Source organism: Geobacillus sp. JS12, assembly GCF_001592395.1.
Lineage (GTDB): Bacteria > Bacillota > Bacilli > Bacillales > Anoxybacillaceae > Geobacillus > Geobacillus zalihae.
Window position 1 is genome coordinate 3,185,001 of the sequence record NZ_CP014749.1, and the last position, 57,671, is coordinate 3,242,671.

44 protein-coding genes, 2 rRNA genes and 10 pseudogenes (2 of these 56 cut by a window edge) are annotated in these 57,671 nt (G+C 40.2%); 43 read left to right on the forward strand and 13 right to left on the reverse strand.

The genetic code is table 11. The annotated features are described in order from the left end of the window. From A0V43_RS15650 to sda, 14 genes and pseudogenes are all read left to right on the forward strand, one after another. Nucleotides 1-2,788, forward strand: a 23S ribosomal RNA gene (locus A0V43_RS15650); it begins 140 nt to the left of the window's first position. Nucleotides 2,789-3,314: 526 nt separating this feature from the next. After that, nucleotides 3,315-3,431: ribosomal RNA gene (gene rrf / locus A0V43_RS15655) — 5S ribosomal RNA — on the forward strand. Between the two features lie 264 nt (nt 3,432-3,695). Beyond that, nucleotides 3,696-4,157 carry a transcriptional regulator CtsR gene (ctsR, locus tag A0V43_RS15660; protein WP_011229590.1) on the forward strand — a complete coding sequence of 154 codons (462 nt, stop codon included), beginning with the start codon at nt 3,696-3,698 and terminating at the stop codon, nt 4,155-4,157. Nucleotides 4,158-4,172: 15 nt separating this feature from the next. Continuing rightward, the gene (locus A0V43_RS15665; RefSeq protein WP_011229591.1) at nt 4,173-4,721 is read left to right on the forward strand and encodes a protein-arginine kinase activator protein McsA; all 549 of its coding nucleotides are present in this window, start codon (nt 4,173-4,175) and stop codon (nt 4,719-4,721) included. Nucleotides 4,722-4,726: 5 nt separating this feature from the next. Then, complete coding sequence (locus tag A0V43_RS15670) at nt 4,727-5,818, forward strand: protein-arginine kinase McsB (protein ID WP_011229592.1); 1,092 nt, start codon at nt 4,727-4,729, stop codon at nt 5,816-5,818. Then, nucleotides 5,815-8,247: an ATP-dependent protease ATP-binding subunit ClpC gene (gene clpC / locus A0V43_RS15675; RefSeq protein WP_011229593.1), complete on the forward strand. Its 2,433-nt coding sequence runs from the start codon at nt 5,815-5,817 to the stop codon at nt 8,245-8,247. Before A0V43_RS15670 ends, clpC begins: the two co-directional genes overlap by 4 nt. A gap of 78 nt (nt 8,248-8,325) precedes the next feature. Further along, nucleotides 8,326-9,096: pseudogene (locus A0V43_RS15680) on the forward strand (AAA family ATPase); the annotation flags it as partial. Nucleotides 9,097-9,283: 187 nt separating this feature from the next. Continuing rightward, entirely contained in the window at nt 9,284-10,609 is a 1,326-nt protein-coding gene (locus tag A0V43_RS15685) for a site-specific integrase (RefSeq protein WP_009361437.1), read from the forward strand. Nucleotides 10,610-10,621: 12 nt separating this feature from the next. After that, the gene (locus A0V43_RS15690; protein ID WP_009361438.1) at nt 10,622-13,339 is read left to right on the forward strand and encodes a helix-turn-helix domain-containing protein; all 2,718 of its coding nucleotides are present in this window, start codon (nt 10,622-10,624) and stop codon (nt 13,337-13,339) included. Between the two features lie 7 nt (nt 13,340-13,346). Next, nucleotides 13,347-15,116, forward strand: coding sequence for a hypothetical protein (locus A0V43_RS15695; RefSeq protein ID WP_009361439.1), 1,770 nt, complete (start codon nt 13,347-13,349; stop codon nt 15,114-15,116). 9 nt (nt 15,117-15,125) lie between these two features. After that, nucleotides 15,126-15,818 (forward strand): hypothetical protein, encoded by a 693-nt coding sequence (locus tag A0V43_RS15700; RefSeq protein ID WP_009361440.1) that lies wholly within the window; start codon nt 15,126-15,128, stop codon nt 15,816-15,818. Nucleotides 15,819-15,832: 14 nt separating this feature from the next. Beyond that, nucleotides 15,833-17,224 carry a DNA repair protein RadA gene (radA, locus tag A0V43_RS15705; RefSeq protein WP_009361441.1) on the forward strand — a complete coding sequence of 464 codons (1,392 nt, stop codon included), beginning with the start codon at nt 15,833-15,835 and terminating at the stop codon, nt 17,222-17,224. Between the two features lie 239 nt (nt 17,225-17,463). Further along, the gene (locus A0V43_RS15710) at nt 17,464-18,171 is read left to right on the forward strand and encodes a hypothetical protein (protein WP_063193532.1); all 708 of its coding nucleotides are present in this window, start codon (nt 17,464-17,466) and stop codon (nt 18,169-18,171) included. 28 nt (nt 18,172-18,199) lie between these two features. Continuing rightward, nucleotides 18,200-18,325, forward strand: a complete 126-nt coding sequence (gene sda / locus A0V43_RS19405; protein WP_009361443.1) for a sporulation histidine kinase inhibitor Sda — start codon at nt 18,200-18,202, stop codon at nt 18,323-18,325. On the opposite strand, the gene A0V43_RS15715 is transcribed toward sda, so the two are convergent. After that, on the reverse strand, nt 18,312-18,665 hold the full coding sequence (locus A0V43_RS15715; protein ID WP_009361444.1) for a helix-turn-helix domain-containing protein: 354 nt from the start codon (nt 18,663-18,665) through the stop codon (nt 18,312-18,314). The genes sda and A0V43_RS15715 overlap by 14 nt on opposite strands. Nucleotides 18,666-18,870: 205 nt before the next feature. Here A0V43_RS15715 and A0V43_RS19875 point away from each other — a divergent pair, with 205 nt between their 5' ends. Next, on the forward strand, nt 18,871-19,035 hold the full coding sequence (locus A0V43_RS19875; RefSeq protein ID WP_164834625.1) for a hypothetical protein: 165 nt from the start codon (nt 18,871-18,873) through the stop codon (nt 19,033-19,035). 36 nt (nt 19,036-19,071) lie between these two features. Here A0V43_RS19875 and A0V43_RS15720 read toward each other — a convergent pair whose 3' ends face one another. After that, nucleotides 19,072-20,160 (reverse strand): copper resistance D family protein, encoded by a 1,089-nt coding sequence (locus tag A0V43_RS15720; protein WP_009361445.1) that lies wholly within the window; start codon nt 20,158-20,160, stop codon nt 19,072-19,074. Further along, nucleotides 20,157-20,702 carry a copper resistance CopC family protein gene (locus A0V43_RS15725; RefSeq protein WP_009361446.1) on the reverse strand — a complete coding sequence of 182 codons (546 nt, stop codon included), beginning with the start codon at nt 20,700-20,702 and terminating at the stop codon, nt 20,157-20,159. The genes A0V43_RS15720 and A0V43_RS15725 overlap by 4 nt, the downstream gene beginning before the upstream one ends. A gap of 157 nt (nt 20,703-20,859) precedes the next feature. Here A0V43_RS15725 and A0V43_RS15730 point away from each other — a divergent pair, with 157 nt between their 5' ends. The 6 genes and pseudogenes from A0V43_RS15730 to A0V43_RS15750 all read left to right on the forward strand — a co-directional run bounded on the left by A0V43_RS15730 (nt 20,860) and on the right by A0V43_RS15750 (nt 26,180). Then, entirely contained in the window at nt 20,860-21,333 is a 474-nt protein-coding gene (locus A0V43_RS15730; RefSeq protein ID WP_009361447.1) for a PCYCGC domain-containing protein, read from the forward strand. A gap of 134 nt (nt 21,334-21,467) precedes the next feature. After that, a complete protein-coding gene (locus A0V43_RS15735; RefSeq protein ID WP_009361448.1) occupies nt 21,468-21,788 on the forward strand; it encodes an ArsR/SmtB family transcription factor in 321 nt (106 codons plus the stop codon). A 13-nt stretch (nt 21,789-21,801) separates the two neighbouring features. Continuing rightward, complete coding sequence (locus tag A0V43_RS15740) at nt 21,802-24,303, forward strand: heavy metal translocating P-type ATPase (RefSeq protein ID WP_009361449.1); 2,502 nt, start codon at nt 21,802-21,804, stop codon at nt 24,301-24,303. 12 nt (nt 24,304-24,315) lie between these two features. Continuing rightward, a pseudogene (locus A0V43_RS21055) lies at nt 24,316-24,779 on the forward strand (putative iron-sulfur cluster-binding metallochaperone). 403 nt (nt 24,780-25,182) lie between these two features. Next, complete coding sequence (locus A0V43_RS15745; RefSeq protein ID WP_009361451.1) at nt 25,183-25,602, forward strand: BlaI/MecI/CopY family transcriptional regulator; 420 nt, start codon at nt 25,183-25,185, stop codon at nt 25,600-25,602. Further along, nucleotides 25,599-26,180, forward strand: coding sequence for a M56 family metallopeptidase (locus A0V43_RS15750; RefSeq protein ID WP_236930844.1), 582 nt, complete (start codon nt 25,599-25,601; stop codon nt 26,178-26,180). The genes A0V43_RS15745 and A0V43_RS15750 overlap by 4 nt, the downstream gene beginning before the upstream one ends. Before the next feature lie 19 nt (nt 26,181-26,199). Here the strand turns inward: A0V43_RS15750 and A0V43_RS21060 are convergent. Continuing rightward, nucleotides 26,200-26,378 (reverse strand): annotated as a pseudogene (locus A0V43_RS21060) (IS1634 family transposase); the annotation flags it as partial. Between the two features lie 15 nt (nt 26,379-26,393). Continuing rightward, nucleotides 26,394-26,573: pseudogene (locus A0V43_RS20600) on the reverse strand (IS1634 family transposase); the annotation flags it as partial. A gap of 561 nt (nt 26,574-27,134) precedes the next feature. Here A0V43_RS20600 and A0V43_RS15760 point away from each other — a divergent pair. Next, nucleotides 27,135-27,986 carry a hypothetical protein gene (locus A0V43_RS15760; protein WP_063193534.1) on the forward strand — a complete coding sequence of 284 codons (852 nt, stop codon included), beginning with the start codon at nt 27,135-27,137 and terminating at the stop codon, nt 27,984-27,986. A gap of 112 nt (nt 27,987-28,098) precedes the next feature. Continuing rightward, complete coding sequence (locus A0V43_RS15765; RefSeq protein ID WP_063193535.1) at nt 28,099-28,821, forward strand: ZIP family metal transporter; 723 nt, start codon at nt 28,099-28,101, stop codon at nt 28,819-28,821. Between the two features lie 90 nt (nt 28,822-28,911). On the opposite strand, the gene A0V43_RS15770 is transcribed toward A0V43_RS15765, so the two are convergent. Beyond that, complete coding sequence (locus A0V43_RS15770; protein WP_009361455.1) at nt 28,912-29,808, reverse strand: cation diffusion facilitator family transporter; 897 nt, start codon at nt 29,806-29,808, stop codon at nt 28,912-28,914. Nucleotides 29,809-29,958: 150 nt separating this feature from the next. Between A0V43_RS15770 and A0V43_RS19425 the strand changes: the two genes are divergently transcribed. The 6 genes and pseudogenes from A0V43_RS19425 to A0V43_RS15790 all read left to right on the forward strand — a co-directional run bounded on the left by A0V43_RS19425 (nt 29,959) and on the right by A0V43_RS15790 (nt 34,844). After that, nucleotides 29,959-30,267: an ArsR/SmtB family transcription factor gene (locus A0V43_RS19425; RefSeq protein ID WP_009361456.1), complete on the forward strand. Its 309-nt coding sequence runs from the start codon at nt 29,959-29,961 to the stop codon at nt 30,265-30,267. Nucleotides 30,268-30,281: 14 nt separating this feature from the next. Next, nucleotides 30,282-31,238: a cation diffusion facilitator family transporter gene (locus A0V43_RS15775; RefSeq protein WP_004891650.1), complete on the forward strand. Its 957-nt coding sequence runs from the start codon at nt 30,282-30,284 to the stop codon at nt 31,236-31,238. 15 nt (nt 31,239-31,253) lie between these two features. Beyond that, a pseudogene (locus A0V43_RS19430) lies at nt 31,254-31,376 on the forward strand (oxidoreductase); the annotation flags it as partial. A gap of 325 nt (nt 31,377-31,701) precedes the next feature. Continuing rightward, complete coding sequence (locus A0V43_RS15780; RefSeq protein ID WP_009361457.1) at nt 31,702-33,054, forward strand: Nramp family divalent metal transporter; 1,353 nt, start codon at nt 31,702-31,704, stop codon at nt 33,052-33,054. 136 nt (nt 33,055-33,190) lie between these two features. Beyond that, the gene (locus A0V43_RS15785) at nt 33,191-33,490 is read left to right on the forward strand and encodes a metal-sensing transcriptional repressor (RefSeq protein WP_009361458.1); all 300 of its coding nucleotides are present in this window, start codon (nt 33,191-33,193) and stop codon (nt 33,488-33,490) included. 13 nt (nt 33,491-33,503) lie between these two features. After that, nucleotides 33,504-34,844, forward strand: coding sequence for an MATE family efflux transporter (locus tag A0V43_RS15790; RefSeq protein ID WP_063193536.1), 1,341 nt, complete (start codon nt 33,504-33,506; stop codon nt 34,842-34,844). Nucleotides 34,845-35,085: 241 nt separating this feature from the next. Here A0V43_RS15790 and A0V43_RS21065 read toward each other — a convergent pair. Both A0V43_RS21065 and A0V43_RS20605 read right to left on the reverse strand, forming a co-directional pair. Then, nucleotides 35,086-35,264 (reverse strand): annotated as a pseudogene (locus A0V43_RS21065) (IS1634 family transposase); the annotation flags it as partial. Nucleotides 35,265-35,279: 15 nt separating this feature from the next. Next, nucleotides 35,280-35,459, reverse strand: a pseudogene (locus tag A0V43_RS20605) (IS1634 family transposase); the annotation flags it as partial. A gap of 206 nt (nt 35,460-35,665) precedes the next feature. Here A0V43_RS20605 and A0V43_RS19445 point away from each other — a divergent pair. From A0V43_RS19445 to A0V43_RS15815, 5 genes are all read left to right on the forward strand, one after another. After that, nucleotides 35,666-36,103 (forward strand): class I SAM-dependent methyltransferase, encoded by a 438-nt coding sequence (locus A0V43_RS19445; protein WP_236931037.1) that lies wholly within the window; start codon nt 35,666-35,668, stop codon nt 36,101-36,103. A gap of 158 nt (nt 36,104-36,261) precedes the next feature. Continuing rightward, on the forward strand, nt 36,262-36,735 hold the full coding sequence (locus A0V43_RS15795) for a DUF4362 domain-containing protein (RefSeq protein ID WP_009361462.1): 474 nt from the start codon (nt 36,262-36,264) through the stop codon (nt 36,733-36,735). 146 nt (nt 36,736-36,881) lie between these two features. Beyond that, nucleotides 36,882-38,039, forward strand: a complete 1,158-nt coding sequence (locus tag A0V43_RS15800) for a hypothetical protein (RefSeq protein WP_063193537.1) — start codon at nt 36,882-36,884, stop codon at nt 38,037-38,039. Between the two features lie 437 nt (nt 38,040-38,476). After that, entirely contained in the window at nt 38,477-39,247 is a 771-nt protein-coding gene (locus tag A0V43_RS15810) for a hypothetical protein (protein WP_009361464.1), read from the forward strand. 341 nt (nt 39,248-39,588) lie between these two features. Next, entirely contained in the window at nt 39,589-40,329 is a 741-nt protein-coding gene (locus tag A0V43_RS15815; RefSeq protein WP_009361465.1) for a TIR domain-containing protein, read from the forward strand. An 854-nt stretch (nt 40,330-41,183) separates the two neighbouring features. Here the strand turns inward: A0V43_RS15815 and A0V43_RS15820 are convergent. The 3 genes and pseudogenes from A0V43_RS15820 to A0V43_RS15830 form a co-directional block, all read right to left on the reverse strand. Continuing rightward, entirely contained in the window at nt 41,184-42,314 is a 1,131-nt protein-coding gene (locus A0V43_RS15820) for an ISL3 family transposase (RefSeq protein WP_236930845.1), read from the reverse strand. A gap of 162 nt (nt 42,315-42,476) precedes the next feature. Further along, a pseudogene (locus A0V43_RS15825) lies at nt 42,477-44,614 on the reverse strand (heavy metal translocating P-type ATPase). Then, a complete protein-coding gene (locus tag A0V43_RS15830; protein WP_063193539.1) occupies nt 44,607-44,975 on the reverse strand; it encodes an ArsR/SmtB family transcription factor in 369 nt (122 codons plus the stop codon). Before A0V43_RS15830 ends, A0V43_RS15825 begins: the two are co-directional and overlap by 8 nt. Nucleotides 44,976-45,280: 305 nt before the next feature. On the opposite strand from A0V43_RS15830, the gene A0V43_RS15835 reads away from it, so the two are divergent. The 4 genes from A0V43_RS15835 to A0V43_RS15850 all read left to right on the forward strand — a co-directional run bounded on the left by A0V43_RS15835 (nt 45,281) and on the right by A0V43_RS15850 (nt 49,181). Beyond that, nucleotides 45,281-46,549 (forward strand): Piwi domain-containing protein, encoded by a 1,269-nt coding sequence (locus tag A0V43_RS15835; RefSeq protein WP_063193540.1) that lies wholly within the window; start codon nt 45,281-45,283, stop codon nt 46,547-46,549. A 14-nt stretch (nt 46,550-46,563) separates the two neighbouring features. Continuing rightward, complete coding sequence (locus A0V43_RS15840; protein WP_009361467.1) at nt 46,564-47,622, forward strand: SIR2 family protein; 1,059 nt, start codon at nt 46,564-46,566, stop codon at nt 47,620-47,622. Nucleotides 47,623-47,844: 222 nt separating this feature from the next. Beyond that, on the forward strand, nt 47,845-48,366 hold the full coding sequence (locus tag A0V43_RS15845) for a hypothetical protein (protein WP_009361468.1): 522 nt from the start codon (nt 47,845-47,847) through the stop codon (nt 48,364-48,366). A gap of 71 nt (nt 48,367-48,437) precedes the next feature. Continuing rightward, nucleotides 48,438-49,181, forward strand: coding sequence for a type II toxin-antitoxin system PemK/MazF family toxin (locus tag A0V43_RS15850; RefSeq protein WP_063193541.1), 744 nt, complete (start codon nt 48,438-48,440; stop codon nt 49,179-49,181). A gap of 331 nt (nt 49,182-49,512) precedes the next feature. Here the strand turns inward: A0V43_RS15850 and A0V43_RS15855 are convergent. Continuing rightward, nucleotides 49,513-51,179 (reverse strand): annotated as a pseudogene (locus A0V43_RS15855) (IS1634 family transposase). A 606-nt stretch (nt 51,180-51,785) separates the two neighbouring features. Next, on the reverse strand, nt 51,786-52,652 hold the full coding sequence (locus A0V43_RS15860; protein WP_009361470.1) for an NYN domain-containing protein: 867 nt from the start codon (nt 52,650-52,652) through the stop codon (nt 51,786-51,788). A gap of 690 nt (nt 52,653-53,342) precedes the next feature. Between A0V43_RS15860 and A0V43_RS15865 the strand changes: the two are divergent. The 5 genes and pseudogenes from A0V43_RS15865 to gltX form a co-directional block, all read left to right on the forward strand. Next, a pseudogene (locus A0V43_RS15865) lies at nt 53,343-53,954 on the forward strand (magnesium chelatase domain-containing protein); the annotation flags it as partial. 308 nt (nt 53,955-54,262) lie between these two features. After that, nucleotides 54,263-55,357 carry a PIN/TRAM domain-containing protein gene (locus tag A0V43_RS15870; protein WP_012820471.1) on the forward strand — a complete coding sequence of 365 codons (1,095 nt, stop codon included), beginning with the start codon at nt 54,263-54,265 and terminating at the stop codon, nt 55,355-55,357. 21 nt (nt 55,358-55,378) lie between these two features. Continuing rightward, nucleotides 55,379-56,065, forward strand: a complete 687-nt coding sequence (gene ispD, locus A0V43_RS15875) for a 2-C-methyl-D-erythritol 4-phosphate cytidylyltransferase (RefSeq protein WP_015373720.1) — start codon at nt 55,379-55,381, stop codon at nt 56,063-56,065. Between the two features lie 14 nt (nt 56,066-56,079). Continuing rightward, complete coding sequence (gene ispF / locus A0V43_RS15880; protein WP_013143976.1) at nt 56,080-56,556, forward strand: 2-C-methyl-D-erythritol 2,4-cyclodiphosphate synthase; 477 nt, start codon at nt 56,080-56,082, stop codon at nt 56,554-56,556. Between the two features lie 202 nt (nt 56,557-56,758). Continuing rightward, nucleotides 56,759-57,671, forward strand: partial view of a glutamate--tRNA ligase gene (gltX, locus tag A0V43_RS15885; protein WP_011229598.1) — the 5' portion only. Its footprint extends 560 nt past the window's final position; the window shows 913 of its 1,473 coding nt (coding positions 1-913); the start codon lies at nt 56,759-56,761; the stop codon falls past the right edge of the window.

Here is a 57,671-nt window from a genome sequence, read left to right on the forward strand (position 1 = left end):
TGGGGCAGTATCCATGCCTGAATCCATAGGGCATGGAGGGCACACCCGGGGAACTGAAACATCTTAGTACCCGGAGGAGAAGAAAGCAACCGCGATTCCCTAAGTAGCGGCGAGCGAAACGGGAACAGCCCAAACCAAGAGGCATGTCCTCTTGGGGTTGTAGGACCGCTCACGATGGGAGTGAGAAAGGGACGGGGTAGACGAACCGGTCTGGAACGGCCGGCCAGAGAAGGTGAGAGCCCTGTAGTCGAAACTTCGTTCCCTCCCGAGCGGATCCTGAGTACGGCGGGACACGAGGAATCCCGTCGGAAGCAGGGAGGACCATCTCCCAAGGCTAAATACTCCCTAGTGACCGATAGTGCACCAGTACCGTGAGGGAAAGGTGAAAAGCACCCCGGGAGGGGAGTGAAAGAGAACCTGAAACCGTGTGCCTACAAGTAGTCAGAGCCCGTTGATGGGTGATGGCGTGCCTTTTGTAGAATGAACCGGCGAGTGACGATGGCGTGCGAGGTTAAGCCGAAGAGGCGGAGCCGCAGCGAAAGCGAGTCTGAACAGGGCGTGTGAGTACGTCGTCGTCGACCCGAAACCAGGTGATCTACCCATGTCCAGGGTGAAGGCCGGGTAACACCGGCTGGAGGCCCGAACCCACGCACGTTGAAAAGTGCGGGGATGAGGTGTGGGTAGGGGTGAAATGCCAATCGAACTTGGAGATAGCTGGTTCTCCCCGAAATAGCTTTAGGGCTAGCCTCGGGTTTAGGAGTCTTGGAGGTAGAGCACTGATTGGGCTAGGGGCCCAAACCGGGTTACCGAACCCAGTCAAACTCCGAATGCCAACGACTTATGCCCGGGAGTCAGACCGCGAGTGATAAGATCCGTGGTCGAGAGGGGAACAGCCCAGACCGCCAGCTAAGGCCCCGAAGTGCACGTTCAGTGGAAAAGGATGTGGAGTTGCAAAGACAACCAGGATGTTGGCTTAGAAGCAGCCACCATTTAAAGAGTGCGTAATAGCTCACTGGTCGAGTGACTCTGCGCCGAAAATGTACCGGGGCTAAACGTGCCGCCGAAGCTGCGGGATGACCGTTGGTCATCGGTAGGGGAGCGTTCTAAGGGCAGAGAAGCCAGACCGGAAGGACTGGTGGAGCGCTTAGAAGTGAGAATGCCGGTATGAGTAGCGAAAACAGAGGTGAGAATCCTCTGCGCCGAAAGCCTAAGGGTTCCTGAGGAAGGTTCGTCCGCTCAGGGTTAGTCGGGACCTAAGCCGAGGCCGAAAGGCGTAGGTGATGGACAACAGGTTGAGATTCCTGTACCACCTTCTTCCCGTTTGAGCAATGGGGGGACGCAGGAGGATAGGGCGAGCAGGCGGCTGGAAGAGCCTGTCCAAGCCGTGAGGCTGATCTGCAGGCAAATCCGCGGATCATAAGGCCAAGCGGTGACGGCGACGGAGTGATCCGGAAGTCCCCGATTTCACACTGCCAAGAAAAGCCTCTAGCGAGGGAAGAGGTGCCCGTACCGCAAACCGACACAGGTAGGCGAGGAGAGAATCCTAAGGCGCGCGGGAGAACTCTCGTTAAGGAACTCGGCAAAATGACCCCGTAACTTCGGGAGAAGGGGTGCTCTTTGGGGTGAAGAGCCCTGAAGAGCCGCAGTGAAAAGGCCCAAGCGACTGTTTATCAAAAACACAGGTCTCTGCGAAGCCGAAAGGCGACGTATAGGGGCTGACACCTGCCCGGTGCTGGAAGGTTAAGGGGAGCGCTTAGCGGAAGCGAAGGTGCGAACCGAAGCCCCAGTAAACGGCGGCCGTAACTATAACGGTCCTAAGGTAGCGAAATTCCTTGTCGGGTAAGTTCCGACCCGCACGAAAGGTGTAACGACTTGGGCGCTGTCTCAACGAGAGACCCGGTGAAATTATACTACCTGTGAAGATGCAGGTTACCCGCGACAGGACGGAAAGACCCCGTGGAGCTTTACTGCAGCCTGATATGGAATTTTGGTATCGCTTGTACAGGATAGGTGGGAGCCTGGGAAGCCGGAGCGCCAGCTTCGGTGGAGGCGGCGGTGGGATACCACCCTGGCGGTATTGAAATTCTAACCCGCACCCCTTAGCGGGGTGGGAGACAGTGTCAGGTGGGCAGTTTGACTGGGGCGGTCGCCTCCCAAAAGGTAACGGAGGCGCCCAAAGGTTCCCTCAGAATGGTTGGAAATCATTCGGAGAGTGCAAAGGCACAAGGGAGCTTGACTGCGAGACGGACAGGTCGAGCAGGGACGAAAGTCGGGCTTAGTGATCCGGTGGTTCCGCATGGAAGGGCCATCGCTCAACGGATAAAAGCTACCCCGGGGATAACAGGCTGATCTCCCCAAGAGTCCACATCGACGGGGAGGTTTGGCACCTCGATGTCGGCTCATCGCATCCTGGGGCTGTAGTCGGTCCCAAGGGTTGGGCTGTTCGCCCATTAAAGCGGTACGCGAGCTGGGTTCAGAACGTCGTGAGACAGTTCGGTCCCTATCCGTCGCGGGCGGAGGAAATTTGAGAGGAGCTGTCCTTAGTACGAGAGGACCGGGATGGACGCACCGCTGGTGTACCAGTTGTCCCGCCAGGGGCACCGCTGGGTAGCTATGTGCGGACGGGATAAGCGCTGAAAGCATCTAAGCGTGAAGCCCCCTCAAGATGAGATTTCCCACCGCGTCAGGCGGGTAAGATCCCTCGAAGATGACGAGGTCGATAGGTCCGAGGTGGAAGCGTGGCGACACGTGGAGCTGACGGATACTAATCGATCGAGGGCTTAACCTAGTGAGAAAAGTGAAAGCGCCGCGATTAGCTCTCGAAGCCAAATGTTCTTCACCCGCAGGGGTGCTTGCACCCCGAGGGGGAAGGTTATTTGGCAGAAGAGAGCTAGGCGCTGGAACTGGACAGCAAGAAAAGTGGAGGCCGCCCGCTTATCGGCGAGGTGCGCTGGAGGGCCTGCGAGGAGGCTCGAACCAAGCAAAGCTTGGTTCTGCGTGGGTGGTATCACAGGAGCGTAAGCAATGTGTCGCCGCCGCAGCAGGACCGAAGCGTCGCAAGCCGATGGCGGCCGGAACTAGACAGTGAAAAGCGCAGGCGAGCGGGTCGCCGCGACGGGCAAATGTTCTTCGTCTGCAGGGATGTTCACATCCCGAAGGCGAAGGTTATTTGACCCCGAGCGGCGGCGAGCCGGAGCTGGACAATGCGAAAAGCGCAGGCGAGCGGCTTCTTCCAACGGTTATCTAGTTTTGAGGGAATGAAAAAGTCTTGACAACAGGTCAACTTTCCTTATAATAAGACTTGTCCATTGTTGCCTAGTGGCTATGGCGGAGGGGAAACACCCGTTCCCATCCCGAACACGGAAGTTAAGCCCTCCAGCGCCGATGGTAGTTGGGGCCAGCGCCCCTGCAAGAGTAGGTCGCTGCTAGGCAAAATGGAAAGCACGTCTTTTCTTTCCTTGGAAGAAAAGGCGTGCTTTTTCATTTATTCGGCTGCTTGACGTTTTATTGTCCAGAAAAACGGATATTCTATAGTTAGTTTTCCTTCTTTGGTCACTCTTGAAATTTTCCGTAATACATTGTATAGTAAGAGTAAGGTCAAATATAGTCAAAGTCAACAAATAGGCAGTGGGGTGCCCTTGTCAGCGGACGGCCCATCGCCAGGCAGCTTGGTTGTAAGGAAGGTGGTAGGTAGAGTGCCGAACATTTCCGACATCATTGAGCAATATTTAAAGCAAGTGCTCAATATGAGCGACCAAGATATCGTTGAAATTAAACGAAGCGAAATCGCTAATAAATTCCAATGTGTTCCGTCGCAGATCAACTATGTCATCAATACGAGGTTTACCCTTGAAAGAGGGTACATCGTCGAAAGCAAGCGCGGTGGCGGTGGGTATATCCGCATTATGAAAGTGAAGACAAAGAGTGAAGCACAGCTTATTGACCAGCTGCTCGAGCTTGTCGGCCACCGCATCAGCCAATCGAATGCTGAAGATGTGGTAAAACGTCTCGTTGAAGAAAAGGTAATTTCGGAGCGGGAAGCGAAAATTATGTTAAGCGCTATGGATCGTTCTGTTTTATATATCGATTTGCCCGAGCGGGACGAACTGCGGGCCCGCATGTTAAAAGCGATGCTGACGTCGCTGAAATACAAATAGGGGGAGGGGGAGGCATTGATTTGCCAAGAATGCAAGCAGCGGCCGGCCACGATGCACTTTACAAAAATTGTAAACGGAGAGAAAACGGAGTTCCATCTTTGCGAGCAATGCGCCAGAGAGCATGGCCATATGTTTACGTTCTACGGCAATGATGATTTTTCACTCAACAACTTGTTGGCGGGGCTTCTTAACTTTCAAGCGCCGATGAAAGAGATGACGGCGAACGCGTTTCCGAACCCGGATGTACTTCAATGTGAGACGTGCCAAATGACATACCATCAATTCACACAAATCGGGCGGTTCGGCTGCGCTAACTGCTACCGGACGTTTGCACGCTACTTGCCGCCGATTTTGAAACGGCTCCATAGCGGCAATACCGCTCATTCAGGAAAAATTCCGAAGCGAAAAGGCGGCGTTCTCCATTTGCGCAAGCAACTTGCTATGTTGAAACAAAAGCTTCAGGAGCTCGTCGCTCGTGAGGAATTCGAGCGGGCGGCCGAGGTGCGCGACCAAATCCGCTCGTTGGAGGATGAACTGCGTCGACGCGGAGAGGGGGATATGTAAGCGGTATGTCGTTCGAGAAGTTTTTCAATACGGCGGTCAGCGCGTGGATGAGCCAAGAGGGGCCGGATTCGGACATCGTCTTAAGCAGTCGCATCCGACTGGCGCGCAACATCGTTGACTTTCGTTTTCCAACGCTGTTTAGCAGTGAAGAAGCGATGCAAATCGTCGCGTTGTTTGAACGGACGTTCGCCCATCGTTCTTACGGAGGGGCAGGCCGCTTCGAGTTGTTGAAAATGTCGGAGCTTCAGCCGATTGAAAAACGGGTATTGGTAGAAAAACACTTAATTAGTCCGCATCTGGCTGAGGATTCGCCGTTTGGCGCTTGTCTGCTTTCGGAAAATGAAGAAATCAGCATCATGATCAACGAGGAGGATCATATCCGCATCCAATGCCTATTCCCGGGGTTGCAGCTTGCTGAGGCTCTCGAGGCGGCGAGCGAATTGGACGATTGGATTGAAGGGTATGTCAACTATGCCTTTGACGAGCGGCTTGGTTATTTAACGAGCTGCCCGACCAATGTCGGGACGGGATTGCGGGCTTCGGTGATGATGCATCTTCCGGCGCTTGTGCTGACGCAACAAATTAACCGTATTATTCCTGCCATCAACCAGCTTGGGCTTGTTGTCCGTGGAACATACGGTGAAGGGAGTGAAGCGTTGGGAAATATATTCCAAATTTCCAATCAGATCACGCTTGGGAAATCGGAGGAAGACATTGTTGCTGATTTGCATACGATCGTTCAGCAGCTGATCGCCCAAGAAAGAGCGGCTCGTCAGGCATTAGTGAAAACTTTGGGCATACAATTAGAAGACAAGGTGTTCCGTTCATACGGCATACTGGCCAACTGTCGCGTCATCGAATCGAAAGAAGCGGCGCAATGTCTGTCCGATGTTCGCTTAGGGATTGATCTAGGATATATCAAGAACATCTCGCGCAACATTTTAAATGAGCTGATGATTTTGACGCAGCCGGGATTTTTGCAGCAATATGCCGGCGGGGCGCTTCGCCCTGAAGAACGGGACGTCCGCCGCGCGGCGCTGATCCGGGAGCGTTTAAAGATGGAGGAACGAAGAAAGATGGAGGGTGATGAACGATGATGTTTGGCAGATTTACGGAACGGGCGCAAAAAGTGCTGGCGCTGGCGCAGGAAGAAGCCATTCGCCTCGGCCATAACAATATCGGCACAGAACATATTTTGCTCGGCCTCATCCGCGAGGGCGAGGGGATCGCGGCTAAGGCGCTCATGGCGCTTGGGCTCGGCCCAGATAAAATCCAAAAAGAAGTCGAATCGCTCATCGGCCGTGGCAGTGAAGTGTCGCATACGATCCACTATACACCGCGGGCGAAAAAAGTCATTGAGCTGTCGATGGATGAAGCGCGGAAGCTCGGCCATTCATACGTCGGCACAGAACATATTTTGCTTGGGTTGATCCGCGAAGGCGAAGGGGTGGCCGCCCGCGTGCTGAACAACTTGGGAGTAAGCTTGAACAAAGCGCGCCAGCAAGTGTTGCAGCTGCTTGGCAGCAATGAGTCGATGTCAGGCCATGGCGGCGGCGCGTCGCATGTTAGCACTCCGACGCTTGACAGCCTCGCCCGCGATTTGACAGCGATTGCCCGCGAAGGACGGCTGGACCCGGTCATCGGCCGCAGTAAAGAAATTCAGCGCGTCATTGAAGTATTAAGCCGGCGGACGAAAAATAATCCGGTGTTGATCGGCGAGCCGGGCGTTGGGAAAACGGCCATTGCTGAAGGGTTAGCCCAACAAATCGTCAATAACGAAGTGCCGGAAACGCTGCGCGACAAGCGGGTCATGACGCTCGATATGGGGACGGTCGTCGCCGGAACGAAATACCGGGGGGAATTTGAAGACCGGCTGAAAAAAGTGATGGATGAAATTCGTCAAGCGGGCAACATCATCTTGTTCATCGATGAGCTGCATACATTAATTGGCGCCGGTGGGGCGGAAGGAGCGATCGACGCGTCGAACATTTTGAAACCGGCGTTGGCGCGCGGGGAGCTTCAATGCATCGGCGCGACAACGCTCGATGAATACCGGAAATATATTGAAAAAGACGCCGCGCTTGAACGCCGCTTTCAGCCGATTTACGTTGATGAACCGACAGTGGAAGAATCGATCCAAATTTTAAAAGGGTTGCGCGATCGGTATGAAGCGCACCACCGCGTTTCGATTTCCGACGAGGCGATCGTGCAAGCCGTCAAGTTGTCCGACCGCTACATTACCGACCGTTTCTTGCCGGATAAGGCGATCGATTTGATCGACGAGGCTTGCTCGAAAGTGCGCCTTCGTTCGTTCACCGCACCGCCGAAATTGAAAGAACTTGAACAAAAGCTCGAGGAAGTGCGGAAAGAAAAAGACGCGGCCGTGCAAAGCCAAGAATTTGAAAAAGCGGCGTCGCTGCGCGATATGGAACAGCGGCTGCGCGAAGAACTGGAGGAAACGAAACGTGCGTGGAAAGAAAAACAAGGCCAAGAAAATTTGGAAGTGACGGTCGAAGACATCGCCGCGGTCGTCTCGAGTTGGACCGGCATTCCAGTATCGAAGCTCGCTGAGACGGAAACGGAGCGGCTGCTCAAGCTGGAAGAAATTTTGCATTCGCGTGTCGTCGGCCAAGACGAGGCGGTCAAAGCGGTCGCCAAAGCGGTGCGCCGCGCCCGTGCTGGCCTGAAAGACCCGAAACGCCCGATCGGTTCGTTCATTTTCCTTGGTCCGACCGGCGTTGGGAAAACGGAGTTGGCCCGAGCCTTGGCAGAAGCGATGTTTGGCGATGAAGACGCCCTCATTCGCATCGATATGTCCGAGTATATGGAAAAACACTCGACATCGCGGCTCATCGGGTCGCCGCCGGGGTATGTCGGTTATGAAGAAGGCGGCCAGCTGACGGAAAAAGTGCGCCGCAAGCCGTATTCGGTTGTCCTGTTAGATGAGATGGAAAAAGCGCATCCGGACGTGTTCAATATTTTGCTGCAAGTGTTGGAAGATGGGCGGCTGACTGACTCGAAAGGGCGGACGGTCGACTTCCGCAACACGATCATCATCATGACGTCCAACGTCGGCGCCGATGCGCTGAAACGGAATAAGTACGTTGGCTTCAACATTCAAGACGGGAACCAGCAATACAAAGATATGAAAAGCAAAGTGATGGATGAGCTGAAAAAAGCATTCCGTCCAGAGTTTTTAAACCGGATCGACGAAATCATCGTCTTCCATTCGCTCGAAAAAGACCATCTGAAACAAATCGTCCGATTGATGGCCGATACGCTCGTGAAGCGGCTGAAAGAGCAAGACATTGATCTTGAGCTGACGGAGGCCGCCATTGAGAAAATCGCCGCCGAAGGGTTCGATCCAGAATACGGTGCCCGTCCGCTGCGCCGCGCCTTGCAAAAGCATGTTGAAGACCGTTTGTCCGAAGAATTGTTAAAAGGCACGATCGCCAAAGGGCAAAAAGTCGTCGTGGATGTCAAAGACGGGGAGTTTGTCGTATTGTCGAAACAGGCGGTCGTGTGAGGGAAGAAAAGGCATGCGGCAGCTTCCTGCCCATGCCTTTTTTTTCGTTGGAAAACGTTACAGAAAGGGTTAAGATCGATGGCGAAGAAGAAAACGAAGTTCGTTTGCCAAGAGTGTGGATATGAGTCGGCCAAATGGCTTGGACGCTGTCCGGGATGCCAAACATGGAATTCGTTTGTTGAGGAAATGGAGCAGGAGAAACCGACTGTGCGCGGCGCATTTCTTCATTCGGAGCGGGCGGGTTCGGCCAAACCGGTCCCGATTACAGCCGTGGAGGCGGTGCAAGAGCCGCGCATGAAAACGAACAGCGCGGAGCTCGATCGCGTGTTGGGCGGTGGAATCGTCAAAGGTTCGCTCGTTTTGATCGGCGGCGACCCTGGCATTGGCAAATCAACGTTGCTTTTGCAAACATCGGCGCAGTTGGCCGCCGCTGGGCATCAAGTGCTGTATGTCTCCGGTGAGGAATCGGTCAAACAAGTAAAGCTGCGCGCTGGACGCCTTCGTGCGGAGTGCGATCGGCTGTACGTGTTGGCGGAAGCAGATTTGGAATACATTGTGGCAGCGGTTGAAACGGTTCAACCTGCTTGTGTCATCATTGATTCGATTCAGACGGTGTATCGCACCGATATTTCCTCTGCACCGGGCAGCGTCGCCCAAGTGCGCGAATGCACGGCCGAGCTGATGAAGCTGGCGAAAACAAAAGGCATTGCCATTTTTATCGTCGGTCATGTGACGAAGGAAGGGGCGATCGCCGGGCCGCGCCTGCTCGAACATATGGTGGACACCGTTCTCTATTTTGAAGGGGAGCGACACCATACGTATCGCATTTTGCGAGCGGTGAGTAACCAAATGTTATTAAACAATTAAACGAACGATATGTCGATTGATATAAAAATTCTATAAACTTTGACAAATAAGGATTTTTAGCATATAATTCAATCGTCTAATATTTAATAAAATTTAAACAATTAAACGTTTAATTAACAATCTAAGATACATATACTTATAGTTTTTAGACGATTGGAGGGGGAGAACGGTGAGAACAACAAAGAAGTCGATGTCAGAAACGACAGAAAAACCAAATTTAAGATTAGTTAAAGATGACGATTGGAAACATAGAACAAGAAACCTACGTTTCTGTAAGCAAAAACTGACGATTATAGAAGAGGATGGCTTAGTGCGTGACTTTATGTTTATTGTACTAAGAAATGAATTTAACAAGAAAATGAAAGTGACAGGATACAGCAATTACTTTATAAAAGAACTTAATTCAGCAAGGTTAGAGACATTGGAGTATCACGCTAAAATCATTACTCGATTCCTGAACTACATTTTTTTCGATAAATATGATGAGTATCAAATGAAAGATATTACTGAGTTAAAGATAGAGTATGGAAATCACTTTTTGAGGGATTATGCACAAGGGTATGTAGGAAAGAAAAAGAAAACTGAAATGACAGTACAAAAGGCAGAACAAGTCCTCAATCGATTTTATAAGTATCTTTTTAATGAATTAGAGGATATGAAATATATAAGTGAAAAAGATTTCTTCACAAAGCATAGTTCAACTTATTACCACAGAGGACAGTGGAAGAAAAGAAAAAAGGTAGTGGAACGTGTAGAATCCTTGTTTACTGTTATCCCACCGAACTACACCCCTCCACAACGAGTGAAACATATTCCTTCCTATGTTTTTCAAGAAATGTTGAACATATGTGATATTCATTATCCTCATTTGAAATTGGCTTTATGCCTACAAGCATTTGGTGGGTTAAGAAGAGGAGAAGTATGTAATGTATCACGAAACAATATAAGTTATCGTATGTTTGGAAAAGATTTAGGGTGGTTCACAATCGATTTAAGGGAAAAAGTTCAACTTAGAACAGATGGTAAGGACGTAGGAGGAATCAAGAAAAGAAGAATTCAACCTATACATCCTGTATTTTTGAAATTATTCCAAGAGGTTTATGACCAACATATGAAATTAATTGCACATATTGATAATCCTTACGGTGCAATTTTTCTTAATCGTGATGGAGAAGCAATGTTGGATAGCAGTTATGAAACATTTTTCAAAAATATTGTTGACCTAGTACTAGAAAAATTATGTAAAAGAGGAGATTTTAAAAGCGCAAGTGAAGCAAAGCTTTTAATGTCTGGTAGAGTGGGAACGCATATCTTACGCCACTTTTTTACCCAGTTTATTGCAGAGTTAGAGACGACTCGTAGCCCTATTGAGGTAGCGTATTGGAGAGGGGATGGGTCATTAGATAGTGCGATTGCCTATTTCGCACAACATCCAGTGATAGATGAGAAAATCAAAAAGATACAAGAAAAGGTATTTGATAAGATTGTGTTTTAGGGGGTGAGGGGATTGAGTGAAGAATTAAATACACTAAACCTTTATACCATAGAAGAAGCCAGTCAAAAGCTAAGTTGCACTGAGAAGCACTTATATAAGCTTGCATCGGAGCAACGTTTAAAATCGTATAGAATTGAACGAAAAACGTTTTTTGATAAAGAAGAAGTCGATAACATTCAGGCATTATTACAGGACACTTACAGTTATCAAGAAATCGTTGCTATTGTTAGAAATGAATCAAACCACGACAACATAACCCAAACTACCATAAAAAACTATATAGAGAAGCATTTTGGGTTAATCTTAAACCCTTTAAACGGCAAAGATTTCCGATTGTATAAGAAGGACAAGCCTAAGCTCATTGAACTCATAAATAAAAACTATAAAGAGCCTAGAAGTGAAAAAGATGTTCTAAAAGAAGTGCTTAAACCATTCATAGTAGAAGTCAATTATATAGAATCTGGTGTTATTGATGATTACTATGATTTTCACTTTTTGAAGGATTATTCGAAGAGAAATGCTCTCTATCACTTAGGGGATAACAAACGCACATTACAACATATTTTGATGGTCTGTAATGAGCAAGGGGTCAAGTGGTGTACGAATAGAAGTCTTAATAATGTTTATATTGCCAAGGCAGATTTTGAGAAGTATAAGGCTTATTACGATAAAGTAAAAAATTTTGACCCCGAACAGTATTACACAAATACAGAAGTAAAAGAAATGTTCGGAATTATGAATACCGATAGGATTGCCGAATATGCAAATGCGTTTAAAGTGAAAAATAAACTGTACTTCGATAAAAAGAAAATAGATGAACTGAAATATGTTCAAGAGAACACGATTACAAATTCGGAATTAATGGAGAAATATAATATTTCCAGCAAATCCCTTAAAAATTTGATGAAGAAACTTGGGATAAAGTATATTCCTAAAAACACATATCCACTCATAAATGCAATGCTTGTTTATAAGGAAGATGTCCCAAAAATTGAAAATTATTTAAATGAAATCCATCAATTAGAAAATGCCTCTACTGACTATGATAGATTCCAGTTAGAGACAAAACATATTCAACCTACTGCCAAGATTCCAAAAACGTTGGACGCATTCGATAAATTTATTATTCAACGCTTTAAGGATAATCAAACTAAATACGTTTATACAAACTTAGTCAATGTCTATAGTGTCATTATTCCTAAGCTTGAAAAAGAAATTATGAACTATAACACAGAGGAACTTATTGAGTTAATGGAAGCTATACCTCAACTAGTGGCAAAACGTGAATTCTCCTTTTTCCTTCAATACTGTAAAAAACGCTATTTAACCAAATACAAAGATCGTTTCAAAATAGAAACCAATACTTTAAATGAAAGGTCAGGCTATACCTTTGAGCAATGGTATCAATTCGCCCTACTTCTCTTTACACAACACGAAGAGCTGTTGGCTAAATCTATTGATAATCGAATCAATGCAATGGTTTGGCTTTATTGTGCAATGCATTATGTTTGTGCGTGGAGAGCGGATGACTTATTAAGAATGCCGTATCCAAACTTAGAGGAAGTTTTAGGAATGAATGAAGAAGAAGTATTGAAGTGTATCAAATCCAGACAATTTACCTTAGAAATGGCGCAACGTGTAGTCAATAATGTGATGTTTCAAGTAAAAATGTTTCATATTCAACCAAAAAAGAACAAAAAGAAAAATAAACAGCGATTAAAGTTGGTCGTGAGTGATTCCTATGTGTATACCATTGGAATGCTCATCGCGTTGTGTGAAGCTCATCGCAAGAAAACAGAAAAGTCATCAAATCGTTGGTTCAATACTTCAACCATTTTAACAAATAGAGTAACGAAACGAGAAACACACATTGCGTTATTTGGGGAAAAGTACAATGAAATCTTTGGACAAGAAACCTTTTTAAACAATCGTGCGAATAAAACCTATATGAATTTTGCCCAAGTGGAAAGCCAACAACAAAAATGGGGGATGGGATATGATTTAAGCGCTATCATTCGTGGACATATAAAAGATAAACAAGGTATCGCTAAAACCACGCAAGTTTATTTGGAGCATATAAATAAAAGCAATGATATTGATAAAATTACCCAAGCCTTAACAGAGAGAGGAAGTTTTGGTTTTATGTCTCACCTTCTCTTAAAGGTCATTAAGGACGAAGAAGATCATAACCAGTATGCCCTTCTCGATATGGCGGAGCAAAACAAAGAGATACAAGAGTTGTTCGGTTTAAAACCTATTCATATAGAACTTATGGTCAAGGGTATTAACGAATATCGCAGTCGAATTTCCGAAGTATTTAGAGAGTTGATCACAAGTCATAAGGGGCAAATGAAAGAAATTTTACAGAAAATCTCAATGGGTGAAACACCTTCTAAAATGGAGCATTCTCAATGCTTGCTTAAAACCATCGACAGATCTGCTTGTATCTATCCTAGTCGAGACCATTGTATCGGTTGTGAGTATGCGATGAATGAAATGTATTTTCTGATTGAATATAATCAACGTTTAACCCAGTTGTTGAATAACATCCGCAACGCTAAATATGAGTTTGATAAACAACGATACACGTATACTTTATTTAATGTTTATTTACCAATCTTACAAGAGGCTATAATTTACTTTGGTAAGGAAAGAGTAAGAGCGTTTGTAAAAATTTCAAAACAAGATATAATCGAACTTCAGAAAAATCATCAATTAAGTATTGGGTGAAGGAATAATGTTAGTTGAGCGAAAAGTCAAAGATTCCAATATCTCCATTGTTCAGTTTAAGGACTATTTTTCTGTCCCTTTGAATGAATTGGAAGAGATATTTAAGGAATTTCAACAAAAACAAATTATTCAAGCCTATTCCTTTGAGGAGAATATTTGGTATTTATATAACGAAAAGTTGAAAAGAAGAGTCCTTTTTCATTTGGATGAGATAAAATATAACAAAGCTAAAAAGAACAGGGATATCTTTGCTTATGTTGATATTATTAATGCCTTGAAAGGTTATGTACTTTATAAAATTCAAGTACATCCTATTGAAATTGTTTCAGAAGACCTTAGATTCCTAAAAAAGATCATTGAGGAAACAGACTACTTTGCACTGGAAAAGAAAAAAGAGCTAGTTGCCAAGAAATTAAAGAAAGATACCAATTATTTTAAGCATACTCATACTCTTATTGAATTCCTTGAGTATTTTCCTATAAATGATAATGATGAGTATTTGAACTTGCTTTATCATCAAGCCGAAGCATATTCGAAATATAGAGAAGATCATCAAGGACTCAATCAAAGAGAAATTGGTAATTTTGAGAGTGTCTTTAAATTGGGGGATGCATTAGATGATTTTTGGGAATGTTGTAGTAAAAGCGAAAAAGAAGAATTTTATCCGATTAAACTTTGGTGGGAAATCACTACCACAATTCCCCTTCGTGTGTCTGAGTTAGTCCTAACCCCTTATGATTGTTTGACAAAGGAGAATGGATATTACTACCTAACTGTAAGAAGAACCAAGTTAAAAGGAAACACAGCCATTGTGAAACACAGGGTAGATGAAGATTATACTTTACAAAAAGTACGCATTAGTGAAAAGTTGTACCGCCTTATCGGAGATTATCGGGATTTAGTGGATGAGTATGATTGGATTCCTAACTTTTTTTCTGAGGGTTATCAGCACGTTGGAAGAAGAAAGTATTTATTTTCACAAAGGGCGTACTTTAAGCATTTGCGATTTAAGGGTGTAACAGGCAAGAATTCAAGTATTCCTGAATTCTTTAATGTATTCAACCTTAATTACTTACTGAAACAATTCTATAAAAGGGTTATCGTTGATTTATTTAAGTATCAGCTAGTTCAAAAGAGGGACCAAGATGTAGATTTACTCCCTTATCAATTGGAATATGTCAATTTAATGGATACTCGCCATTTTGCTTTTATCAATATGGTTTTAAATGATTTAGAACCTTTAATTATTAAGCAAATTTCAGGGCATTCTTCCATTAAAAGTAGCTATCATTATTACAGTCACATCGATAAATTTGTAAAATGCGCCACCTATAATATGGCGAAAAAAATAGCAAGAAAAAAGCAAGCCGAAAAGGGCAGCGAGTATGTCATTGATGTAAGAAAATCAAATCAGTGGGATTTAGCTTTTAAGAAAGTTTTCGACCCAAACTATGAAGAAGAATGGAAACAATATAGAGAAGTGGAAGGTGGAAAGTGTTCTTCCAAACAGAAAGGATTTGAAGATTGTAAGAAAGTTGATAATGTATGTGAAATATGTGAATTCTATCATCCAACTGAGACTGATACGCAAAAGAATATTAAAGCATTAGTGCTTGAAAATCAAAAGAACATTTCAACTGAGGTGCTAGCTTTAAAAGAGCTTGTGAAGCAATATGACAAAGCGCAAAATTTTATGGAAGAGTATGGATTGAAAATAAACAAAATCAAAACCATAGCCACTCAAAACGCACAAATGTTAAGTAGGTATTTTCAGTAGGTGATATGAATGAGTAAAGAAAAGAAATTTACCACGGAAGAGTTATATGATATTCTTCATAAGTTTTTCCAAGATAACAAGAATAAGAACATAAAAAAGGTGAGTTTTAGTAACATTGCCCGTTATGCGAAAGAGGAATTGCATATTCAAGGAATTGAATACTATCATTTTTCTCGTAATAAAGAAATCAATAACAGAATAAAAGAATTTAAAAAGACTTTAAAAGAGGATATCGTCCAATACACAGCGGATAATAGCTATTTCGCCAATCTAAATGTAAAAGAGTTTGTGAAATGCAATATTAACAACCCTGATAGGCTTATAAAACTTTTAATGAACATACAAGAAATGCATAAAAAACTTTATGATAGAACGGTTAATGCCGAGTTAAAGGTCAGAGAGTTAGAGAAGAAGCTTGCTGATGTATATTCCCAAAAAGAAGACTACAAGGCTAAATATAAGGAACTTAAAAAGGAATCGGAATTAATGAAACAAGAAATAAAGGCTTATAAGGAAGTATTGGAAATAAAAGAGGAAGGTCAGTTAATCGAAGCGTTAAACTCAACTGGATTGTATCTAGTCCAAAAAGAAAACGAAGATACATTAGACAAGAAACATAATGAAAATATTGAACGATTAGATGATACGAATGGTAAGAACTTAGAAAAATTACTAGAACAATTCGAAGATATTTTTGATTAGGAAGTGTGATTAGAATGAAGAGAAAAACAGTTTATATATGTAGTAATTGCGGGCATCATCATCCTAAATGGCAAGGACGATGTAATTATTGCCAAGAGTGGAGTACCCTTGAAGAAACAGAAATAGGGGGAAGTCAGTCAAAACAACCCCTAGTACAAGCAACAAAAAGAAATGTTTCAGTAAAACGGTTAACTGAAACAGCATCCTCCAAAAGTGATAGAATCATCACTTCTATTAGCGAGTTTAATCGTGTAATGGGTGGGGGAATTGTAAAGGATTCCTTATCAATCATTACAGCTGTACCAGGAGCTGGGAAATCAACTTTATTACTCCAAGTATCACAAGATATTGCCTCACAAGGCTTTAAAGTGTTATATGCCAGTGGGGAAGAAAGTGAAAGTCAGATAAAAAACCGAGCAGAACGAGTTCTACCTAACATTGACTCGAACATTTGGATTTATAGCGATACAAGTATGAACAATGTACTAGGTGCTATCGAACAGATTGATCCTGATGTCGTTATTATTGACAGTATTCAAACTTTTGTGTTAGAAGAGTTTCCATCACGACCAGGCAGCCCAACCCAAACAATGGAGTGTGCTACGGCAATGTTAAAAGTGGCAAAAAACCCTGAACGTCCAAGAGCTGTTATTATGGTTGGACAAATGACTAAAGAGAATGAATTAGCTGGTTTACGTGCGCTTGAACATTTAGTAGATACCGTTCTTGTTTTAGATGGCGAGAATGGAGAAGAATTGAAGCAATTATCAGCAACGAAAAATCGCTATGGTAGCACAGGGGAGATTGGATTTTTTTCAATGGAAGAGGACGGGCTAAGAGCCATAGATAACCCTTCAGAGTATTTTATGACTCAAAGAAAAGAAGGGGAAATCGTAAGTGGAAGTGCTTTAACTGTCGTCAAAGAAGGAACACGTCCTATCATTGTAGAGATAGAGAGTTTAGTTTCTCCAACTTTTACACCTTATCCGTCTAGAATTGGTGAGTGTCTAAAAAGAGACCATTTAAATACCTTGATATCTATTCTTGAACAGAGAGCAGAGTTGCCGCTCTTTAATCAGAATGTGGTAATTAAGACAACAGGAGGAATAAAATTAAAAGAGCCATCTTCCAATCTTGCGGTCTTGATGAGCATCGTTTCTTCCTACAAAAATAAAGGCATACCCAATGATACCGTTTTTGTAGCTGATATTGGTTTGACAGGCGAACTAAAGAAGGTTCCAACCTTAGAAATGAGAATTAAAGAATTAGAGCGTATGGGCTTTAAAAAGGTATTTGTGGCTCGTAATGCCCTTCGTAATCCGTCGGTATTTAAAAAGATAGAGGTAATCTCTTGTAATACGCTGAATGAAGTGATTAATAAGGTTTTTAATGATTCACCTTTCTAAGACATTTATCGTTTTCTAAACGACAGTTCATTACTTCCGAATCAACATCTTGTGTCAAAGTATCAACACCTCCTTTGCGATATAAAGAGGTGCTTGATACTTTTTTATTTGTTTCAGGCTTATTTAAATCATTATATTTTTTGGTTTATGCTTGCGCTATAAATAGGTATATGGTAAAGTATAAATATATTTACACAAAATAAATTTAATGACAAATATATTTTTGAAGGAGGGATGTAATGGATATCAAATCATTGCAAGAACAAAATAAGTTAGAAGAGGATTACCAACTAATTAATCATTTCATCAAGCAAATGGGTTGGTCTGATATTGTTTTTGCTTATTTATATTCCAATACGAAAAGTGGAAAAGTGATTGCTTACAAAAACTACTTTGAAAGGAAATCATCTATTCTACTAGATAGCCTTAACAATGATAGCTTAATCAATGAAATGAATGTCTTTTTTAAGAATATGAGGTGGAACGATAAAGAAAAATTACACTTTTTATACAACTGTCATCAATGTCCTAGAATGTTTCTATCAATGAGCAATAAAACCATAGCCATCATCAATGTAAAGGTCTTAATTGCTCTTAAAAAAATAGTTTTAGAAAATGATTTTTTCTCCCTCAATACGAAGACAGACTTTCTTGATGCACAGTATTATTTTTATCGTATTTTTTTGTTTGAAACAAAAGCTTTGCTGGATTTATACTCCGAAAAAAACTTGACTTACTTATCATCCGTGCCTGCTACAGACTATCTTCAAATTGCACCGCAGACCCTACATACTTTCTTAAAATTTGACCTCAAAGAAAGAGCATCGTTAGTGTTTGAGTATTTTTTTATTCTTTATAGTCATATCTATCATTCAGATAGCCAACTTTCTATCAATAGACTTCGATTAATGGAATCACTTGCAAATAACTTTAAAAAAATTACCTAATATATAATGGATTAAGGAGAGAGAACTGATGCATTATATAAACGATAAATTATTAATAGAAAGTTATAAAACGGCTGTAAAGTTAAAATTAAACAAAGGCTTTATTCAGATATTACTTTCTGAAATAAAAAGAAGGAAACTTAAGGTTTCTTGAGATTCCTCATTTCGTTTCCAAGTGATTTAAGTAGCTGTAAATCACGCTTATCTAGTTCTATGCATATTTCAATAAGTTCTATAATAAACTCCTTATTGATTGAGGAGTTTATTTTTGTTTGAATGGAATCGTTAGTAGGAAAAATATCTCCTAGTGAAATATGTAGCGCATTACATATCGATTCTAGCTTCCTAATGCTTACATTGACTTCGCCACGTTCAATTTGCGCTAGATATGTTTTCGTCAAATTACTTTGATTAGATAATTCCTCCAATGTTAGCTCTTTTTTGTTTCGGAAAAATCTAATTTGGTTTCCTATGTATTTTAATGTATCACTCACGTTATCCACCTGTCTTTTCCACAATTTCCCTATATGAATTCATACAAAAATAAATCATTTACTTTTTATATTATAGAAATTCATACCTATTGTATATGAGGATTTAAATTAAGCGAATACAGATCGAATTTGAATGCGACATATTGACCAATGCTATTATCAACATCACCAGAGAAAAATATCAGATAACCGAGAGGAAAACAAATTGACCGTAAAGTTTGAAAAGAAAGCTATAAAGGATAAAGAAGATTACATATTTTCGATTGTCTTTCAGGAACAAGACAAAAAATCTACCTACTCAATGGTGTTTAAAGACGGGAACTATGTGATTTTGGAGTATCACAATATTCCAGGTATAACCGAAGAATAATGATAAACCCACGCTTTTGAGGCGTGGGTTCGTTACTTATAATATGCTTTTCATAATTGCGACATAAGATACGACTACGAATAAAAGTCCACAAACCGTTACTACTACGCTGTTTGCTTTTTTACGGAATAATATAACCATACCCAATAAGAAGATTATAGCTGCAATCATTAATGCGACACTTGTGGCATTTATTCCAACAGCAATGGACGTATTGAGTTCAACGTTTCCTTGATAAAAGGATTCAAATAACCAGGACGGTTTCTCAAATTTTATAATGGCTGCAATATTTTCAGGAGTGCTTTGTTGTCCCATTACTGCCATTGCTGTAAAAACAAGCAAAGCAACCATACTTTCAGCCCTTGCCCACGGAATCGGATTAAAATTTGGATTTATTTTTAACGTTCTTCTCACCAATACACCATTTATAAATGCAAAAGTCAGTAGCGGAATAATAAGCAGATGTTTAATAAGCAGGGCTTGTCCGTACGGAACTATCCAAGAATTCACATAATCAGGCACTAAGAGATTCATTAAGAAGAAGCCAGCGCTGATGGATGCGACTACACATATAAAAGCAATCGGACTAAACCATTTCAAGAATTTCAGCCAATTATCTCTGTTTTTTGAAAACCACCCAACAACAATCAATATCCCAATCCAGACGGTTACAGATAGAAAATGGATCGCGTGAGGGATAAAGCCTTTTAATCCATAGCTTGCCATACAATGACTTGCCCAACCAAAAGCCAATATTAAAGTAAAAGTCAAAAAGGCTCCCATATATTCAAAGATTGGGTCATTCGCTATTTTATTCAAAATGCGCAAAAGCAATAAAATAAGACATAAAAACCAAGTAACTAACCAAGCGTGTCCAATATTGAAATCCATTAATATGCCTTTAAAAATGGTCCAAAAACCCTCATTATACTCTTTTGCAAAGGTGAGTGTAACCGTTAATACTGGCGAAAATGATAATAAAGCTATTCCAATAATACAAAGATTGATTAACCAATTAGGAACAGCAACCATTGGACGTTTATCGGCTGGAACAAACGCTAGTAGTTGATTTCCAACCACAATACAAAAGCAAACATACAGTAAAAGTTCAGATAGATAAATCATTTTCCTCTCCTCAATAGCAACGTAGTAATAATAAGCAGAACAACCAACGAAGCTCCGATGAACAAGTACATCATAAAATTATTTTTATCATTGTTAGTAGACTCAGGTTTATTTGGCTTCGTTTCTTGTTTATTATCTTTTGGGGCTGGGGTTTTCTCGGTTGTTTCAGTTGGCGTAAGTTTCTTTTCTTCAGGTGCATTTACCGTAAATATGAAACTTCGTTCTATGATATGTCCATCTTCCCCAACAATTTTCCAGTTAACCGTATATTCTCCATTCGGTAATGGTTTCTTAAAAGTTCCTTTTAATACTTTGTCTTCAACCGATATATTATCGACCTTTACCTTTTGTCCTTTCTTATCTAAAAGGGTAAATGTACTGAGATTTTCAATTGGCGTATTAAATTCCAAAACAATTTCTGTTAAAGGTTTTGTTACTGTTTCTTTATCGCTTGGCATTGAACTTTTTAGCTCTGTGTGGGCTAATGCAGTTGTTGGCAACAACACCAACAAACAAGCAAATAAAATGATTCTTTTTAACATTTCATTCCATCCTTTCTTTAACTTATCAAGTTATATTATAGCTGACTAATATGTTGATTGAAATTTATAAATCGACAATAAATTTATTATTACGCTAAAAATATGTCTACCTCTTATGATATATTAGTCATATCTAATATTATAAGAGGTGATAAGGATGAAATATAAGGGAATTATTGTTTTACTTATACTCACTTTGATCATTTCGGCTTGCAGTTCCAATAAAGAACAATCACATCAAGAGCATTCTTCCAATGGAGATTTGCAAGAAAAAACTGCTTCTGCTGATGTTTTACCGACCTTTTTGAAAGGTCAAAGTGAAGAGGTCCGCTTGGTATATCAAGCTGCTGGCAAATCAACAGAGTTGTTACAATGGATTCCTTGTTATTGCGGTTGTGCCGAGAGTGCGGGACATAAGAGTAATATGAATTGCTTTGTCAAAAAAATCAATAAAGATGGTTCTGTTGTCTGGGATGACCACGGTACTCGTTGCGGCGTTTGCTTACAAATCGCAGCGGAATCCATTAAAATGAAACAAGAAGGCAAATCTATAAAGGAAATTCGCCATTACATTGATGAAAAGTACAAAGAAGGTTACGCAAAACCAACGAAAACCCCAATGCCTTTATAATAAACAAACCTCACTTTTCCGAAAACGAAAGGTGAGGTTTTCATTTTGCCTATTTGACCAATGTATTAGAAAGTGCTAATATGAACACAGATAATCATATTAGTGAATACTGATATGAAATGGAGATGAAATAAATGGAACAAAATTATTTAGACGTAAAAGCTAAATTTATTCGTGGTTTTTCTGATAAAACTAGACTTCAAATATTGGAATGCATTAAGAATGAGGAAAAAACGGTATCCCAAATCGTTGAAGAGCTTCAAGGCAATCAGTCTAATATTTCACAACACTTGGCTTGTTTAAAGGGCTGTGGAATTATTGTGGGGAGACAAGAAGGAAAATATATTTATTATTCTTTACGTAACGAAAAGATTAGGGAAATGCTTGAACTGTTTGACGAAGTATTAAATCAAGTGCAAACGGAAATCGCTCAATGCGATAGCCATTTATATTAAGAAGGTGATTATAATGTCCGACAAGGAACAAAAAAATACTTGCTGTAATGGTGATAACTGCAAAGAATCTCAAAAACCAAAATTTAATACAGAATTGAATTTGATTCAAATAAATTCTGCTACAGCATCAAAAGCGTCCTGCCAAGATGATTGTTGTTCTGCAGAAACCAAGCTCCAAAGTGACGAATCTAATTTATCCGAAGTCACAGGTCACAAGTCTGAGTTCCGAGTTCACGGAATGGATTGCCCTGCTTGTGCGTTAACCATTGAGAAAAGAATTAGACAACTCGAAAACATTAAGAACGTCAGCGTCAATTACAGCACGGGTAAAATGCAAGTTGAAGCTGAAAATTCGTCAGTGTTAGAAAAATTGCCAGCGGAGATTAAGAAGCTTGGTTATACATTGGAACCCATTGAACAAAAAGGGAATGTACGAATTTATACCATTGAAGGAATGGATTGCAGTTCCTGTGCCTTAACGCTTGAAAATCACTTAAAACAGCATCCTTCTGTAAAAAGTGTCAGCGTTAATTTTTCCACGGGAAAAATGCAGATTGAACACGACAATTCTGTTGAAGAAATCATTAAAGAGGTTGAGAAAGCTGGTTATAAAGCCTCTCTCGTTTCAAATAGACGAGCCAAAACGGATATGCCAACAACACAATCAAGTAACAATCTTCTTTTATTATCAGGGTTCTTTTTATTATTTGGTTTTCTTGGTTCTCTAACTGATATGTCTCCTTTTGTTGTGAATGTTCTATATGCTTTATCCATATTGATTGGTGGATATAAGCCAGCTAAAAGTGCTTATTACGCTATAAAAAGTCGTTCCTTAGATATGAACGTATTGATGACCGCTGCGGTGATTGGAGCTGCTATAATCGGTGAATGGCTTGAAGGGGCTACCGTAGTTTGGCTGTTCGCATTGGGGAATGCTTTACAAATTAAATCCATTGAAAAGACTAGAAACTCCATTCGCAGTTTGCTTGATTTAGCGCCACCCGAAGCGTGGGTAAAACAAGGTCAGGACTTAATTAAAAAACCTGTAGAAGAAGTAGCTATTGGAGATATCATTGTTGTTAAACCAGGTGACAAAATTCCATTAGACGGTGAAGTTGTTCAAGGCGAATCAAGCGTAAATCAAGCACCGATTACAGGTGAGTCTATACCAGTTGACAAGCAAATTGGCGATACGGTTTATGCAGGAACCATTAACGAACACGGCTCCTTAGAAATCAAAGTTACGAAGCTTGTTGAAGATACGACCATTTCGAAAATCATTCATTTAGTGGAAGAAGCACAAGAAAAGAAAGCACCAACACAAGCATTTGTTGATAAATTTGCACAAATTTATACACCTATTGTCTTTGCACTAGCATTAGCGGTAATGATTTTTCCTCCTCTACTTGACTTTGGAACTTGGGGAGATTGGTTTTATAGAGGGTTAGAACTATTAGTTGTCGCTTGTCCTTGTGCATTAGTTATCTCTACACCTGTAGCCATTGTTTCAGCAATCGGAAATGCCGCCAAGAACGGTGTTCTGATTAAAGGAGGCGCTTTCTTAGAGACAGCTGGATCCATTAATGCGATTGCGTTCGATAAGACGGGTACTTTAACCGAAGGTAAGCCAAAAGTATCACAAGTAATACCGATCAATACGACTGAAACAGATTTGTTATCGATTGCTCGTACTTTAGAGGAATATTCTACTCACCCAATTGCATTGGCTGTGGTTAATTATGCAAAAGAAAAAGAAATTCCTTCTCGAAATGGGGAATTATTTAAGAGCATTGTCGGTAAGGGTGTTCAAACAACGATTGAAGGTATGGAATACTTTGCAGGAAACCTGAAACTGTTCCAAGAACTGAATACTCCTATTGATGAGTATGAGTCCCAAATTAAAGCCCTTCAAAACGAAGGAAATACGCTTGTCATTGTTGGGACAAAAGAGCAGATACTTGGCATTATCGCTGTTGCTGATACTATCCGTGAGACAACGGTAAAAGCGTTACAGGGGCTTAAAAATGTGGGTGTAGATCAAATAGTAATGCTCACGGGTGATAATAAAGGAACTGCCGAAAAAGTGGCTTCTCAAACGGGTGTCAATCGTTATTTTGCCGAACTATTGCCAGAAGACAAGGTAAAAGCCATTAAACAGTTACAAGACGAAGGGAAACGGGTCGCAATGGTTGGTGACGGTATTAATGATGCTCCTGCCTTAGCTACTGCCAATTTGGGTATTGCAATGGGTGGCGCGGGAACGGACACGGCTATGGAAACAGCCGATATTGTTCTTATGGCAGATAACTTAGAAAAACTGCCTTACACCATTAAATTAAGCCGAAAAGCCCTTACAATCATTAAACAAAATATATGGTTTTCCTTAATTATAAAATTTGTTGCGTTAGCATTGATTTTTCCAGGTTGGCTTACTTTGTGGATTGCTGTATTGAGTGATACTGGAGCCGCTTTATTGGTTATTTTAAACAGTATGAGGCTGTTGAGGTTAAAGTAGGAGGAAATACAAATGTCTGATTGTTGCAAACCTACAAATCATTTTGAGAACGTGTTATGCCCGTCTTGTAACCATAAAGGGAAAAGGATACATTTGATTACTTTAAAGAGTCTGCTTTTACCAAATGCTCTAGTCAAATTAGATGAAGGAACAACTTATTATTTTTGTTCAACCCTTCTTGTAATGCGGTTTACTTTAATGAAGATGGACTAATATTCCAACAACACGATTTAAAAGTGCCAGTATTCCAAAAAGATAAGAATTTGGACACACCAGTATGTTATTGTTTTGATTGGACGAGAAGAAAACTTAATGAGGCTTTTGATACTGATAATGACAATAAGGTGATAAATAGCATCTCTGCTCATATGAAAGAAAACCGTTGTGGTTGTGAAGTTAATAACCCACAAGGATCCTGTTGTTTGGGCAATGTAAAGGCGTACGTGAAATCTCTAAGAACAGAGAATGTGGAATAACGCTAATAAATTGCTAAATTAAGTAAAAAGGTTCTACCAACCAAGAAAATCCGATTGTTAAACCAGTGCCGACACATAAGCCCATTATTGCAATCATTGTTCCGCTCAATTCTCCCGTAGCCCATATTCAGTACCTCTGTGAATTTAAAATGCAGACTTAGTGCGAACATCTAAGTCTGCATTTTTATTTGATTAATTTTATGGATTTATTGCTTACCAATTTCTAATTTTTTAAATTACACAGTATTTTCTCCATATCGCAATCACTTATCCACTATAACTTAACAAACTTTTCTTTATGTTGAACTTCCAGAAATATCAAATTTGACTTTTTTTATTTTTAAACTACAATATGTAGTAAAAACTACAATGTGTAGTTATGTGTGAAGAGGATGAGAAGCAGTTGAAAATCAGTAACTTCAAAATCAATGAAGAGGGCTTGAATCGTTTCTTTGGAGCCTTGGAAGCAAAAATAATGAATTATATCTGGTCATCAGGGGAAGTCACCGTAAAGGAAGTTCAGCAGCATATCAACAATGAAAAACCAATTTCTTTTAATGCTGTTATGACTGTAATGAATAGACTTGTTGATAAAGGACATCTACACAAAGAAACGAGAGGACGAATCGCTTACTTTAAAGCCGTTCAAACCAAAGAGCAATTTTTATCCGAGCAAACCAAATCCGTAACCTATGGACTTATTGAGGAGTTTGGAGGATTAGCTGTGACTCATATGGTTGATGCCATTCGGGATGTGAATCCCTCCTTGCTTAAAAAGCTAGAGGAAAAATTAAATGAAGCGAAAAGAAGGAATGAACAATGATTTCAAGGATGAAATCTGAATTGGTTTTTGTAATGATCCTCTTATTTGGGGGATTCACGCTTTTAGAAATGGTGATGTTCTTATACCACCACTTCGGTAGAAGTCTGCAACATTGGTTAATGTCTCAACATTTAATGGCGATGAGTGAAGGATATTCTATACTTGGAATAGCGATTAGCCTATTTTTTATTTTTGTATTTGTAAGAATAACTTGGAAGATCATACAGCAACTTAAACTTTCTAACAAGTGGTATACAAAATTTTTGCTTACCCAAGATGTGTTCAAAACTAAGTATATAAATGCTCAATACCCAGAGTTTAAAAATCAAATCTTGGTCATAGAAAATCACCAGTTTGTCGCTTTAACCACTGGGTTTATAAAACCAAAAATCGTTATATCGACTTTTGTAATGGATCATTTTTCGGAAGAAGAGCTTCGAGCTATACTGCTTCACGAACAATTTCACTCCATACATCGAGACCCATTTAGACTAATGTTTATAAACCCGAGTTCGACAGTGACTAGGCAAACAAAATGCCTCTCGACCCTTGATACAAAAGGGACGAGAGGCATTTGAGCACACTTCGGGCGTGTATCTAGGGGCGAGGATGGATGCCTAGGATCTTCGGAGGAGGTTCCAGCCCTAGAGCCGCAAAGAGTTGCGCTTGTTTGGCCGTCAGCTCGGTTCGTTGATCAAGGTCTCCGTTTTTGAAGAAAAATGTCCAAGCATAAGACGCTCGCATTCGTCCCTTACTTTCGGCCACGATTCATGAGTCAGGAGAAAGGATCACGAAATGCTTTTGGCCAGACGCTCCAAGACAGCGCGATCCACCTCGTCTTCGCGCCCAAACGAATCCATCACCTTCGTTTTCGCATATTTGACCTTCGGATCCAATTCGTTGTGAGCAAGCCGGAGATACGCCACGGTCGTTCCATCTTTATTTTTGCGTGTTACTTTCCGCATGTACATGCCTATATTATAAACGATATTTGGCTATTTTAAAAGGTTAATTTGTCAATTCGTGTGCCTATGAAATTCAGCGTTTTTTTCTAGGATCCACATCGTGAAATCCTTGATATTACAGCATTTTAACCATTTTCATTTGCCTAAAATGGTCTCAAAACTGTCGAACTCGGGATAAAGATTGTCTCCGAAGGATTATCTTATATTCCAATGTTAAAGAGTCTGGTTCAATATTACAACATTTGGAGAGAATTGCTCGCTGATCAGTATGCCTTCAAAAGGATGAAGAGCAGCAATCCACTTGGTTCAGTATTGTTGAAGGTATCCAAGATGAAAGCAAATACATCATTTGATGAGGTTACGGTGCATTTAGCTGATGTGGCGATGAATTATCGAATTATGCAGATCATAGAACCTAAAAAACATATTCCTATACCCATCGTTAAGAAAAAGCCTCTTATAGTTTCGGTAACTCTTCTATTTATCAATGTATTCATTTTTGCAATATGTTTAGAAAGTCAAATCTTTTGTCACAAATTCTTAATCTAGAAAGGGTGAAGTATCAATATGAAAAAAATAATGCTATTAACTCTAATCTCCGTTTTATTGATTGCAAGTGGATGTGGCAAGTCCGAAAACACCAATAAAAACCAACATATGAATCACGAAAATATGCAACAAGGTGAAAATCACGAAGGAATGAATCACGAAACGAACCAGTCCCAAGAGGTTACTACTCAGGCTGTTTGGAAGTTTTCAAAAGAAATTCCAAAAAGCAATGAAATGGTTGATTTAACAATTCAAATTAACGATAAAGATGGAAAACCTGTTAAAGACTTTGATATTCAGCACGAAAAGCTAATGCATCTGATTGTGGTAAGTAAAGATTTATCTTATTTTGACCATTTACACCCTGAATACAAAGGTGACGGACTATTTACGATTGCCTTAAACTTTCCTGCTGGAGGAGAATATAAATTATATGCGGATTATGTTCCAAAAGGGGCATCAAAAGTTGTAAAAAATCACACTGTTACGGTTGAGGGAGAAAAAGTACAAACCACGCCACTAAAACCAGACGAAAATTTAACGAAAATTGTGGAAGGCAAGGAAATTACATTATCTTTTGATGAACTCAAAGCTGGAACAGATGTTACATTGAACTTTAACATTAAAGACCAAAAGACAGGTCAACCGATTACTAATTTACAGCCATACTTAGGCGCTGTTGGACACGTTGTAATCATTAGTGAAAACACTGACGAATATTTACACGTACATCCAATGGACGAAAAGGCAAAAGGACCAGACGCCAAATTTATGACTAAGTTCCCTAAGAGTGGAATCTATAAAATTTGGGGTCAGTTCCAACACGAAGGCAAGGTTATTACCGTTCCTTTCGTAGTCAAAGTCTCATAACAACTTTAAAATCCTCCCACGGCGGAGGATTTTTTTTGTTTTCTTAAGGCATATTTTATGGTTTTGATAGATATACAAAGTAAAGACAACTAGTACAAGGGGGGGACGATGGGTGAATTCACTTGGGCTTTTAGGGTTTTCTGCTTCTGCTATTGGAATGTTATCTGGTGGAGTGATTGCTTGGTTGTTTAAAAGTTTACAAAAAGGAATGCCGACCATTTTTTCAATATGTAGTGGAATGATATTTGGATTGGTCACAATGGAAATTTTGCCTGAAAGTATAGAAATCGGAGGTTGGTTTATTGTTATTGTCGGATTGATTTTTGGTTATTTTATTTACAAGCATCTAGAAAAGGTTTCTCATCATGTGATCATTATTACAAATGACGCTAAAAAAGACGTATTCGTACATTCTGGTCTATTTTTAACATTCAGTATTGCCCTGCACAATTTTCCAACAGGCATTGCACTTGGAACTAATACTCACGCTTCATTGACTAAACCAATGATGACTACGATTATGCTTCACAATATTCCAGAAGGGATTGCTGTTTTTACTCCCTTGTTGATGGCTGGGTTTGGAATTCTCAGCATCATACTTGGGGCAACCATAGCCTCCGCCCCCGTAGGAGTTGGAGCCTTCATAGGAAGCAATTATGGAATGGGGGTTCCTTGGCTAATAGCAATGATTATCGCATTGGCGATGGGGGTAATGCTTTCAGTGACGGGAAAAGAAATTTTTGGAACAGCTTTACGCACATCTACAAAAATATACTGTGTTATAATGGCTATAATTGGTTTTGTATTGGTTTCATTTTACTTATTTTTTCTGTAAAAAACTTGAGGATAACGTCATACGGGAATTTGAATAAGAATTTACAATAGATGTGCTTATATTTTAAAGGACAGCTTACTGCTGTCCTTTTTATACCCTTAAATCGGTATGTTGTAAGTCCGATTTTTCCACTTGAATTGTCGTATGCAAGATGTGAAATTCTTCTTCAATCCGTTGGATGGACTGTTTCAAAATGTCCTGACTATCCTTGGTATCATCAATGAGCAAATGGCAACTGAGCGAATCCAACCCAGAGGTGATTGTCCAGATGTGTAAATCGTGAACATCTTTTACGCCCTCAATGGATTGAAGAGTTTGCTTTACTTTGTCCATATCAATTGTAATCGGCGTTCCTTCCATAAGAATGTGAAAGGAGTTGCTTACCACACCCCAAGCGCTTCTCAAGATTAATAGCGACACGACAACACTGATGATGGGGTCAGCCACATACCAGCCGAAAAAGTACATTACAATCCCTGCCACAATTGCCCCAATCGCACCTAATGCATCAGAAATGATATGCAAATAGGCACTTCGCACATTTACATTTTCTTTGGTATCACTTTTTTTTGTCAAAATAAATGCGCTGGTGATGTTTGCCAACAATCCAATGGTAGCAATGAGCATCATTGTACCACTTGCGACTGTTGGAGGTTCAAAAAAACGTTTATAAGCTTCGTAAGAAATAAATCCCGCAATGACGAATAAGAGAAGTCCATTCAACATAGCTGCCAGTATTTCAAATCGGTAAAAACCGTATGTTTTTCGTGGAGAAGGGGGTCTTGCGGCGAACCACATAGCAAACAAGCTCAAAGCTAGAGAGCCAATATCGCTTAACATATGCCCTGCGTCCGATAGTAATGCTAGGCTATTCGTAAACAGTCCACCAAAGAACTCCAAAACCGTTATCCCCGAAGTAATAAGAAGAGCGATCATTAATCCCTTTTTGTTATCTGATACGTGGGAATGATTATGATTGTCTCCCATATCATCAGCCTCCTCTCATTCATTATGAGCTAAATCACCCATTTTCATTAAAAAACATTTCCTAAACTTGACAAAAAACTGAATTTAAAATATTATTACATACATATGAACATATGCTCATATATAATAAATAAAGTGAGGGAAATCATAATGAAAACCGAAGACCATTCTTTCTTAAAATCTGAAACCATTGAAAATGTATCGCAAATATTTAAGGTATTAGCCGATCCAACAAGAATCAAAATTCTTTATTTGTTATCGCAAGAAGAGTGCAATGTAAATCACATTGCAGAAGTGTTGGAAATGTCTCAATCAGCTGTTTCCCACCAACTTAGTATGTTACGAAATCTGAGACTGGTTAAGTATCGCCGTGAAGGAAAAACACTATTTTACTCCTGCGATGACGAACACGTTATTTCATTATTAAAACAAGCCATTGACCATTCTGAACATCATTAAGGAGGCGTTTTACAATGCATAATCATCATCACCATCATTCTCACGATCACCACGGTCATCACCATCATCACGGTCACGGACATCATCACCACGACTTCGGTAGAGAAGGTAATAAAAAGGGGCTTACGATTGCCCTTCTCATCACCTCTGGAATTATGTTGTTAGAGTTTTTCGGAGGTTTAATCACAAACAGCCTAGCCCTTCTTTCTGACTCTGGTCATATGCTTAGTGATGCCAGTTCACTTATTCTTAGCTTAGTTGCAATTTGGTTTGCAACCAAACCAGCTTCCCCCAATAAAACGTATGGCTTTTATCGTTTTGAAATCTTAGCCGCTTTATTTAATGGAGTTACCTTGTTTGTTATCGCTGGATTTATCGTATGGGAAGCTATTCAGCGTTTTTACAACCCGCCAACTGTAGCTAGCGGTTCTATGATGCTGATTGCATTCATTGGACTTTTTGCCAACCTTTTAAGCGCCTGGGCGTTAATGAGAAAAGGTGATGTGAAAAATAATGTCAATCTTCGTAGTGCCTATCTTCACGTTATCGGAGATGCTTTAGGTTCTGTTGGAGCCATTGTTGCAGGACTCGTTATGTGGCTCTTTGGTTGGTATATTGCAGACCCCATTATTTCAGTTTTGGTTGCTTTATTAATTTTGAAAGGTGCTTGGGGAGTTATTAAACATACGGTTCATATTTTGATGGAAGGAACGCCTATTACCATTGACCAAAATGAAGTGAAAAAAGCCTTAGAAAGTATTGAAGGAGTGATTGACGTTCACGACCTTCATATTTGGACAATTACTTCAGGGTTGGACTCATTAAGTTGCCATATTTTGATTGAAGATCATCAAGACAGCCAAAAGGTTTTACAAGAAGCGATCCATTTTATTGAGGAACACTTTAAAATTCAGCATACAACCATTCAAATTGAAACCTCTCAAATCCATCACGGGGAAATGAGAATCTAACCCTCTTCGGAGCTGGTTGATTCTGTACAAGGATTATATTTCTTAGGATTGCCGCGGCAGTATCGAAGAGGATCCGCTCTTATTGGAGGAGTGGGTGCCGATGCAGAGTATTTGATAAATGATTTTTTAAACCATTGAAGGTGATGGCAATGTTGTGGTTAGAACTTTTTATAGCCCTTCTAAGCTTAACGTAAGTGGGAGAGTATTCATTCAAACATAAGTTTCAAATATTATTAAATGGTTTGAACAAGGTCAGTACCTTGTTCAATATTTTAGAGAGCCTAAGAACTAATAAGTAATAAAAGTTTCCCTTGACTAAAATTCTTTCGGAGGTACAATTTATTTAGGCAACATTTTCTTTGCTCTTACATATATCTAATTCTAAGTGTAGGAGCAATTTTTTTACCCTAAAAGTTTCCTTTATGCAAAATATTTAGTACAAACCAATAACGAGGTGATCATAATGAGTGAAAATATAAAAAAACTGCCGTTAGCAGTTGAAGAAGGTTGGAGAAATAAACGAACACAACCAACGTTACCCGAAGTATATAGAAGTTTGCGTATACCAAAAGCTGGCTCTTGGATTAGAAAATTTCTTGCGTTTGCTGGACCAGGATACTTAGTTGCAGTGGGTTATATGGACCCAGGCAACTGGGCGACTGATATTGCAGGAGGTTCCCAGTTCGGATACACGTTACTTTCCGTTATTTTGCTTTCAAATTTAATGGCAATATTGCTTCAAGCATTGGCTGGCAAGTTGGGAATTGTAACGGGAAGGGATTTAGCCCAAGCTTGTCGAGATCATTATAGTAAGCCAGTGGCAATGGTCTTATGGGTTTTATGCGAGTTGGCAATCGCAGCTTGTGATCTAGCGGAAGTGATCGGTTCGGCAATCGCTTTGAATTTGTTGTTTGGAATTCCGTTAATATATGGAGTTATCATTACAGCTCTGGATGTATTGGTCGTATTGTTATTGCAGAATAAAGGGTTTCGGTATATTGAAACGTTGGTGATCGTTTTAATTCTAACCATTGGTGCTTGCTTTGCAACTGAAATCTTTCTTTCTAAGCCAGATGTAGGTGGCATATTGAAGGGGTTTGTTCCAAGCACAGAGATTATTAACAATCCATCAATGCTCTATATCGCAATCGGTATTTTAGGTGCAACCGTAATGCCTCATAATCTTTATCTGCATTCTTCCATTGTGCAGACACGTCAATACGAACAAACCAGCTCAGGTAAACGACAAGCGATCAAATATGCCACTTGGGATTCAACCATTGCACTTTTCTTCGCTTTATTTATTAATGCAGCGATCCTTATTGTTTCTTCTGCTACATTCCATAAAGCAGGAATGAAGGATGTTGCGGAGATTGGTGATGCTTATCACTTGCTCTCTCCACTGCTTGGAACAACACTTGGAAGTATTTTATTTGGAGTTGCTTTGTTGGCTTCTGGTCAAAACTCAACATTAACAGGAACCTTAGCTGGTCAGATTGTGATGGAAGGTTTTCTAAACATTCGCCTTCCAGCTTGGTTAAGAAGGCTTATCACTCGATTGATTGCCATTGTCCCAGCCGTTGTTGTAACTGCTCTTTATGGCGAAAGCGGAACGGCTCAATTACTTATTTTGAGCCAAGTGATTCTTTCTTTACAGCTATCTTTTGCAGTGGTTCCTCTCATTCAATTCACAAGCGATAAAAAGAAAATGGGGGAGTTCGTAAATCCATTATGGTTGAAAGTTCTTGCGTGGATTGTAGCTATTGTAATCATTAGCCTAAATGCATATCTATTGTTCCAAACTTTTTTTGGATAATAAATAACAATCGAAAAGAAACCTCAATATCAATTTAACGATATTGAGGTTTCTTTTGCTGTTCCAAGTAGTTACTATCATTATTGCTTTATCCCCCTAGGGGGATATAATTTTGATGTGAAGGAGGTTTTATTTTATGAATGACAACCATCATAATCACTTCCATAACCACAGTCATAAGCATAGACAGCAAATTGTAAATAGACTGGCAAGAATTGAAGGACACGTAAGGTCTATTAAGGAAATGACTAAAGAGGGCAGAGATTGTTCGGAAGTGCTTTTACAAATCGCCGCTGTGCGTAAGGCACTAGATAACGCAGCAAAAATCTTATTAAAAGACCACTTGGAGGGCTGTGTTGTGGATGCAGTTCATAAAGGAAATCAGCAAGAAGTATTAGCCAACCTAAATAAAGCATTAGACCATTATCTAAAATAAAGGAAGTGCTTTTATGGAGTCTCACATTATGACGGAACAGAATACAACGAATAAACAAAAAATACGGGTCATTTTAGCCCTTGCTGTTCCTGCAATGATAGAAAATATATTACAAACCGTTGTTGGCTTTGTAGATACGCTTTTTGTATCCAAAATCGGACTTGTGGAAGTTACCGCAGTGGGAATAGCAAATGCCATTCTTGCAGTTTATATGGCTATTTTTATGGCTTTAGGAACTGGAACTTCTGCGCTTATTGCCAGAAGCGTTGGAGCAAAGGATTTTGAAAAAGCAAAATCAATTGCAAAACAAGCGACCTGGATAGCTATTCTTATCGGATTGTTATTTGGTCTTATTTCTTTATTTTTTGCAGAACCATTACTAAAAATTATGGGGGCAGAGCCGAATGTTTTAGAAGTTGCAGTCACTTACTTTCGAATCGTTGCCGTTCCTTCAGTATTCATTTCATTAATGTTTGTTTTTGGAAGCATTCTACGAGCGGCGGGAGATACCAAAACTCCAATGAAAGTAAGTGTTTGGATAAATATTGTACATATTGTGTTTGATTATTTGCTTATTTTTGGGTTTTGGAAATTTGGAGGGTTAGGTATTACAGGAGCAGCTTGGGCAACAGTGATTGCAAGAATTCTTGGAACTATTGCTCTTTATAGATACATTGTGAAATCCAAACTTCATTTTTCATTATTTGATGGTTTTTCTTTTAACGATAGCCCCCGTTCATTGATAAAATTATCAACTCCTGCCGCCGCTGAGCGTTTAATAATGTGTTTGGGTCAAGTTCTTTATTTTGGACTTATTGTTCATATTGGAACCGCCACTTATGCAGCTCATACGATTGCTGGAAACATTGAAATCTTTTCTTATATGCCAGGTTACGGGTTGGCAGTAGCAGCTACTACATTGGTTGGTCAGAACTTAGGAGCAAATCAAAAGAAAGAAGCTTATTCTTATGGAATGCTTACAACTGGAATAGCCGTTTTATTTATGTCTTTCATTGGGGTTATTTTATATTTCTTTTCCCCTTGGTTTGTAATTTGGTTTACAACAGATAAAAATGTAATTGATATGGTTACAACTGCTTTACGAATCGATGCCTTTGCCCAACCAGCATTAGCAATCGGTCTTGTATTAGCAGGAGCCTTACAAGGAGCTGGCGATACGAAAAGCCCAATGTATTCAACTGCTGTAGGTATGTGGGTTATTCGTGTAATTGGAGTATATATTTTGGGAATACAAATGGGAATGGGTATAGCAGGGGTGTGGTTATCCATATTAATTGATTTGTTTGTTCGTGCTGGATATTTATTATTACGTTTTAAAAAGAAAATGGCTTAATAATACGAATTACCTAATGGAAAGGGGATGTTGTAATGAAATTCAGAGAATCAGGAATGCCATCAGAAGATTTATGGAAAACATTCTTTAACCCTGCTGAATGCGTTCAGAAATTAGGTATTGATAGGAATATCAACACGGTAGTTGACCCCGAGTTCGACAGTGACTAGGCAAACAAAATGCCTCTCGACCCTTGATACAAAAGGGACGAGAGGCATTTGAGCACACTTCGGGCGTGTATCTAGGGGCGAGGATGGATGCCTAGGATCTTCGGAGGAGGTTCCAGCCCTAGAGCCGCAAAGAGTTGCGCTTGTTTGGCCGTCAGCTCGGTTCGTTGATCAAGGTCTCCGTTTTTGAAGAAAAATGTCCAAGCATAAGACGCTCGCATTCGTCCCTTACTTTCGGCCACGATTCATGAGTCAGGAGAAAGGATCACGAAATGCTTTTGGCCAGACGCTCCAAGACAGCGCGATCCACCTCGTCTTCGCGCCCAAACGAATCCATCACCTTCGTTTTCGCATATTTGACCTTCGGATCCAATTCGTTGTGAGCAAGCCGGAGATACGCCACGGTCGTTCCATCTTTATTTTTGCGTGTTACTTTCCGCATGTACATGCCTATATTATAAACGATATTTGGCTATTTTAAAAGGTTAATTTGTCAATTCGTGTGCCTATGAAATTCAGCGTTTTTTTCTAGGATCCACATCGTGAAATCCTTGATATTACAGCATTTTAACCATTTTCATTTGCCTAAAATGGTCTCAAAACTGTCGAACTCGGGTTGACGTTGGATGTGGATATGGAACATTTTTATTTCCAATTGCCAAACTGATTAGCGGAAAAGTAATTGGCATTGATATTGATCCTAAAATGGTTGAAGTCTGTAACAAAAAAATAAATGAAGAAGCTATTTCAAATATACAAGTAATACAAGGCGATGTTTTAGATATAGACTTACAATCCGTTTTTTCGGATTACGGTGGTCAGGTTGATTACGTGACTTTATTTAATATTCTTCATTGTGAAGAACCTGTTCAATTATTAAGTAAAGTTCATCGTATTCTTGGAAAGAATGGACGCATTGGAGTGATCCATTGGATAAATAAAGATACACCCAGAGGTCCATCTATGGATATTAGACCAACTCCACAAATGATTATTAATTGGGCTAATGAAACAGGGTTCGTATTAGAAAAACAAGTTGAATTGCCACCATATCATTTTGGTCTAGTCTTTCGTAAATTATTTCAGGATTAATGCATTATATTTCTAGTGACTACATCAATCAAAGGTGTGGTCATTTTTTATTGTTTTTTAGAGAAGTTCTTTACTGCTTATATGAAAATCAAATTGTTTATGAAACATTTGTTTTTCACACCTCGTCTAATTAATAAAATTAAGGAAGGTGATTAGGTTTGAAAAAATTTGTTACATATATATCTGTTGCTTTATTGGTATTAACATTAACAGCTTGTAATAAGTCTAATGGAAAAGAATCAACTCCTGCCACTGATAATCCGAAGAAACCTTATCGTTCTGAGGAGGCAATAACAAACGGAGATGTGGTCAATCTTCAAGGCAAAATTAGCAACTTAGATAAGTTTGAGCGTTTTGTAGCCAATGTTGAAAGCGGAAAAAAGGATAAAATTCGTATCACAATGTACACAGACGAAGGAGATCCAATTTTCCGTAATTTAGATTATAACGGTGAAAAAATCCAGTACACATACGATAATTCACAAGATGCTTTTGCTGGTTCTGATAAAGGAAAACAAAGTACAACTTGCTCTAAAATAGAAAAGAAGGATATCGATAAAGGAGTGGAGTATCGTTTAAGTGGTTGTTCTTCGGAGGTTGGAAATACCTTTTATTTTCGAGTTGAGAAATAAATAACGGAGAACCCATACTTTTTGTGTGGGTTATTTTTTCTTTTATACCAAACTAGAAACGTTTGACATCAAAATAATGAAAATAATATAATCAAATTAACCAAACGTGTGTTTGGAAATTCATAAGAATAAAGGGGAAATGTCTATTGGAAAAAATTAAAAATTCGAAATTTCTGACAGAAAAAAAGAAACGTTCTTTATTATGTCACAGCGAATCAATAAAACTTTATCCCACTTTGTATCGATTTATCGTGGAAAATGAAGATATCACTGAAGAGTTAATGAGAGAAAAACTGTCTGATGAAGACATTAATACGATAGAACACTTAATGCCTGATATTTTTAAGACCTGTCAAGATGAATGGAAAAGTGATGAAACTAAACCGTATCCACTAGAAATTTTAGATGGCAAACAACGAATCCCCTGCTCCATTTGTAATACACCCAACAAGGAAATTTATTATATTACCAATAAGATAAGTGGGCGTAAACTTAATGTAGGAAGCACCTGTATCAATTACTTCTTGATAGATTCAATGCTGAACGGAAAGACCAAAGGACAAATCAAAAAAGAAGCCATTAGATTACAAAAATTAAGTGTCCTAAACCAGCGATATCCAGGTATCGGAGATATAATAAATGGTTGGACGGACGAATTACATAAATTTGATGTGCTAATCCCAAAATCAATGGAAGAGCCGTATGTTCAATTTGGTGAAGAAGTTCGTAAAATGTATAACGATTATTTAGACGGTAAAGAAATCCCCATTGAAATATTTGCAGAATATCTCCAAAAACAACAGCAATTTCTAAGCGAAATGAACCAATACAATGAAATCCATAAAAACAAAAAATTTGTTGTCACCCGTAAAATTATCAATTGGTTGAACAGAACGAATCAAAGTGCGATTCTTGAAAAGTTAAAAGAAACAGGCTATGTCACATATCCTCTAGCCCCAAACATTCTCGAACAAAATTTTATTCAGTCGTTGTTACCTGAAATAAATGAACACCTCTCGCCTATGAATGCAACCATTATTGGCACAGATGAAGATACAAAGTCGTTTATTATCAAGCCATTCGAACATCTAGATATAAAGCTTTCCCTGAAATATGAGAAGTATTTAGACTTATTCGGTTGGAAGCTCTTTGGAGAGCAACAAAAAGGAGCTTTGAATTTATACAATATATTTTATGTAAGTCGTGTTTACGATAACGAATCCAGACTTATCATTTTGCGTGAACTTAACAAAAAAGTATCAAGATTGGTTCACCACCACAAAATGTACTTGATAAACAAATGATGTTGTGAAGCGAGGGATACCGCTTATCGTTTACTTAACTTTCATTTACAATTATGTATAAACAAGTATCAAGCCCGCCTTTATTAAAAAATCAAGTACAACTTTTGGTGAAGAGCCTCAAGATTCAATATTAGCCTTAGATTTGAAGGTAAATATGATTACTTAGCGTTTAATGAAATTGATATTGTGGATAGAAAATCCGATAAGGTTATGGTTGCGAAGTTAAATGAGTTTACAGAGGAATTTAAACATCTTGCTTTTGGACTGGGTAACAAGCCAATCAGTGAAATCATCACATACTTCAATCGTCCAGAACATAAGAAATACAGCATAAGAGAACTTAAGGATATTCGTTCAAGTTCGAGTAGAGCTGCTATGTAAGACCATCATTACGACCCTGTACAGGGTCCATTTTCATTTAGAAAGGATCAATAAATATGAAAATATTGGACTGCGAAACACAAGAAACAATGTATGCTTCATTAGAACAAATTACAGGCGTTACGAAAGCTGAACTACTATCTTTCTTTAATCAGTTTGATTTAGAAAAGTATTATGAAGATAACCCTGATTATTGGGAACCAGCGGAGGACTTGTTTCTCAACAAATTAAGAGCAATGGCAAGAACCAATCTACAATTTGATTGTACAACTTGGTTCCACTTGACAAGAACGTTTAAAGGAAATGACTTTAAAGATGGAATTCTGCCGTTGGGTAAAAACATTCAATTTATATGGGATTTTCTGTTTCATCTCCAAAAAGGCTTTTTGTCACAAGAAGAATGGCAAAATTTCAAAAAATATGTGGAGAAACAATCGTCTGGTCATTATGCGTGGCTTTATCGTATGAAGGTTTCAGATTCATTTCATTGGGGTCCTTATGCGATGTTAATTAAAGACGTTGCTTTTTCCGCTGAAGAAATCGGTAATCACGATTATTTGGACGCTCCTGAAATTGTGGAAGACATTTGTTTTACGTTTGAAGAAAAATACAATTACGACTTGTTGACCAAGTTTAAACAATCAACTTATCCGTGTATTATCAAGTTTCAAGTTCAGGAATCTAACATAAGACATTTAGGAATTGTCTTGAATTTTTTGTATCATAAACATCAAAATATGGAACTTTCTATTCATTGTAATACCTGCTTTGATGCCAACGGTACAACTATACCGAAGGAAGCCATAATGAAAATTGAATATATTTAATGAAGAAAAAGCTATTGACTAAGGAATTGGGTCAAGGCTTTTTCATAAATCATTGATAGTTTTTAGTACAAAATGAGGAATTTAGCTATTTAGGCTGAACTCTTTTTTTCTGAAGGCTGTGTTAAAAGTGATGCGTTAGCTTAATAGTGACAATATACACAAAAGCTTGAGGACAAATTTTCCTCGAGCTTTTTTGTGTGCTTGTTTTATCAAAGGTAATACCAACTCATTAGCGTAATTCTTATTAAAAGGACGACTAACTTTGACAAAGTTCAAATGTAGATGTAAGTATATTATAATAAATTTGGTAATCGTTTGTAGAGTTGGGGGGGACACAACCAATGAACGAAATCGTATTTCATTTGAAAAAAGCCATTATGGATATTAAAAATTACAATAAAGAATGGCGATACTCAGATGTTTTTGAAAGGCTAGTTTCTATACTAAATCAATCCTCAAAAAGGTTAGGGCTTCCAGAGTTTCATTTCGAAGATTTCCATTATTCAAATACTCGAAAAACAATCAATGATGTGGGGTATAATTCTTTATTAACACATATTAGTGTTTTAGAAGAGATGTTGCCTTCTATATTTGAAAAACGGGATAATGATATAAAAGTTCGTTCTGAAAAAGGTAAGAGAGTATTTGTCGTTCACGGTAGAGACAGAACAGCATTATTAGAAGTAGAAGGAATATTAAGAAGAGTTGGGTTAGAACCCGTTGTATTGAATAGAATGGCGAATAGTGGCTTAACATTAATAGAGAAATTTGAACGGTATTCTGATGTCGAGTATGCGATTGTACTTTTAACGCCAGATGACATTGGAGCATTATATGAGAATGTTCCGTTGGAATCCTTGAACTATCAGTTTCGAGCAAGACAAAATGTGATTTTTGAGCTTGGGTTCTTTTATGGTAAGTTGGGTCGCTCAAATGTATGTTGTTTGTACAAATCGAATGTTGAATTACCTACAGATATCAATGGTATAGCTTATATTCCTTATCAGTATTCAGTTGAAGAAGTTGAATTTGCGTTATTGAGAGAACTAAAAGAGGCAAAACTCGAATTTCAAGCTCTTTAAAACAAGTCTTTGACGGATCTTACGATTCTTCAAAGGCTTTTGTTTTAGCAACCGAAATCTTAGATTAATTAACATCAATAATAAATAATAGCAGGAATAATAAGATAATTTGTCGAAATAAATCATAATCCCATTTTTAAAAAAATTGATTTAGGTTTAAAGGTGGAACAAATGAACAATATACCAATCCGCTTAAACTTTTTCGCTCTAAAAAATCAGAATATTTCATTCAGAATATATAGACAAGACTTTAATGGTCAAAAAAAACAAGATGGTTACTATAGAACTAAATTGCCGATAAATGATTCGTCAGACACTTACGCTGAATACTGGGTTACTACTCAACCAAAAGACGGTTTTGAACGTGTATATTGTTTAGGCAGTTCTAATCCGAAACTGACCGTTAGAATCATGTGGGAAAGTTTTTTGGATAGAGTACAAAAGTCACTAAGTAGTGATGAATACATACTTTATGGAAATGGCTTTTCACGCAAAGTGGCTGTTATTATCGGAAGACATCGTGAAGGTAATGAAGTCATTCAAATTGAGCCATATTACTTGAAAGCGGAAAAGAAATTTGGTTTTCTAGTTGATTTTGCTTTTAAAAAAGCTAAAGATGTTCCTTACTCCATAAGAGTGCAGCAATTGAGTTTAAGCTTAAATAAATATGGTAAGAGCAACGCCGATTATTACAGTGACAAGCTCGACAAAATTAAATTCTTTATGCAGAAATTTAAGCAGCGGCTTTTCCCGTTTTCTCTAGACAATGAGGATTATGACATTGAAAATGAACTATATTTAATGCGGTCTTATCCATTAAAAAGGTTCATCACCAAAAGATGTACTTGCACCTGTCATGAAAGTATGTTAGCTGTTTCCAGCCGAACCCGCAGTGCAAAACGCTGGATATTTCGGTATCCGTATCCCCGACGTTTCATCAGCTTGATCTTGTTATTCGTTCCCTCCATCTTCCCATTCGAATAATGGGATAAAATGCACGATATCATTTCGTCTGTTCGTTTGACGAGTGATTTTGCGATGGCACGAACAACGGAACAAGGACAAAACAAATACCGATGAATCCAAGCCTTCAAGCGTCGTTTCGCCTGTTGCTCATCTTTGCTTTTGAACACATAGCGAACATGTTGGAGCGATTGGTAAACAGACTTTAAGTAATCGCTTTCATTACACCATTCTCGTATGATTTGACGTTCCTCCTCCGTCAATTTCTCTGGGCATTGGCTCAATAAACGGCAAACGTAACGAACATTTCCGTGTTTCTTGCCTCCTTTGCCCAAATATTTGCGACAACGTTCTAACGCATCGGTAAACAGCTGAATGACATGGAAATAGTCGACGACATGTGTCGCCTCTGGGCAAACCCGTTGAATCGCTTTTTTCATCGCTGGAGCCAAGTCACTCACGACATACTGAACGGAACGAGACACATGAGCCAATGCACGCCCAATGGCTTCCTCGTTCTTTCCTGCTTCCATGGCATACACTTCTCCCGTTTCGGCATCCATGATCGCCACTCCATAGTCGTGCCCTTTTCGAAAAGCAAACTCATCGACACAAACCGCCTTTGGTTGGACGTCATTCGATAGGAAGGAAGGGGCATGGGTATAAAACCATCGTTCAACGGTCGTGTAAGGAAGCTTGAGCATACGAGCCACCGCCTGAATGGATGTTCCGATGCAAGATTGCGCGACCCATCGCTGAAAAGCATCCGTCGCCACACTTCGAGGAGAGATGGCTGGATACGACGTGCTGAACGTCACGCCACACGTACGACAACGTCTGCGCTCGACAGGAAGTTCGATCCAAAAAATTCCGATTCGCTGAGCATAGCCATGCATCCATTGCTTCTTTTTGACTGTCATTTTGATCGTGCGCTTCAAGCAGACAGGACATAACGGGCATTGTTCGGGTAGAGAAAGTTCGAAAATCCAACGTTCCCCTTCTTTCCGCACCTTTTGAATCAAAACATCTGGTCAATCGATGAGTTCTTTGATAAACTGAGAGTACATGCGAATTTCCCTCCATGGTTCGGTTTGGTCACCTTTACCATACAGGAAAATTCGCATTTTTTGTACCCTCTATGCACACCTACCTTAAATGATCAAGTACAACTTGTGGTGAAGAGCCTATTCTTTAACTTTTAGCAATCGCATGCTGTTTAATGTTACGATTAATGTTGCTCCCATATCCGCAAATATCGCTAACCATAACGTTAACCAACCAGGCACAATTAACAGTAATGACAATGCCTTAATCCCTAAAGAGAAAGTAATGTTTTGCTTAATAATCGCTAAAGCTTTGCGGCTCAATTTAATCGTATATGGCAATTTACTTAAATCATCAGACATTAAAGCAATATCGGCTGTTTCAAGGGCTGTATCGGTTCCAGCACCACCCATTGCCACACCAACGGTTGAAGCTGCAAGAGCTGGTGCATCGTTCACACCATCTCCAACCATCGCAACACTTCGATACTTGTCGCGAAGCTCTTTGATGAAATTCAGTTTATCTTCTGGAAGTAAATCGGCTTTAATATCGGAAACACCGACTTGTTTTCCGATGGCTTCGGCTGTTCTTTGGTTATCTCCCGTCAGCATCACCGTTTTTTCAATACCGACTTGATGAAGTTTTCGAATAACCTCTTTGGATGATTCTCTTATTTCGTCTGCCACGGCAATTAACGCCAGAATTTCTTTTTCCGTTCCTAATGCCATGACCGTTTTCCCTTGTATTTGAAGGGTTGTAATTTGTTCTTTTATTTCTGATTGGATGCCATTTGGAAGAAGTTCTTCAAAAAGACCTGGACTTCCGACATAATACATTGCGTTATTTACTTTGGCTTTGACCCCTTTACCTGTAATGGATTGGAATTCTTCAACCGATACATCATTAAAATTCAATCCATCTTCTTCTGCTTTTCTTATAATGGCGGAAGCAAGTGGATGTTGTGAGCCTTTTTCAATGGCTGCTGTAATGGTCATTAGTTCATTTTCATTGCCATTATAAGTGACTACATCGGTGACGGAAGGAATACCTTTTGTTAATGTTCCTGTTTTATCAAAAGCAATCACTTTTAAGTTTCCTGCTTCCTCTAAATAAATACCACCTTTAATTAACACACCGTTTTTCGCTGCATTTCCAATGGCAGTTACAATCGAAACAGGCGTGGAAATAACCAACGCACACGGACAACCAACCACTAATACAGCTAGACCTCGATAAATCCATTCGCTCCAATCAGCACCTATAAATAATGGAGGAATAACGGCTAGTAAAAGAGCAAAAATGATAATGGCTGGTGTATAGTATTTGGCAAAACGATCTACAAACGCTTGAGAAGGTGCTCGTTCTGCTTGAGCTTCTTCCACTAAATGGATGATTTTCGAAAGAGTTGTATCTTCCACTCGTTTTGTAACTTTTACTTCCAATAACCCTTCTTCATTCAATGTTCCTGCAAAGACTTCATCACCGACTGTTTTGGTTACTGGAACACTTTCTCCCGTAATGGCAGCCTGATTTAGCGTAGATGTACCCTTGATGACGATTCCATCCATCGCTAATTTCTGACCAGGCTTTACGATCATAATATCTCCGACTTGAATATCGTCAACAGGGACCATCATTTCTTCATTTCCGCGACGAATTAATGCTTCTTTTGGAGCAATATCCATCAACGATTCAATGGATTGACGAGCTTTATCCATGGAATAACGCTCTAAGGCTTCGCTAATGGCGAATAGAATAACAACCGTTGCACCTTCTCCCCATTCACCAATCGCTGCAGCTCCTAAAATCGCCACTGTCATCAGCGTATTCATATCAAAATTCAATCGAACTAGGTTTTTGAAACCTTTTATAAATAACGAATATCCACCGATTAAAATTGCTGCAGCATATCCAATTGTCGCAAAGATATGCTCTTCTCCGTATTGCTTCCCTAAAAACCAACTGATCACAAGCAAAACGGCGGAAATATACACTTTAATGTTCTCTTTTTGCTTCCAAAAAGGTTCACGCTTGACTGCTTTTTCTTTATCTTCCCGAACCTTTAAGTTTTCAAAAGCTCCTGCTTTTTCTAATTCTTCGATGGTTGTTGTACCCAAACGGTAATTTTAGATGCTCCAAAGTTTACTTTAGCATCTTGAACACCTGGCAATGATTTTACATTATTTTCAAACTTTGCCGCACAGTTTGCACAAGTAAATCCTTGAACACGGTAGGTTTTCGCTTCTGATTTAGATAATTTTGCTTGTTGTTCAGACACGGACTTTCACCTCTTTCTCATGTACTAACGCAATCATGATTAACTGCTTAATATGGTCATCATCCAGCGAATAAAATGCTAGCTTTCCTTCTTTTCGATACTTTACAATCCCTTGTTTATAAAGAGTCCGTAAATGATGGGAAGTGGTTGCAACAGAAGCCCCAATGATATTGGCAATATCACATACACATAACTCTTCATCTTGGCAAAGTGAATAGGCAATTTTTGCCCTATTTTCATCTGCCAGTGCTTTAAACAACAGGACAACACTGGATATATCTTCTTTTTGCAATTCCCCTTGTATTCGATTGACTTTTTCTTCGTCATAACAATAAATTTCACATGTATCTTTCTTACTCATTCATTATCCCCTTTCATATTCAAATTTCCGTTTGAATATATTATACCCATTTCTTTTATTATTCAAATATTTATTTGAATTAAAAACAAAAAACATCCATGAGTAAGCTTTTACTCGCCACCCAAGCATGAAAATAACCGCTCATGGATTCATTATTTTCACAGAAAACTGAGAGTACATGCGAATTTCCCTCCATGGTTCGGTTTGGTCACCTTTACCATACAGGAAAATTCGCATTTTTTGTACCCTCTATGCACACCTACCTTAAATGATCAAGTACAACTTGTGGTGAAGAGCCATTAAAAATGAAAACATACATTTTTAGTAACGGAAAAGAAAGCAATTCTCAAGTTCAGGGTTTAAAGACTTACGGACCGTTAGCAAACCTTGATAAAGAACCATTGTTTGTGTTTATGTTTGAATCTCAAGATAGGAATGAAGCTCTTGAATTGTATAGTTCGCTATTAGGCAAAACTTACACGAACATTTTTGCTGGAATGGAATCAGTCTATAAAATCAAGTTAGCAAAAGAAAATGTCAAGCATATTATTATTCCCTCGCTTACTAAAGAAGGCTTACAAGTAGTGGAACAAGAGCTACAAACCATTGTAGAGAGCCATCAAGATAAAAAAGTAATTGGAATATTTGTTATGAACGAAAAAGTTCCTTCCTCAATTACTGGATTTTCACCTTATCATTATGTCAAATATATTTTCACCGAAAAACGAATACCTTTACAGACTGTTCGATGTGAAAGAATCGCAGCTAGAGATGGATTAAAATGGTCTGTTGGCAATATTGGACTACAAATTTTTGCTAAACTTGGTGGGATTCCGTGGAAAGTAAAGCCGAGTAATGATAAATGTATTATTTTTGGATTAGGCTGTGCGCACAAAAAGGATGAGCTTGGGAACATAAATAAATATTTTGCTTATTCTGTTTGTATGGACTCCAGTGGCATTTATCGCAAAATTAACGTCTTAGGTGATGCAAAGGAAAGAACAGATTATATTCTACAATTAAGAGAAAACATTAAAAGCGTTATTTCGGAAAATCTTGATGGAAGTATTGAGAAATGCGTTATCCATTTACCGTTTAAAATTAAGAACGATGAAATTAGGTATATAAAAAGTAGTGTGCAAGAAATAGCCCATTTGTATAGCGATATTGAATTCCAATTCATTAAAATCAACACGGATAATAAGTTTTTTGGATACGCAGAGAACAACTCTAAGGTTCCTTACGAAAGTTCATACATTCAACTATCTTCAAATGAGTTCTTGGTCTGGTTTGAAGGTTTACAGTACGGTAAAGAGTTGGTTAAAAAGAAAGTTGGAAATCCAGTGCATATAGAATTTATGCAGATAGATGAACTGGATCCAGAGAAGAAGAGAAGGTATTTGCAGGACATCATTAACTTGTCTGGGGCGAATTGGAGGGGATTTAACGCTAAGTTATCTCCAATTTCGATTTATTATCCGAACATCATTGCCAACTTTATTTCTGAATTTAGAGAGTTTCAGCCAGAAGGCGATGTTGATTTGACGAATTTTTATATACCTTGGTTCTTGTGAGTAGGAGATAGAATATGAGCATAAAAGAAAACGATGTGGTTTTTTTATTGGGAGCTGGTTGCAGTTTTGATGCTGGCATTCCAACAGTAAATAAAATGGTTGAAGATATAGAAAACTCTCTTTTGAAAAACAAAGATGAGTGGAAAGGACTGCAGGATTTATATTTCTATATCAAAAGCGCTATCTTGTATGCTGACGGTATCTTTGGAAAGTTTCATAACACTGTGGGTATCGAGAAAATAATGAATGTGCTATCGGAACTTGAGAAAAAGGAAAAGAATTTGGTATATCCCTTTATTGCAAACTGGAACAATAGACTCATTGATTTAGCAGGTGCAAACTTTGAAGGTATACGGAAGTTAAAAAAGTTAATCACGACTCAATTGATTAACTGGATTAAGTTGGAGGATTATCGCGCGGCGGATTATTACCGCCATTTTTATGAATTTCAAAAAGAAGTGGGCAAGTCCATTCGAGTTTTCACATTGAATTATGACCTTTGTTTCGAATATGCCAAGCCTCACGGTTCTGAACTTGAATTAGGTTTTGACGAGAACAGAACTTGGAATAGCCTCCGTTTTGACAGTAACAATCAAGATATAGAGGCTGGCATTTATCTGTATAAGTTACACGGGTCCATTACTTGGAAAAGAGATAAAGACCAAGGACATATACTGAAATCTTCCGTTCATCCAGAAGAAGAGCCTGACTTGATATTTGGAACGGATACCAAGCTTCAATCTATTGACCCATATCTCTTTTATGTTTATGAATTTCGGAAATACACCTTGGAAAGTAAAATTATCATTGTTATTGGTTACAGTTTCAGCGATGAATATATTAATAATTTGATTAAGCAATCGCTTGAACACAAGCCTGAACGTGTTCTCATTGTTGTAGATATAAGACAAGATGAAGAAAAGGTAAAGAGCGAGATTCAAGCAGCTCTGAAGTTGAAAAGTAGTTCCCAAATAGTGATTTATTCTAAATCGGCAAAGGAATTCTTAGAAAACGACCTTACGGTTACGGAAATAAGTAAATACTTGCCGAAGGTCGAGGACGCTTTTTTATAGCAAAAATAGAAGGTATGTAAACAAATAATTTTGTATGAAAAAATGTACTTATTGATGAAATCCTAGAACACAAAAAAGACCAGATTCAACTCGGAGCTTTTTTGCTTTAGAAAAGAGCAAAGATTACATCAAGACACAAGAATGGATATGCAACAGGTTGTGTTATAACTGTACAGCTTTATTAAAATACAGAAATCTCAATTTTCAAGGAGAAACTAATTGATGGCGCACTTTATTACAGCAAACGGAAAAGTTGAAATGGAACCTTATAGTGATGATTTTGGAATGACAATTGAATTTATTTTAATTAAAGTTCAACGAATTCGTGCGGGATTCAATATAATCCAGCAGATGATGTTTAATAGCAGAACAAAATCAATTGAGGATATTTTAGGGTATTTACATAAAGTAACTTTCGAAGTAAAGGAAAATGTAGTATATGAAAAGCTAATAAATATCTTCGAAGGGAAGGGGCAATCAGTTCAATTTTCAGATTGGACTTATATTCCCCAAAACATTGATACACCAATTTATGAATTTGAAAGAATTTTGCAGTTTTCAACCCAAAACATTGAGGAACTAAGAAAAATAACCAATCTATTTGAGGAACTTGGAGAGAAAAGGAAACAATCCGTTAACGACCCTTTGATGTTTGCTTTAAACGATAATCTGTTTATAGAAAGATACCCAGATTCGCATTTAATCTTTTTGTGGTCAGAGTATGATGATTTTTCAGATGAGTAAAAAGCAGGAATATAGTTTTTTTTGTCGAAATCTGTTATTCTTCACACAATTATTAAAAGGAGGATAACAGATTGTTTGATTTTAAGGGGTTATTGAAGATTATCCAAGACAAAACAAGAAGAGATGAAATTAAAACATCGCTTGCCCACACAGAACCCAAAATAAATAGTGAGTTACCCAAGAATTTAAAGGATACTGAGGATTTAGTAAAGGGGTTAACCATCGAGCAAGCCATTAAATTTATTCTCTGGAATGGTTTATGGAATCAATATGGAATTTTTGGCGATAAACGTGAAGAAGCAAGAATTTTTAAGGAGGATAAAGAGGGTAATCTTGTTGAAAAGGATTATTACTCAAAACGATATGGCAGAGGCAAATTATTAAGCATTGATTTTGGAGTAAGCAATATAGGACGAGAACTATCATATGTTCATACTGGAATTGTAATTGATGACTATCCAAGTATCGTAGTTGTTGTACCGATGACCTCAAAGAAGGATTCTGGGCTTAATAACATTTCCGATGAAATTAAGAAATGCATTATCCCTGTTTTGAAAAAGGATTACCCAGAAATTAAAGAAGATTCTTATATTTTGACTCACCAGATCCGAGCCGTGTCAAAAAATCGGATAACCAAAATTGTTGGTTCAATTGCACGAACCAAACTGATGGAAGAACTTGAAGAAATGCTCTTTAGTCGTCAAACTCCATATATCAAAAAATTGAAAAACGAACAAATTGAAGCTTTAGAAAAGCGGATTAGTGATTTGGAAAAGCAGCTACAGTCTTTAACAAAGCCACAATTGACAAATTAATGATGTTACAGTATCATTAATATTGAACATACTTTACTTATATAGTCCTTATCGTCTGTGACGATATGAGACCAAATGGAGCTTATACATGTATATCGCCTCCATTGGAGCGGAAGGCGAACCCGTGACCCCTGAAATACGTTCAGGGGTTTTACATTTTTATTTTCCTGTTAGAAACTTATCCATATTGATTTCTGGGATTGTTGTTTTATTAAGCTTAATTCCATTACTTTGTTAAACCCGAGTTCGACAGTGACTAGGCAAACAAAATGCCTCTCGCCCCTTGATGCAAAAGGGACGAGAGACATTTGGGCACACTTCGGGCGTGTATCTAGGCGCGAGGATGGATGCCTAGGATCTTCGGAGGAGGCTCCAGCCCTAGAGCCGTAAAGAGTTGCGCTTGTTTGGCCGTCAGCTCGGTTCGTTGATAAAGGTCGCCGTTTTTGGAAGAAAAATGTCCAAGCATAAGACGCTCACATTCATCCTTACTTTCGGCCACGATTCATGAGTCCGGATCTCTACGATCCGAACTAACAAGAGAGCCAGCCAACTGAGCAGCACATGCGCCCGGATGCGGTCTTCCAAGCGATGATACATGGGACGCAGCTCAAGTGTCGATTTCAACGTCCGAAAGGCCTGCTCGATATCCACCAGCTGCTTATACCCGATGGCGACATCTTCCGCAGACAAGGTATCGTCGGATGTTCGGATGAGATATTTGCCGTCATACTTTTCCGCTTCACGAACCGCCTGCTTGTCGATGCGAAGCGTTCCATCCTTCAACTGGCGCAAGTATTTTCCGTAGGACGGATGGGAACGCAGCCGGCAGGTGGCCTTATGATGAGCTTCATTGGGGAGTTGGCGAAGCCCCTCCAACTCCTCTTTCAGCGATTCGAGCAGCGTTTCCCGTTCCTTGCGTTGGCGTTCGGCTTCGCTGGGATTGTACACGAGAACATAGCGCTGACGCGCTTCTCCGTCGCCCACGATGATTTCTTTGATATGCAAGTTCTCGCGAACTTGTTGGTAGCGCCCGCGACGGCTTAGGGCCTCTTCGACGGCGGCTTTGCCGGATCGCATTTTTTCGCCGACAATATAGTGTCCCCCGGCCTGTTGCAAGATTCGCAAATTCTCTTCAGAGGAAAAGCCGCGGTCCATGACGCTGATCACACGTCCAAGCTTCCAGCCAATCAAGTCTTGTTTCACCTGTTTGATGACCGTCATGTCCATGGTATTGCCAGGCCATACCCAAGCGCGAATCGGGATTCCTTCCCGGGTGACAGCCAGCCCAATGACGATTTGAACCAAATCAGGACGCTTATCTTTGGAAAACCCCTGCTTTCGAAGCGATTCTCCTTCCGGTGTTTCAGAGGGATCCACTTCGAAGTACGACGAAGTCGTATCAAAGTAAATCAAATCGACTTCCAGGTTCAATAAATCGGCCACGGCATGGAACACTTGGCGTTCCAATTCCGGCTGCACAGCCAGCAGCTCATCCATCGCCCGGTATAACTGGTGGCTGGCGACTTGGGGAAGATGAGGGATATGCACGTCCTTCTCCACCCACTCCTCCATCGCCAACTTGCTTGACGGATGAAGGGCACGATTCGCCACCATGGCAAAAATGAGCCGTTCCAACGGAATCTGATGATGTCGGGAGGCAAACAAGGAGTGGAGAATCTCTCCCAATCCCAGTTGTCTCCAGAGCTGATCCAAAAGCCAAGCGCCACCAAGGCGTTTGCTTGATTGAAACTGAAAGTCATCCGACACTTCTCCTGTCAACGTCTCGATTTCCCAAGCCTGCTCAGGAGAAAGGAATCGCGAAATGCTTTTGGCCAGACGCTCCAAGACAGCGCGATCCACCTCGTCTTCGCGCCCAAACGAATAAATCACCTTCGCTTTCGCATATTTGGCCTTCGGATCCCATTCGTTGTGAGCAAGCTGAAGATATGCAACAGTCGTTCCATCTTTGTTTTTGCGTGTGACTCTCCGTATGTACATGCCTATATTATAAACGATATTCGGCTATTTTAAAAGGTTAAATCATCAAGTCGTGTGCCTATGAAATTCAGCGTTTTTTTCTAGGATCCGCATCGTGAAATCCTTGATATTACAGCATTTTAACCATTTTCATTTGCCTAAAATGGCCTCAAAACTGTCGAACTCGGGTTAAACATATTCCTTACAAAACCGACTAAACCAACTTTATCAGATAATTTCAGCTTCATTTAAATCCATATTTATTAATGAAGACCCCACTATCAGCTCGCAAATTAAGAGAACTAAAAGAGGCAAAACTCGAATTTCAGGCTTTTTAAAACAATACTTACATTCAAAATGTCATAAAAATGAATCCATCAAAGTTGGATTCATTTTTACAATCCTTGAATTTTATCCAAACCCTTGAAGTCTTAAATAAATAAGAAAATGAATGGTAATAAAAAAGAAAAAACTCCCCGTAAGGAGTTTTTTCTCATCATCGCTTAGTCTTACATTTTCTAAAAAATCGCTTGAATTAATTTTTTAAAAAGATCGCTTATAATGCTTTTGTTAATAAAACGCTTAATATATCTTATGCCATTATTCTATAATTGATACGAGTTTTTGTCAAACGGTAATTGGAAATTTAAAATCTGATTCTTTTTTAATGTTATTTAAAGTAATGCCTTTACTGTTAATAATTGTTTCGTTTATCAAAATTGCCTTGAACCCATTAGATAGTTCGTATTCATAAAGAATACCTTTTTTAAATAGTGTATCTATTGCGAAACCACTTTTTAAATCTTCTCGAACAAAGACATTATTTTGCTCTAGATAATCCCTTAAAAGACCTTTATGTGTAGCTCCAGCAGAAATAATTTCACCATTGTCTACCTTTAAGTATGTTGTATATGTTTTGTTTATTAAGTTATTGATAAAAGTCAATATACCTTTTAGGTATTCAGTATCATCGAATTTACTTTCATTTTCTCTTGAATATACTTCTAAGCCAAGGATGCTTTCAATGGTGGTAAATTTTGAATTTGTGTCTTGTAAATAGTCTTGATAGTCTAAGTTGGTATTGAATGCGAAATAATAAATTTCATATTCTTTTCCATTTATTTTTAACTCATTAATGAGAGGTATCATATCACTGTCTGATGAAACGATAATATATTTATCAATTTTGACATTGGGATCATATAGGCTTTTTATTACATCTATAATTAACTGAACATCAGAGGTATTGTTTCCAGAATGAATGTGGTATAACTGAACCATATTTTTCCTAAACTCATTAAATAATTCATCCGTTAAGCTAATATTATGAAAATTTAAGTATGCCCTTGAATGTAATACATTGTCGCTAGAAAATTTTGCGAAGAATTTTTGAATAAAATCCTGTTGAATGTTTAAGGTATCATATTTTTTATAATATCGGTCAAGTGTAATAAACACATTGTCATAATCGATGTATATAGCTGTATTTGTCATTTCATTCCTCTCCCCAGTTCTATCTCTCTTTATGTGAATTTGTTGTTTCAGATACATTAATATCAAACAACAAAAATTAACAATTTTCAACATTAAATTCTACATTATGGAAATTTTGTTTGGGGAGGGATATTGAAATTGGAGGCGAATTAAAAAAACAGCACTTTATTTGATGTAAATAACTAGTCCTAATTTAGCCCCTTGGCAAACATAAGGGAACAGTATATACTGGGTTCACTCTTTTTAGAAGTATTAAATATCTTTAAAAGCGAAGAGGATTTTGTGCAATGTGATGAAGAGTGTATCATTCTTTTTAGTGTTTTTGTTCGTCTAACTATTAATTGGTTTACGTAATAAATTGCTTTGTTTTTAATAATTTTCCTGTGTTTCTTCATAATATTATTGTTAGTTCATTTAAATATCAGATTGTTTGTTGAATTATTTAACATTACTTGGTTAAAGTGGTGGTTGTTTATCGTCTAAAACAATAATTTGTGTCTCTGAGTTATCAATTGCATAATTAGAAAAGACAGCCACATTTCTTGATTTTCACTACATATAATACGGTAATAAATTTTTGTTTTTTAACATATCGTTCATTTAATTGTTTAACAACATTTGGTTGTTTGTTTAAGTCAATCGTCTAAAAATGAGTGAAGATTTAAAAAAATGAACATTAGGTTATCCAAGAAAAACCGTTTTGGCTCAACGAACGAAATCGGCATTTTTGAGATGCGCGACATTGGTCTGAAGGAAGTGGAAAACCCATCAGAAGTGTTTTTAGAAGAACGGTCGCGCGGAGCGGCTGGCTCGACGGTCGTGGCGGCGATGGAAGGGACGCGGCCGGTGCTCGTGGAAATCCAGGCGCTCGTCTCGCCGACGAGCTTCGGCAACCCGAGACGGATGGCAACCGGCCTTGACCATAACCGTGTGTCGCTTTTGATGGCCGTGCTCGAAAAGCGGGTTGGGCTGCTGTTGCAAAACCAAGATGCTTATTTGAAAGTGGCGGGCGGCGTGAAGCTTGATGAGCCGGCAATTGACTTAGCGGTCGCTGTCAGCATCGCCTCGAGCTTTCGCGATCGGCCGACGAATCCGGCGGATGTCATTATCGGCGAAGTCGGCTTAACTGGAGAGGTGCGCCGCGTCTCGCGCATCGAACAGCGCGTGCAGGAGGCGGTAAAATTAGGCTTTTCCCGCATCATTGTGCCAAAAAACAATTTAGCTGGCTGGCAGCCGCCAAAAGGTGTGCAAGTGATCGGTGTTTCGCATGTGGCCGAGGCGCTTGAGCATACAATGTGTTAATCGCTCTTTCACCTGCGCAACCCGGTTCTTCGCGCCCAAGGGGATATGAGCGATCAAAAATTCATCGCCTCTTCATTCTTAAGTGTTCAAGCAGAGGCATAAACAGCCTAAAAGGATTGAACCTTTTCGCTCTGATGTACGTAAAAAATAGTAGGGTGATCCGAAACAACTATGGCGTTTGGCCGGCGTTTTCCGCTATTGTTACAAGCAGATGTCGAATGTTCAAAAACGATTAAAAATTGCCTTCCAATTGGTTTCAAACATTGGAAACTGTTTATAATGTTAAATAGGGAGGTGAAGATGGGCTGATGGTCAAACGCATTGTGCAATTATTTTTCCTCGCCGTGGGCGGAACGTTAGGCGCCATGTTTTTTCCTGACTTGCTTAAGCTGATGAATGTGAGCGGCATGCCGCTTCTCAATAATTCTTATACGCTTGCGGTGCTGGGGGCAGTCGTTTTCTTTTTGTTGACGTTTTGGCTTGTCGATTATGTGGTCGACATGATTCGCTGGGTGGAGGAAACGCTCGTGAAGGCGCCGGCCGCCGACGTGCTGTTTGGCAGTCTCGGGCTGATTTTCGGTCTTATTATCGCGTTTTTCGTTGTCATGCCGTTGCAGTCGTTTCACATTCAAGTGTTGAATACGGTGTTGCCGATTTTTTTGACGGTGTTGCTTGGCTACTTAGGGTTTCGCGTCGGTTTAAAGAAACGGAATGAGTTGATGAACTTATTTTCCTTGTCCAACCGCATGGCGAAGAAAAAAGGTGGAGAAGCGGAAAACGAACCGTCAAAGGGCGGTGCTGTGAAAATTTTGGATACGAGCGTCATCATCGACGGGCGGATCGCAGACATTTGCCAAACCGGGTTTTTGGAAGGGCCGCTTGTCATTCCGCGGTTTGTGCTCGAAGAATTGCAGCATATCGCCGATTCGTCCGATGTGCTGAAGCGGAACCGCGGCCGCCGCGGCTTGGATATTTTGAACCGCATCCAAAAAGAAATGGCGATGAAAGTGGAAATCCATGAAGCGGATTTCAGCGACGTCCAGGAAGTCGACAGCAAACTCGTCAAGCTGGCGAAGCAACTTCAAGGCGTTGTCGTGACGAACGATTTCAATTTAAACAAAGTATGTGAGCTGCAAAACGTGCGTGTTTTGAATATCAACGATTTAGCGAATGCCGTCAAACCGGTCGTGCTGCCAGGCGAGGAGCTGAACGTACACGTCATTAAAGATGGGAAGGAGCATAACCAAGGCGTGGCCTATTTGGACGACGGGACGATGATCGTCGTCGAAGATGGCAAAGAATATATCGGCAAACGGGTTGACGTTTTAGTCACCAGCGTGTTACAAACATCTGCGGGGAGAATGATTTTTGCCAAATTGAAACTGCTGCAAAAAGCGTTGTAAAACGAATAGGGGAAACGGCCAATGAATTACGAAGCGATTGTCTTGGCGGCCGGGCGGGGAAAGCGGATGAACGCCGGCATGAACAAGCAATTCCTTGAGCTTGGCGGTGAGCCGCTCATCGTTCGGACGCTGAACGTGTTTGAGCGTGATGAGCGGTGCACCCGCATCGTGCTCGTCGTCAACCCAGCCGAGCGAAGCCGATTTGAGCAGCTGCTCGCTCGCTTTCGCATTCGAAAAGTCGCCGCGCTTACCGACGGCGGCGAGGAGCGGCAGCATAGCGTCTACAACGGATTGCAGGCGCTCGCGGGGGAGGAGATTGTTCTCATCCATGACGGCGCTCGCCCATTTGTCCGCGTCCATCATTTGCACGAGCTCGTGAACGCCGCTGTTCAGTACGGGGCGGCGATCCCGGCAGTGCGGGTGAAAGATACGATCAAAAAAGCGAACGGTTTGTTTGTCGAACAGACGATTGATCGTTCCAGCTTGTGGGCGGTGCAGACGCCACAAGCTTTTCGTCTGTCTTTGATCATGGAAGCGCACGAAGCGGCGAAACAGGCTGGCTATCTCGGCACGGATGACGCCAGCCTTGTGGAGCGAATCGGCAAGCCGGTGAAGATCATTGAAGGGGATTATCGCAATATTAAGCTGACGACGCCGGAGGACCTTTTGTTTGCTGAGGCGATTTTGGCAAGCCGGATGGCCGAATAGATGGGGGTGGAGAGATGTTTCGCATTGGACAAGGGTTTGACGTCCATCAGCTTGTTGAAGGGCGTCCGCTGATCATTGGCGGCGTCACCATTCCGTATGAAAAGGGGCTGCTCGGCCACTCAGATGCCGACGTGCTGCTTCATGCGGTGGCGGACGCATGCCTTGGGGCGATCGGCGCCGGCGATATCGGCCGGCATTTTCCGGACACAGATCCGCGCTTTAAAGATGCCGACTCGGCTGAGCTGTTGGCGCACGTATGGGCGCTCGCTCGGCAGGAAGGGTATAGGCTCGTGAACGCCGACTGCACGATCATCGCACAAAAGCCGAAGATGGCGCCGTATATTGAAGAAATGAGGGCGGTGATCGCTCGGTTGCTGGAAGCCGAGCGATCGCAAGTCAATGTGAAGGCAACGACGACGGAGAAGCTTGGATTCACTGGGCGGGAGGAAGGCATTGCCGCCCAGGCGGTCGTCTTGCTGCAAAAAAGCTAATGGAGCGGCCTTTGGCAACATCATTTGGGAAGGCCTCGTTCCCTTAATACATAAGCGCTTTGTTCGCCGTCCTGGCTAGGAGGTGTAAAGGGGGGCGTCGGCGGCGTGGTGCGGCTTAGGCGAGAGCTGTCTGTTTTGAACTTTGCCGCGATAAACGGTACAATAATAGCACAAGCTTTGATGGAAGTGGAGGGTTTGGATGATGGCAAAAGAGGTGCGCGTGCGCTATGCGCCGAGCCCAACCGGCCATTTGCATATCGGCGGGGCGCGGACAGCGCTGTTTAACTATTTGTTTGCCCGCCATCACGGTGGAAAAATGATCGTCCGCATCGAGGATACAGATATTGAACGGAACGTCGAAGGCGGCGAAAAGTCGCAGCTCGAAAACTTAAAATGGCTCGGCATTGATTATGATGAATCGATTGATCAAGATGGCGGCTACGGGCCGTACCGGCAAACGGAGCGGCTCGATATTTACCGAAAATATGTGAATGAATTGCTTGAGCAAGGGCATGCGTACAAATGTTTTTGCACGCCGGAAGAGCTCGAGCGCGAGCGGGAGGCGCAGCGGGCGGCCGGCATCGCCGCTCCGCAGTACAGCGGCAAATGCCGCCATTTGACGCCGGAGCAGGTCGCGGAGCTCGAGGCGCAAGGGAAGCCGTATACGATCCGCCTGAAGGTGCCGGAAGGGAAAACGTACGAATTTTACGATTTAGTGCGCGGCAAAGTGGTGTTTGAATCGAAAGATGTCGGCGGCGATTGGGTGATTGTCAAGGCGAATGGCATTCCGACATACAATTTCGCTGTTGTCATCGACGACCATTTAATGGAAATCAGCCATGTGTTTCGCGGTGAGGAACATTTGTCCAATACGCCGAAGCAGCTCATGGTATACGAGTACTTCGGCTGGGAGCCGCCGCAGTTCGCGCACTTGACGTTGATCGTCAACGAGCAGCGGAAAAAGCTGTCTAAGCGCGATGAATCCATCATTCAGTTCGTCTCGCAATACAAAGAACTTGGCTATTTGCCGGAAGCGATGTTCAACTTTTTCGCTTTGCTTGGCTGGTCGCCGGAAGGAGAGGAAGAAATTTTTACGAAAGACGAACTGATCCGCA

What these genes read in the sequence shown, in the direction of transcription:
- A0V43_RS15720 (WP_009361445.1), bottom strand. Translation starts at nt 20,160, where the DNA reads ATGATTTATCTATCTGAACTTTTACTGTATGTTTGCTTTTGTATTGTG.
- A0V43_RS15735 (WP_009361448.1), top strand. Translation starts at nt 21,468, where the DNA reads ATGGAACAAAATTATTTAGACGTAAAAGCTAAATTTATTCGTGGTTTT.
- sda (WP_009361443.1), top strand. Translation starts at nt 18,200, where the DNA reads ATGCATTATATAAACGATAAATTATTAATAGAAAGTTATAAAACGGCT.
- A0V43_RS15730 (WP_009361447.1), top strand. Translation starts at nt 20,860, where the DNA reads ATGAAATATAAGGGAATTATTGTTTTACTTATACTCACTTTGATCATT.
- A0V43_RS15830 (WP_063193539.1), bottom strand. Translation starts at nt 44,975, where the DNA reads ATGAGTAAGAAAGATACATGTGAAATTTATTGTTATGACGAAGAAAAA.
- clpC (WP_011229593.1), top strand. Translation starts at nt 5,815, where the DNA reads ATGATGTTTGGCAGATTTACGGAACGGGCGCAAAAAGTGCTGGCGCTG.
- A0V43_RS19425 (WP_009361456.1), top strand. Translation starts at nt 29,959, where the DNA reads ATGAAAACCGAAGACCATTCTTTCTTAAAATCTGAAACCATTGAAAAT.
- A0V43_RS15815 (WP_009361465.1), top strand. Translation starts at nt 39,589, where the DNA reads ATGAACGAAATCGTATTTCATTTGAAAAAAGCCATTATGGATATTAAA.
- A0V43_RS15775 (WP_004891650.1), top strand. Translation starts at nt 30,282, where the DNA reads ATGCATAATCATCATCACCATCATTCTCACGATCACCACGGTCATCAC.
- A0V43_RS15840 (WP_009361467.1), top strand. Translation starts at nt 46,564, where the DNA reads ATGAGCATAAAAGAAAACGATGTGGTTTTTTTATTGGGAGCTGGTTGC.
- A0V43_RS15695 (WP_009361439.1), top strand. Translation starts at nt 13,347, where the DNA reads ATGTTAGTTGAGCGAAAAGTCAAAGATTCCAATATCTCCATTGTTCAG.
- A0V43_RS15860 (WP_009361470.1), bottom strand. Translation starts at nt 52,652, where the DNA reads ATGACAAATACAGCTATATACATCGATTATGACAATGTGTTTATTACA.
- A0V43_RS15845 (WP_009361468.1), top strand. Translation starts at nt 47,845, where the DNA reads ATGGCGCACTTTATTACAGCAAACGGAAAAGTTGAAATGGAACCTTAT.
- A0V43_RS15835 (WP_063193540.1), top strand. Translation starts at nt 45,281, where the DNA reads ATGAAAACATACATTTTTAGTAACGGAAAAGAAAGCAATTCTCAAGTT.
- A0V43_RS15670 (WP_011229592.1), top strand. Translation starts at nt 4,727, where the DNA reads ATGTCGTTCGAGAAGTTTTTCAATACGGCGGTCAGCGCGTGGATGAGC.
- A0V43_RS15870 (WP_012820471.1), top strand. Translation starts at nt 54,263, where the DNA reads ATGGTCAAACGCATTGTGCAATTATTTTTCCTCGCCGTGGGCGGAACG.
- A0V43_RS15790 (WP_063193536.1), top strand. Translation starts at nt 33,504, where the DNA reads ATGGAGTCTCACATTATGACGGAACAGAATACAACGAATAAACAAAAA.
- A0V43_RS15740 (WP_009361449.1), top strand. Translation starts at nt 21,802, where the DNA reads ATGTCCGACAAGGAACAAAAAAATACTTGCTGTAATGGTGATAACTGC.
- A0V43_RS15810 (WP_009361464.1), top strand. Translation starts at nt 38,477, where the DNA reads ATGAAAATATTGGACTGCGAAACACAAGAAACAATGTATGCTTCATTA.
- A0V43_RS15725 (WP_009361446.1), bottom strand. Translation starts at nt 20,702, where the DNA reads ATGTTAAAAAGAATCATTTTATTTGCTTGTTTGTTGGTGTTGTTGCCA.
- A0V43_RS15785 (WP_009361458.1), top strand. Translation starts at nt 33,191, where the DNA reads ATGAATGACAACCATCATAATCACTTCCATAACCACAGTCATAAGCAT.
- ispD (WP_015373720.1), top strand. Translation starts at nt 55,379, where the DNA reads ATGAATTACGAAGCGATTGTCTTGGCGGCCGGGCGGGGAAAGCGGATG.
- A0V43_RS15750 (WP_236930844.1), top strand. Translation starts at nt 25,599, where the DNA reads ATGATTTCAAGGATGAAATCTGAATTGGTTTTTGTAATGATCCTCTTA.
- A0V43_RS15700 (WP_009361440.1), top strand. Translation starts at nt 15,126, where the DNA reads ATGAGTAAAGAAAAGAAATTTACCACGGAAGAGTTATATGATATTCTT.
- ispF (WP_013143976.1), top strand. Translation starts at nt 56,080, where the DNA reads ATGTTTCGCATTGGACAAGGGTTTGACGTCCATCAGCTTGTTGAAGGG.
- A0V43_RS15780 (WP_009361457.1), top strand. Translation starts at nt 31,702, where the DNA reads ATGAGTGAAAATATAAAAAAACTGCCGTTAGCAGTTGAAGAAGGTTGG.
- A0V43_RS15770 (WP_009361455.1), bottom strand. Translation starts at nt 29,808, where the DNA reads ATGGGAGACAATCATAATCATTCCCACGTATCAGATAACAAAAAGGGA.
- radA (WP_009361441.1), top strand. Translation starts at nt 15,833, where the DNA reads ATGAAGAGAAAAACAGTTTATATATGTAGTAATTGCGGGCATCATCAT.
- A0V43_RS15760 (WP_063193534.1), top strand. Translation starts at nt 27,135, where the DNA reads ATGAAAAAAATAATGCTATTAACTCTAATCTCCGTTTTATTGATTGCA.
- A0V43_RS15710 (WP_063193532.1), top strand. Translation starts at nt 17,464, where the DNA reads ATGGATATCAAATCATTGCAAGAACAAAATAAGTTAGAAGAGGATTAC.